At 45.6% G+C, this 56,922-nt stretch carries 57 protein-coding genes, 3 tRNA genes and 1 pseudogene (1 of these 61 running past the window's edge); 36 read left to right on the top strand and 25 right to left on the bottom strand.

Annotation, left to right across the window (positions count from 1 at the left end; translation table 11 throughout):
• The 7 genes from ACFFUV_RS08630 to ACFFUV_RS08600 form a co-directional block, all read left to right on the top strand.
• Positions 1-716, top strand: partial view of a MurR/RpiR family transcriptional regulator gene (locus ACFFUV_RS08630; RefSeq protein ID WP_390191257.1) — the 3' portion only. Its footprint begins 136 nt before the window's first position; only the last 716 of its 852 coding nucleotides appear in the window; its start codon lies off the left edge, out of view; the stop codon is at positions 714-716.
• Positions 717-970: 254 nt separating this feature from the next.
• The gene (locus ACFFUV_RS08625) at positions 971-1,807 is read left to right on the top strand and encodes a transporter substrate-binding domain-containing protein (RefSeq protein ID WP_390191254.1); all 837 of its coding nucleotides are present in this window, start codon (positions 971-973) and stop codon (positions 1,805-1,807) included.
• A 6-nt stretch (positions 1,808-1,813) separates the two neighbouring features.
• On the top strand, positions 1,814-2,419 hold the full coding sequence (locus tag ACFFUV_RS08620) for a DUF1989 domain-containing protein (protein ID WP_390191251.1): 606 nt from the start codon (positions 1,814-1,816) through the stop codon (positions 2,417-2,419).
• A 9-nt stretch (positions 2,420-2,428) separates the two neighbouring features.
• Entirely contained in the window at positions 2,429-3,073 is a 645-nt protein-coding gene (locus tag ACFFUV_RS08615) for an urea carboxylase-associated family protein (protein ID WP_390191248.1), read from the top strand.
• An 11-nt stretch (positions 3,074-3,084) separates the two neighbouring features.
• Positions 3,085-3,732, top strand: coding sequence for an amino acid ABC transporter permease (locus tag ACFFUV_RS08610; RefSeq protein ID WP_390191245.1), 648 nt, complete (start codon positions 3,085-3,087; stop codon positions 3,730-3,732).
• A gap of 4 nt (positions 3,733-3,736) precedes the next feature.
• Positions 3,737-4,399 carry an amino acid ABC transporter permease gene (locus ACFFUV_RS08605; RefSeq protein ID WP_390191244.1) on the top strand — a complete coding sequence of 221 codons (663 nt, stop codon included), beginning with the start codon at positions 3,737-3,739 and terminating at the stop codon, positions 4,397-4,399.
• A gap of 9 nt (positions 4,400-4,408) precedes the next feature.
• Positions 4,409-5,086 (top strand): DUF1989 domain-containing protein, encoded by a 678-nt coding sequence (locus ACFFUV_RS08600; RefSeq protein ID WP_390191242.1) that lies wholly within the window; start codon positions 4,409-4,411, stop codon positions 5,084-5,086.
• A 45-nt stretch (positions 5,087-5,131) separates the two neighbouring features.
• On the opposite strand, the gene ACFFUV_RS08595 is transcribed toward ACFFUV_RS08600, so the two are convergent.
• A complete protein-coding gene (locus tag ACFFUV_RS08595; RefSeq protein WP_390191240.1) occupies positions 5,132-5,524 on the bottom strand; it encodes a type IV pilin protein in 393 nt (130 codons plus the stop codon).
• Positions 5,525-5,661: 137 nt separating this feature from the next.
• Between ACFFUV_RS08595 and ACFFUV_RS08590 the strand changes: the two genes are divergently transcribed.
• The 4 genes from ACFFUV_RS08590 to ACFFUV_RS08575 are packed head-to-tail and all read left to right on the top strand — an operon-like array spanning position 5,662 to position 8,491.
• Complete coding sequence (locus ACFFUV_RS08590) at positions 5,662-6,171, top strand: GspH/FimT family pseudopilin (RefSeq protein ID WP_390191239.1); 510 nt, start codon at positions 5,662-5,664, stop codon at positions 6,169-6,171.
• Positions 6,146-6,799: a PilW family protein gene (locus ACFFUV_RS08585; protein WP_390191237.1), complete on the top strand. Its 654-nt coding sequence runs from the start codon at positions 6,146-6,148 to the stop codon at positions 6,797-6,799. The genes ACFFUV_RS08590 and ACFFUV_RS08585 overlap by 26 nt, the downstream gene beginning before the upstream one ends.
• Complete coding sequence (locus ACFFUV_RS08580) at positions 6,796-8,088, top strand: hypothetical protein (protein ID WP_390191235.1); 1,293 nt, start codon at positions 6,796-6,798, stop codon at positions 8,086-8,088. The genes ACFFUV_RS08585 and ACFFUV_RS08580 overlap by 4 nt, the downstream gene beginning before the upstream one ends.
• The gene (locus ACFFUV_RS08575; protein ID WP_390191232.1) at positions 8,078-8,491 is read left to right on the top strand and encodes a type IV pilus modification PilV family protein; all 414 of its coding nucleotides are present in this window, start codon (positions 8,078-8,080) and stop codon (positions 8,489-8,491) included. Before ACFFUV_RS08580 ends, ACFFUV_RS08575 begins: the two co-directional genes overlap by 11 nt.
• Before the next feature lie 94 nt (positions 8,492-8,585).
• Here ACFFUV_RS08575 and fghA read toward each other — a convergent pair whose 3' ends face one another.
• Entirely contained in the window at positions 8,586-9,434 is an 849-nt protein-coding gene (gene fghA, locus ACFFUV_RS08570) for an S-formylglutathione hydrolase (RefSeq protein WP_390191230.1), read from the bottom strand.
• Between the two features lie 50 nt (positions 9,435-9,484).
• A complete protein-coding gene (locus tag ACFFUV_RS08565; protein WP_390191229.1) occupies positions 9,485-10,618 on the bottom strand; it encodes an S-(hydroxymethyl)glutathione dehydrogenase/class III alcohol dehydrogenase in 1,134 nt (377 codons plus the stop codon).
• A gap of 117 nt (positions 10,619-10,735) precedes the next feature.
• On the opposite strand from ACFFUV_RS08565, the gene ACFFUV_RS08560 reads away from it, so the two are divergent.
• Positions 10,736-11,611, top strand: coding sequence for a LysR family transcriptional regulator (locus ACFFUV_RS08560; RefSeq protein WP_390191226.1), 876 nt, complete (start codon positions 10,736-10,738; stop codon positions 11,609-11,611).
• A gap of 84 nt (positions 11,612-11,695) precedes the next feature.
• A complete protein-coding gene (gene tadA / locus ACFFUV_RS08555) occupies positions 11,696-12,223 on the top strand; it encodes a tRNA adenosine(34) deaminase TadA (RefSeq protein ID WP_390191224.1) in 528 nt (175 codons plus the stop codon).
• 30 nt (positions 12,224-12,253) lie between these two features.
• Here tadA and ACFFUV_RS08550 read toward each other — a convergent pair whose 3' ends face one another.
• Together ACFFUV_RS08550 and mltF are read right to left on the bottom strand one after the other, a co-directional pair.
• On the bottom strand, positions 12,254-12,388 hold the full coding sequence (locus ACFFUV_RS08550) for a hypothetical protein (protein ID WP_390191935.1): 135 nt from the start codon (positions 12,386-12,388) through the stop codon (positions 12,254-12,256).
• Between the two features lie 197 nt (positions 12,389-12,585).
• Positions 12,586-14,217: a membrane-bound lytic murein transglycosylase MltF gene (mltF, locus tag ACFFUV_RS08545; protein WP_390191906.1), complete on the bottom strand. Its 1,632-nt coding sequence runs from the start codon at positions 14,215-14,217 to the stop codon at positions 12,586-12,588.
• Between the two features lie 296 nt (positions 14,218-14,513).
• Between mltF and purL the strand changes: the two genes are divergently transcribed.
• On the top strand, positions 14,514-18,407 hold the full coding sequence (purL, locus tag ACFFUV_RS08540) for a phosphoribosylformylglycinamidine synthase (RefSeq protein WP_390191222.1): 3,894 nt from the start codon (positions 14,514-14,516) through the stop codon (positions 18,405-18,407).
• Between the two features lie 114 nt (positions 18,408-18,521).
• Here the strand turns inward: purL and ACFFUV_RS08535 are convergent, their stop codons facing one another.
• The 5 genes from ACFFUV_RS08535 to purM all read right to left on the bottom strand — a co-directional run bounded on the left by ACFFUV_RS08535 (position 18,522) and on the right by purM (position 21,494).
• Complete coding sequence (locus ACFFUV_RS08535) at positions 18,522-18,713, bottom strand: DUF4250 domain-containing protein (protein ID WP_390191905.1); 192 nt, start codon at positions 18,711-18,713, stop codon at positions 18,522-18,524.
• Entirely contained in the window at positions 18,713-18,919 is a 207-nt protein-coding gene (locus ACFFUV_RS08530) for a YaeP family protein (protein WP_390191221.1), read from the bottom strand. Before ACFFUV_RS08530 ends, ACFFUV_RS08535 begins: the two co-directional genes overlap by 1 nt.
• Positions 18,920-19,035: 116 nt before the next feature.
• A complete protein-coding gene (locus ACFFUV_RS08525) occupies positions 19,036-19,689 on the bottom strand; it encodes a tellurite resistance TerB family protein (protein WP_390191219.1) in 654 nt (217 codons plus the stop codon).
• Positions 19,690-19,812: 123 nt separating this feature from the next.
• Positions 19,813-20,451, bottom strand: a complete 639-nt coding sequence (gene purN / locus ACFFUV_RS08520) for a phosphoribosylglycinamide formyltransferase (RefSeq protein ID WP_390191216.1) — start codon at positions 20,449-20,451, stop codon at positions 19,813-19,815.
• 2 nt (positions 20,452-20,453) lie between these two features.
• Positions 20,454-21,494 carry a phosphoribosylformylglycinamidine cyclo-ligase gene (gene purM / locus ACFFUV_RS08515; RefSeq protein WP_390191215.1) on the bottom strand — a complete coding sequence of 347 codons (1,041 nt, stop codon included), beginning with the start codon at positions 21,492-21,494 and terminating at the stop codon, positions 20,454-20,456.
• 175 nt (positions 21,495-21,669) lie between these two features.
• Between purM and upp the strand changes: the two genes are divergently transcribed.
• Entirely contained in the window at positions 21,670-22,296 is a 627-nt protein-coding gene (upp, locus tag ACFFUV_RS08510) for a uracil phosphoribosyltransferase (protein ID WP_390191213.1), read from the top strand.
• 82 nt (positions 22,297-22,378) lie between these two features.
• Here upp and rluF read toward each other — a convergent pair whose 3' ends face one another.
• Together rluF and smrA are read right to left on the bottom strand one after the other, a co-directional pair.
• Positions 22,379-23,392 (bottom strand): 23S rRNA pseudouridine(2604) synthase RluF, encoded by a 1,014-nt coding sequence (rluF, locus tag ACFFUV_RS08505; RefSeq protein ID WP_390191210.1) that lies wholly within the window; start codon positions 23,390-23,392, stop codon positions 22,379-22,381.
• A 101-nt stretch (positions 23,393-23,493) separates the two neighbouring features.
• On the bottom strand, positions 23,494-24,075 hold the full coding sequence (gene smrA / locus ACFFUV_RS08500) for a DNA endonuclease SmrA (protein ID WP_390191207.1): 582 nt from the start codon (positions 24,073-24,075) through the stop codon (positions 23,494-23,496).
• 521 nt (positions 24,076-24,596) lie between these two features.
• On the opposite strand from smrA, the gene ACFFUV_RS08495 reads away from it, so the two are divergent.
• Positions 24,597-24,673 (top strand) — tRNA-Pro (locus tag ACFFUV_RS08495).
• Between the two features lie 186 nt (positions 24,674-24,859).
• On the opposite strand, the gene ACFFUV_RS08490 is transcribed toward ACFFUV_RS08495, so the two are convergent.
• From ACFFUV_RS08490 to ACFFUV_RS08480, 3 genes are all read right to left on the bottom strand, one after another.
• Positions 24,860-25,720 carry a TraB/GumN family protein gene (locus tag ACFFUV_RS08490; protein ID WP_390191206.1) on the bottom strand — a complete coding sequence of 287 codons (861 nt, stop codon included), beginning with the start codon at positions 25,718-25,720 and terminating at the stop codon, positions 24,860-24,862.
• 195 nt (positions 25,721-25,915) lie between these two features.
• Entirely contained in the window at positions 25,916-26,356 is a 441-nt protein-coding gene (locus tag ACFFUV_RS08485; RefSeq protein ID WP_390191204.1) for a DUF411 domain-containing protein, read from the bottom strand.
• Positions 26,357-26,366: 10 nt separating this feature from the next.
• On the bottom strand, positions 26,367-29,102 hold the full coding sequence (locus tag ACFFUV_RS08480; protein ID WP_390191203.1) for a heavy metal translocating P-type ATPase: 2,736 nt from the start codon (positions 29,100-29,102) through the stop codon (positions 26,367-26,369).
• Between the two features lie 288 nt (positions 29,103-29,390).
• On the opposite strand from ACFFUV_RS08480, the gene gltX reads away from it, so the two are divergent.
• A complete protein-coding gene (gene gltX, locus ACFFUV_RS08475; RefSeq protein ID WP_390191201.1) occupies positions 29,391-30,818 on the top strand; it encodes a glutamate--tRNA ligase in 1,428 nt (475 codons plus the stop codon).
• Between the two features lie 469 nt (positions 30,819-31,287).
• On the top strand, positions 31,288-32,232 hold the full coding sequence (locus ACFFUV_RS08470; protein WP_390191199.1) for an OmpA family protein: 945 nt from the start codon (positions 31,288-31,290) through the stop codon (positions 32,230-32,232).
• 139 nt (positions 32,233-32,371) lie between these two features.
• Here the strand turns inward: ACFFUV_RS08470 and ACFFUV_RS08465 are convergent, their stop codons facing one another.
• From ACFFUV_RS08465 to flgT, 5 genes are all read right to left on the bottom strand, one after another.
• The gene (locus tag ACFFUV_RS08465) at positions 32,372-32,878 is read right to left on the bottom strand and encodes a Fe3+-citrate ABC transporter substrate-binding protein (protein ID WP_390191197.1); all 507 of its coding nucleotides are present in this window, start codon (positions 32,876-32,878) and stop codon (positions 32,372-32,374) included.
• A 316-nt stretch (positions 32,879-33,194) separates the two neighbouring features.
• Positions 33,195-33,803 (bottom strand): outer membrane beta-barrel protein, encoded by a 609-nt coding sequence (locus tag ACFFUV_RS08460; protein WP_390191194.1) that lies wholly within the window; start codon positions 33,801-33,803, stop codon positions 33,195-33,197.
• A 51-nt stretch (positions 33,804-33,854) separates the two neighbouring features.
• Entirely contained in the window at positions 33,855-34,148 is a 294-nt protein-coding gene (locus tag ACFFUV_RS08455; protein ID WP_390191191.1) for a hypothetical protein, read from the bottom strand.
• Between the two features lie 383 nt (positions 34,149-34,531).
• Positions 34,532-34,608, bottom strand: a tRNA-Arg gene (locus ACFFUV_RS08450).
• A 57-nt stretch (positions 34,609-34,665) separates the two neighbouring features.
• A complete protein-coding gene (gene flgT / locus ACFFUV_RS08445) occupies positions 34,666-35,796 on the bottom strand; it encodes a flagellar assembly protein FlgT (protein ID WP_390191189.1) in 1,131 nt (376 codons plus the stop codon).
• 163 nt (positions 35,797-35,959) lie between these two features.
• On the opposite strand from flgT, the gene ACFFUV_RS08440 reads away from it, so the two are divergent.
• On the top strand, positions 35,960-36,595 hold the full coding sequence (locus ACFFUV_RS08440; protein WP_390191188.1) for a FlgO family outer membrane protein: 636 nt from the start codon (positions 35,960-35,962) through the stop codon (positions 36,593-36,595).
• 8 nt (positions 36,596-36,603) lie between these two features.
• A complete protein-coding gene (flgP, locus tag ACFFUV_RS08435) occupies positions 36,604-37,035 on the top strand; it encodes a flagellar assembly lipoprotein FlgP (RefSeq protein WP_390191186.1) in 432 nt (143 codons plus the stop codon).
• A gap of 106 nt (positions 37,036-37,141) precedes the next feature.
• On the opposite strand, the gene ACFFUV_RS08430 is transcribed toward flgP, so the two are convergent.
• The 3 genes from ACFFUV_RS08430 to flgA form a co-directional block, all read right to left on the bottom strand.
• On the bottom strand, positions 37,142-37,567 hold the full coding sequence (locus ACFFUV_RS08430; RefSeq protein ID WP_390191184.1) for a flagellar protein FlgN: 426 nt from the start codon (positions 37,565-37,567) through the stop codon (positions 37,142-37,144).
• Positions 37,568-37,579: 12 nt separating this feature from the next.
• Positions 37,580-37,897, bottom strand: a complete 318-nt coding sequence (flgM, locus tag ACFFUV_RS08425) for a flagellar biosynthesis anti-sigma factor FlgM (RefSeq protein ID WP_390191179.1) — start codon at positions 37,895-37,897, stop codon at positions 37,580-37,582.
• Positions 37,898-38,014: 117 nt separating this feature from the next.
• Complete coding sequence (gene flgA, locus ACFFUV_RS08420; RefSeq protein WP_390191176.1) at positions 38,015-38,761, bottom strand: flagellar basal body P-ring formation chaperone FlgA; 747 nt, start codon at positions 38,759-38,761, stop codon at positions 38,015-38,017.
• 72 nt (positions 38,762-38,833) lie between these two features.
• Between flgA and ACFFUV_RS08415 the strand changes: the two genes are divergently transcribed.
• The 15 genes and pseudogenes from ACFFUV_RS08415 (at position 38,834) to ACFFUV_RS08345 (ending at position 54,668) form a co-directional block, all read left to right on the top strand.
• Positions 38,834-39,760 (top strand): chemotaxis protein, encoded by a 927-nt coding sequence (locus ACFFUV_RS08415; RefSeq protein ID WP_390191173.1) that lies wholly within the window; start codon positions 38,834-38,836, stop codon positions 39,758-39,760.
• 10 nt (positions 39,761-39,770) lie between these two features.
• A complete protein-coding gene (locus tag ACFFUV_RS08410) occupies positions 39,771-40,598 on the top strand; it encodes a CheR family methyltransferase (RefSeq protein WP_390191171.1) in 828 nt (275 codons plus the stop codon).
• A 246-nt stretch (positions 40,599-40,844) separates the two neighbouring features.
• Positions 40,845-41,240, top strand: a complete 396-nt coding sequence (flgB, locus tag ACFFUV_RS08405) for a flagellar basal body rod protein FlgB (RefSeq protein WP_390191169.1) — start codon at positions 40,845-40,847, stop codon at positions 41,238-41,240.
• Between the two features lie 5 nt (positions 41,241-41,245).
• Positions 41,246-41,662 carry a flagellar basal body rod protein FlgC gene (gene flgC / locus ACFFUV_RS08400; protein ID WP_390191167.1) on the top strand — a complete coding sequence of 139 codons (417 nt, stop codon included), beginning with the start codon at positions 41,246-41,248 and terminating at the stop codon, positions 41,660-41,662.
• Positions 41,663-41,677: 15 nt separating this feature from the next.
• Positions 41,678-42,385: a flagellar hook assembly protein FlgD gene (gene flgD / locus ACFFUV_RS08395; protein ID WP_390191164.1), complete on the top strand. Its 708-nt coding sequence runs from the start codon at positions 41,678-41,680 to the stop codon at positions 42,383-42,385.
• A 27-nt stretch (positions 42,386-42,412) separates the two neighbouring features.
• Positions 42,413-43,717 (top strand): flagellar hook protein FlgE, encoded by a 1,305-nt coding sequence (gene flgE / locus ACFFUV_RS08390; RefSeq protein WP_390191163.1) that lies wholly within the window; start codon positions 42,413-42,415, stop codon positions 43,715-43,717.
• Between the two features lie 182 nt (positions 43,718-43,899).
• Positions 43,900-44,648: pseudogene (locus tag ACFFUV_RS08385) on the top strand (flagellar basal-body rod protein FlgF).
• A gap of 21 nt (positions 44,649-44,669) precedes the next feature.
• The gene (gene flgG / locus ACFFUV_RS08380) at positions 44,670-45,458 is read left to right on the top strand and encodes a flagellar basal-body rod protein FlgG (protein ID WP_390191161.1); all 789 of its coding nucleotides are present in this window, start codon (positions 44,670-44,672) and stop codon (positions 45,456-45,458) included.
• Positions 45,459-45,479: 21 nt separating this feature from the next.
• Positions 45,480-46,259, top strand: a complete 780-nt coding sequence (flgH, locus tag ACFFUV_RS08375) for a flagellar basal body L-ring protein FlgH (protein WP_390191159.1) — start codon at positions 45,480-45,482, stop codon at positions 46,257-46,259.
• 53 nt (positions 46,260-46,312) lie between these two features.
• A complete protein-coding gene (locus tag ACFFUV_RS08370) occupies positions 46,313-47,404 on the top strand; it encodes a flagellar basal body P-ring protein FlgI (RefSeq protein ID WP_390191156.1) in 1,092 nt (363 codons plus the stop codon).
• 7 nt (positions 47,405-47,411) lie between these two features.
• Positions 47,412-48,359, top strand: coding sequence for a flagellar assembly peptidoglycan hydrolase FlgJ (gene flgJ, locus ACFFUV_RS08365; protein WP_390191155.1), 948 nt, complete (start codon positions 47,412-47,414; stop codon positions 48,357-48,359).
• A gap of 148 nt (positions 48,360-48,507) precedes the next feature.
• On the top strand, positions 48,508-50,382 hold the full coding sequence (gene flgK / locus ACFFUV_RS08360) for a flagellar hook-associated protein FlgK (RefSeq protein WP_390191154.1): 1,875 nt from the start codon (positions 48,508-48,510) through the stop codon (positions 50,380-50,382).
• A 14-nt stretch (positions 50,383-50,396) separates the two neighbouring features.
• A complete protein-coding gene (flgL, locus tag ACFFUV_RS08355; protein ID WP_390191152.1) occupies positions 50,397-51,590 on the top strand; it encodes a flagellar hook-associated protein FlgL in 1,194 nt (397 codons plus the stop codon).
• A 402-nt stretch (positions 51,591-51,992) separates the two neighbouring features.
• Positions 51,993-53,132 carry a flagellin gene (locus ACFFUV_RS08350; RefSeq protein WP_390191150.1) on the top strand — a complete coding sequence of 380 codons (1,140 nt, stop codon included), beginning with the start codon at positions 51,993-51,995 and terminating at the stop codon, positions 53,130-53,132.
• 552 nt (positions 53,133-53,684) lie between these two features.
• Positions 53,685-54,668 carry an OmpA family protein gene (locus ACFFUV_RS08345; protein WP_390191149.1) on the top strand — a complete coding sequence of 328 codons (984 nt, stop codon included), beginning with the start codon at positions 53,685-53,687 and terminating at the stop codon, positions 54,666-54,668.
• Between the two features lie 94 nt (positions 54,669-54,762).
• On the opposite strand, the gene ACFFUV_RS08340 is transcribed toward ACFFUV_RS08345, so the two are convergent.
• On the bottom strand, positions 54,763-55,110 hold the full coding sequence (locus tag ACFFUV_RS08340) for a DUF805 domain-containing protein (protein WP_390191148.1): 348 nt from the start codon (positions 55,108-55,110) through the stop codon (positions 54,763-54,765).
• Positions 55,111-55,561: 451 nt separating this feature from the next.
• Here ACFFUV_RS08340 and ACFFUV_RS08335 point away from each other — a divergent pair, with 451 nt between their 5' ends.
• Complete coding sequence (locus ACFFUV_RS08335; protein ID WP_390191147.1) at positions 55,562-56,695, top strand: flagellin; 1,134 nt, start codon at positions 55,562-55,564, stop codon at positions 56,693-56,695.
• Between the two features lie 134 nt (positions 56,696-56,829).
• On the opposite strand, the gene ACFFUV_RS08330 is transcribed toward ACFFUV_RS08335, so the two are convergent.
• Positions 56,830-56,914, bottom strand: a tRNA-Leu gene (locus ACFFUV_RS08330).
• Positions 56,915-56,922 lie beyond the last annotated feature (8 nt).

Here is a 56,922-nt window from a genome sequence, read left to right as displayed (position 1 = left end):
CGGAGAGTGCAAACGTTTCAAAAGCCACGACATCACGCTTTTTCCGCCATCTTGGTTATGATAGCTATGATGAAGCACGACGTCAGGCGCGCGAGATGCAAAATAGCGGCTCGCCACTCTATTTACAAGCGCTATCTCGAGACTCCTCAATCGATAACATCGTTCAATCTCATTTGGAAAAAGAGATTGCAAACCTAGTCAATACCTATCGCCTTATTGATCACCAGCAACTTGATGACATGGCCACCGCCATCGCTAAAGCGAGACGAGTTGTGGTGCTTGGCTGGCGGCATAGTTATTCGATCGCGACAGTGATTTATCGCGATTTGATCAACCTTCATCAAGACGTGCGCTTATTGCCTCGTACGGGCGATTCACTGGCTGAACATTTAGCCGCGCTTGACTCACAAGATGTTGCGATTTGTGTTGGACTAAGACGCCGAATGTCGATTCTTGATTCCGCAATGGGCGCTCTGGAAGAGCTCGGTGTACCGATGATTTACATTACCGACTCACTATCAGGCAAGTCGGTAAAACACGCCAATTGGATAATCCGTTGCCATACGGAAAGCAGCATGATGTTTGATAGCACAGCATCATTATCCGGTGTGTGTAACCTTCTCACTTCTCTGGTTGGGCAAAAAGTCGAAAAGAATGGGAAAGACTTACTGTCACGAATCGAACTGGCTCATCAATGGATTGATGAACTGAGTTAACTCACGCTTTAGTTTGGTGCGACCTGCAATGATTTCTTCACCGTTATCGTGCAATCTTGCTGACGGCGATTGTTATTTTTATAACTTTAAGGAATTTGTGAAACGATTATTTCATTTCATGAAACATGTGTTTCTTATTGTTTTGAAAGGTTAAAAATGCAATTTTGATGATTTTTTAAACGAGCAAATAAATAAATTGGCACAATAAGTGCTCTATCTCTAGAGATGTTTCATTGAAGTAAAGGAATCTAGAGATGAAAAAGATAACGACACTGCTGATTACCGCCTTATCACTAGGGGTGATGTCGACAGCGAATGCTAATACCTTAGCTGATATCAAAAGTAGTGGAAAAATGACGGTGGGCATTGACCCTACTTTCCCTCCCTATGAATACACCAATAATCAGGGTGAGATTGTTGGCTATAGCGTCGCGATCATGAAGTCCTTTGCGGCGAAGCATGACCTCAAACTTGAAATGCAAAAAATGTCTTTTGGTGGCATTTTACCTGGCCTAATTTCTGGTTCGTTTGATGCCGAAGGTTCCTCCTTAAACTATACACCTGAGCGCGCTAAGAAAGTGGCCTTTACTGTCCCTTACAGTAAAACGGTTAATGGTGTCATGATGCGTAGTGAGCTTGCTGAAAATTATGCAGCAAAAATGTTGACGGTTGAAGACCTTTCAGGATTGCGTGGTGCAGTGAAGAGTACCAGCGTGCCAGAAAAGCTGCTTAAGTCGTTCAACCAAACGCTGAGTGACGCCGGAAAGGAGCCTATCACTATCATCAGTGTTGATACCCTTGACCAAACCGTCTCAACATTAATGACCAAACGCGCGGATTTCGTTATGGATGACATCTCTGTGCTGGCACCTCTTGTAACCAAGTATCCTAATCGTTTGAAGAAAGTGGGTGAGCTTGGGCCTACCCAGTGGATGGGGTGGGCAACTCGCAAGCAGGATACGGAACTCAATAAAGCCCTCAGCGAGCATATTCTTGCCATGCAAGAGAGTGGTGAGCTGACTCAGCTACAAAAACAGTTCCTTGGTGCCACTTTTACGGTACCGGCTGACAACTTCATTTCCGAGGAGTAACAGAGGATGTGCCAGAATATTCATGTACCAGCCGGCCACGGACAAACTTTCACTGTTCGTAAAGGTCAGCAAATTACTGTGATTGATAGTGACGGTCAGCAAGCCGCGGATTTTGTGGCAGTGAATGCGAATGATATCGATGAGAAGCTGTCCCCTGTTCACACTCGTCAGCACCTTCGTTCGCTGTTTTTTGAGCCGGGTGATGAGTTGTGGTCAAGCAATAATCGGCCCATGCTTAAGATTATTTCCGATACCATCGGGATTCACGATGCGAACGTGCCGGCTTGTGACCGTACTCGCTTTAGCATTGATTTTGCGGTTGAAGGGCATCGCAACTGCGTGGACAACTTACTGGAAGGCATGCGTGAGCATGGTGTGACTTACTATAGTTTGCCTGAGCCATTTAATTTGTTCCAAAACGGCCCAGTGACTGCTGAAGGTAAGATGGAAGTGACCGACCCGAATAGCAAAGCAGGTGATTCTATCACCTTTGAAGCTTTGTGTGATTTGGTCTGCGCTGTGTCTTCTTGCCCACAAGATATTATTCCGGGTAATGGTTTGCAGGTTACCCCCATCGATATTCGCGTTGATAACCAACCGATTCAGCAGTAGGAGACGATCATGTTATTAATGCGAGAAGCATACAGCGAAACACAAGTTCGTGAATTAGCTGAACCCGTCACGGTTGAAGCTGGCACATCAGGAGCAATTAAAGTGCTGCGCGGTCAACTTTTACGGATTACGGCACTGGAAGAGGGGGCTGTCGCCTCACTATTTGGCTTCAGTACAACCAATCCTAACGAATGGCTTTCTGTTCACCATACCCGAGTGTTTAGTAACAGTTATCTACTTGGTTCTGGAATGCGAATGGTCAACAACCGCCGTCGTCCCATGATGGTATTGGGTAAAGACGATGTTAAGCGTCATGATTTATTACTTCCTGGCTCTACAACTCAGTGGCTTGCAGATAAAGGCTATGCAGGACAAGGATGCATTGAAGCCGTTGAAGCCACACTCGCTGACCTCGGGATGAACGTGCCCAAGTTACCCGATCCCATAAACTTATTTATGCATGTGGAACTGACTCGCGAAGGGAAAATTATTCCTCAGCCTAACTTAACCAAGGCAGGCGATAGCATTACATGTCGAGTGGTCAGTGATACTCAGTTTATTGTCTCAACGTGTTGCACCGGGATTGAGGGCAATGACAAACCTGCAGCTGTGCAGTTATCAGTGGCAGAAGATTTATCGGGTTTTAATGACTAATCGGAGGAACGATGGGCAGTAGTAGTGAACAGATTCTAGCGGCGCTTCCCGAGTTGGGCCACGGGCTGTGGATTACTTTACAGTTAACCGTGATGGCCTCGCTCCTGAGTTTGTGTATGGGACAGTTAGGCTGCTATTTACAACTACGACCTTATCGTTTCTGGCGTTTTATTGGCCGTAGCTATGTCAGTATCATGCGTGGTACTCCGGCAATCGTTCAACTGTTTGTCGTGTTCTTCGCGCTTCCTAGCTTTGGGCTTGGCGGACAGCCGATGCTTGCCGCTGTCATTGCGATAGGCTTGAATAGTGGGGCCTATGTGAGCGAAATTTTTCGAGTAAACCACACGATGGTTTCTGCCGGGCAACTGGAAGCTGCACGTACTCTTGGGCTCACACGCCGAATGACTTGGTGGTATATCACCACGCCACAGGTTGTTCGGGCTAGTGTGCCGATGCTGGTCAATGAATTCACCATTTTATTAAAAACAACGCCACTGGCTTCTGTCGTGGCGCTAACCGAGCTCACTTACTCAGGACAAATTGTGATTGCGAGAACCTATGAAGCCACCACTGTCATGACGATTGTGGCTGTAGGTTACATGTTGATTGCGTTTCCTTTGATTAAATGCGCCCGTCACTTTGAGCTAAAGCGAGGATAGTAATATGGATTGGTCGTCGGTTGTCAGCTCATTACCTACTTTAACCGATGGGTTCATTTATACGTTAAAGCTGTGTTTGTTGTCCGCCACGCTGACATTGCTTTTAGGTGCATTGATCGCTTTTGTCTTGCTGCGCAACCCTCTCAAACTGCGTCGAATCGTACAGGTTTATTCAGATATTACTCTCAGCTTACCGTTGTTGATTGTGTTGTATGTGCTGTATTTCGTACTGCCTGAATTCGATGTTATTTGGTCTTCCCCAACGGTAGGCATCGTCGCCTTGACGTTATATTACTCACCGTATGTTGCCCAGGTTATTCGTTCAGCCATTCGCAACCTGCCGCAAGGGCAATGGGAAGCCTGTCATTCACTTGGTATGAATCGACGTCAAACGCTTGGCAAAGTGGTGTTACCACAATGCGTGCCGCAAATGATTTCGCCCTTAGTTGGGCTACTGATTGGGTTAATCAAAGATTCTGCGTTGCTCTCCGTCATTTCAGTACAAGAATTTATGTATGCAGCGAAACAAGCGATCTCGGAGACGTATGCTCCGTTAGAAATTTATCTTACCGTGGCGGCAATTTATTGGATTTTAAACAGCATTATTGATTGGCTTGCCCGCCGGACTGAGTCGCGAATGACGCGTTACCTCAATGCGGGTGCCTAGGAGAATAGAATGAGTAACGAAATTGTGTGTCGTCAAGAAATGGTTATTCCTGCTCGCTATGGAAAAGCGGTGCGTTTGGCAAAAGGAGAAGCAGTGCAAGTGGTGAACTTGCATGGAACCCAAGTTGTTGACTGTTGGGCATATAATGCCGACGACATTAATGAATATATGTGTATGGAAGCGACACGTGTTTGGAATCAGCGTTTAAACCCCATCGTCGGAGACAGTTTCATCACTGATCAGCGTCACCCGATTTTGACATTGGTTGAAGATACGTCACCTGGTGTTCATGATTCGTTTATGGCAGCGTGTGATGCGCGACGTTATGAGTTGTTAGGTTGTACTGAGCCGCACCGTAATTGTCATGATAATTTGCATCAAGCGATGCAAGAGCTCGGAGTGAGTTTGCCGTGCGGTAACTTGGCGTCATTGAATATTTTTATGAATATTCAAGTTCAGCCCGATGGCATCACGCTAAAAACGCTCCCTACCGTAACTCAACCTGGAGACTACATCATTTTACGTGCGGAAATGGATTGCTACGTTGCCTTTTCAGCTTGCCCTCAAGATATTGTCAGTATTCAGGGGCAGGGTGATAACACGCCTAAAGATGCTTATTTACGAGTGTTAACCAGTGGATTCCCGCAACCCGAAGTTGTCGATTCCTGGGTTCCTCAAGCTGTTTAATCTTAGGTTTCTTGGTGAGAGAAAAGCCCGCTTGATGCGGGCTTTTTAGTGCCAGCAATTTACTGGCGCGGCCTGTCCTGAAGAGTCGAGTGAGAGCTCATTATAACCCTGACCACGACACTGATCTTGTAACTGATGCCCAATTGGTATCGCTCGGATAACGTAGCGATACATTTCATGGTCGATGGCGAGGCGATAGCGCGAAGCATCCGAACTGCAAATCAAACATTCGCCAGCCGATAGAATGCTCTCAACCTGATAACCTTGATCATAATCTTGTTCAAGTCGCAGTTGAATTCGAGCCATATCAGTTTGTATTTGCTGACGGTGACGAGTGAGTTGGTGTTGGGTATAGCTTGGATACGCAATACTTAATAGCACCGATAGAACGGCGACAACGATCAGCAATTCGATCAGTGTCATGCCTTGAGGTTTCATGGCGGGCTCCTTACATTGAATTTTTCGAATCGTTTCGTGTAACAGTCATGTCCCCTTTTTCTCATATCTTGGTGTTCTGCTAGGATAAGCACAATGAAATTCAATACATCTCATTGTTTGCAAAAAGGATTTTGGAAATGACTCGCGGGTTTACCCTACTTGAACTGCTGGTTAGTATTGCCGTTATGGCACTTGTCTTAGGACTGTCGATCCCTAACTTTTCAAGTTTGTCCACCCAAACTCAAATGACGAGCTTAGCCAGTTCATTACAGAGTTTTCTTTATCAAGCGAAGTCAGAAGCGATATTTCGTAACCAGGATTTATGGGCACACTTTATTATGCCTGAGTCTCACAAGCAGCAGAGCGAGTGGTTGATTGAACTGACTGACTCTGAGCGGCAAGGAGGGACGGTACTAATGACGTTTTCAGGGGCACCCTATCGTCAAATTAAGTTGTCGCCCGATTTTAGTGCCAATCAAATTAAGTTTGATGGTGTTCGCGGTAAAATTAAGAATGGTTCGATTGAATTCCACGTCATTCACCATACCCAAAAGTCTCTCAAACTGGTGACGTCATACGGCGCGAGTCGTATTCGAATTTGTGGTAAAAATGGTTCGGCATATGGTTACCCCAATTGCGCTTCCTAGGTGCAAATTGGGTTATCAGCAAGGCGTTATGCTGATTGAGCTACTCATTTCAGCGCTTTTATCCGTCGTGGTTATTGGGCTGATAGGCAGTGTGTTTTTATCTATTCATTCAGCGGTGAGCCGTCAAAATCAGCAATTATTACTGAGTCAAAATATTTTTAGCGCAGTGGCTCAGATGAAAGAACAAAGTGCCAGAGCTGGCTTTCACCCTCTGAATGAACAGCCGCTCACCCTTTCTGGCGCTGAGAATCTTATTGCACTCGGCACGCACTCTCAATCACTGGGCTTTCTCTATTACGATCAACGTGCGACTGAGCCGTTTTTCCATGTGGTTTATAAGTTTGAGGCACTTAGCCAGCAGCGCGGTACCATTAAAGTTTGTGAGAAAAGCCAGAGTGAGGTACTCCGCTTTGCCTCTGCTGCCACTTCCGGCTTTAACGGCTACTGCTATTCGCTCTTTGATGAACAGCAGATCAACATTCGTCATTTTCGTCTTGAGCGTGAGGTCTATACTGGGCCCAAAGCACGTCGTGAGGTTGTCAGCGTGAGCCTTGATGCTCAGCTGACGAAAAACGCTTCAGTGACCGAATCACTCACTTTAACCTTGTCTCCGAGGAACAGCTTATGATTCGCCAAACTCAGCAAGGAATGGCGACATTGCTGGTTACGTCACTGTTGTTAGGCGCGGTTTTATTACTGGTGATGGCAAGTTACCGCAGTGTTTTTTACCAATTGAAACGCGAGCAAAATGAAGTCATCAGCCGTACTCAACATTGGCAAGCAGAAGGTATATTGCAGTGTGTGCTAGCAAAAGCGTCTGAGCAGAAACGCTTGTCTCAGATGCTCGCGGAGTCATGTGTAGAAGAAGATGAGCAAATACATCTTGTTGCTTCAGGTCATCAACGCTATCTGCTTCAAGTGGAGGTTGGATTCGTGGTTTTACGCCGTGAGTTACAGTTTCCAACTGTTAGCCCGACAGCGCCGTTAACGTTACGTGGAGAGCTAGAACTGGCGGCTGGCGCGATGATGATACCAGATGCTGGCGAGTGGGTTGAGGATAATCTCTGGCGCTGCCGCCTAATTGCTTACCAAGGCCGATTGGTACTCGGCGGTGAACTGGTCAATCATGGGTTACATACCTCGTTGCCATACGCGGAGTTCCCGCCATCACAAGCGTGTTTCTCTGGTTATCAAACGGTTGTTAACCGTGGCTCTAGCTTTGAGCAAGATGTCGTTGTGGATCCACAGCTGGCACCGTTTGAAAACCTGTTTGGGACCGCTCGCCATCAATGGTTTGAGGTCATGTCACAGCCAGAGTTTTTTAAAATTGCTCACCAAAGCTTAACCGATAGCGAGGGCGTTATACGCTTTAGCCAAGCGCAATTGCCTCAAAGCCAAGTGATCAGTGACTGTGCCCAGCAATTACATCAGGCGTTTTTTAATGGGGAAAATCTTATTTGGATTTACGGCAGTTGTCATTTGGATACCGATGATCTTTTTGCTCTTAAATACCTATTAAACCCAGCCTCTTCTACCTTTTTCGGCGCTTTAATTGTGATCCAAAATGGCGTTTTATCATTAAGTGGTGAGGCTGAATTACCGATAATGATCTATCAGTTGATTGAGCAACCGCTCACATCGCAGCAAATATCTTCAGGATGGCAAGCCATAGCAGCAAGCCAAAGGCAAGTGCTCAACCAAGCATTAGCGCAAAGTGAGCGGCTTGAGCTTGAGCAGTTGGTTTATTTTCAACATGGCGATGTTCGACCACAAGGTGGTTTAGTGTTGGATATTGCACCTCATCAGGCATTGGTGGCGTCTGCACTTGAAATTAGGTTTGACCGTGATGTGCTCAATGCGCCTCTTCAGAGGTTACGCTCGGTGAGATGGCGAAAAGGATCATGGTATGCCAAATAGTCAGCAAGGGCTGAGTTTTGTTGAGGTGATGATGTCGATGATGTTGATCGCGACGGCAACATTAGGTTTGGTGAAGCTGCACATTGAGTTGGAACAAAGAAGTGAATTTGCTCGCCATCGCCAGCAAGCATTGATGGTGATGGAAGAGAAATTAACTTGGTTTTATTCTCGAGGCGCGACCAGTTCGCTCCCTACTCGGCCCGTTGCGGATTTCGCTACCAATCTTATATCAGGCAGTGACGATTCACATTTTAGGTATCAGTTGACTTGGCGTATTGAAGAAGGTGGTGTGGAAGGGTTACGAGACATTCAAATCGAAGCAAACTGGTTGGATCGCCATGGAGAAGAGCAGAGTGTAGCGTTGGAAACGCGACTTTTTGAGTTCGGTGAGTTTGAGCGTTAAGCATTGATTTTGGTTTGAGATAACGGATAGAAAAGAGCTTTTGGTCTACAGGTAACCAAAAGCTCTTTTTCATTGTGATACCTGCTCAATCCACCTATGCGCCTTTAAGATGTTGAGCATGGAATTCAAGGTGCTCATCAATAAAGGTTTGAATAAAGAAGTAGCTATGGTCATAGCCCGGCTGCATTCGAACAGTGATGTCACGGTCCATTTTGTCCGCGATAGCCACAAAATATTCGGTTTTTAGCTGCTCGGAGAGGAAGTTATCCGCTTCACCTTGATCAACCAAAATTGGCAGCGATTGCTCACTATTTCTGAGAAGCTCACAGCTGTCATACGCTAACCATGTATTCTTATCATCACCCAGATAGTGACTGAACGCTTTATTTCCCCAAGGGCAGATGGTTGGGTGAACAATCGGCGAAAAGGCGGAAATTGAGCGATACTGCTGCGGATTTTTCAAACCAATCGCCAGTGCGCCATGACCACCCATACTATGGCCTGAGATCGACTTCACAGACGTAACGGGGAAGTGCTCTTCGATCAATTTTGGAAGCTCTTTGGTCACGTAGGAATACATATGGTAGTGCTGATCCCAAGGTGCTTGTGTCGCATCAAGGTAGAAACCTGCGCCCAAACCAAAATCGTAAGCTTGTTCTGGATCGTCAGGGACGCCTTCACCGCGAGGGCTGGTATCCGGAGCGACAATCGCAATCCCAAGTTCTGCTGCTTTTTGGAAAGCTCCGGCTTTTTGCATGAAGTTTTCGTCGGTGCAAGTTAGACCTGAAAGCCAATACAAGACAGGGACTGGGTTTTCAAAGCTCGCTTCTTGTGGCAAAAAGATCGCAAAACGCATGTCGCAGTTAAGCACTGCTGAGCTATGGGTATACTGCTTGTGCCAGCCGTCAAAGACTTTGGCCTGGCTGTGTAAAGCAAGACTCATTGAATGCTCCTTTTGAAAAGACCCGCGCTTGGCGGGCCTAGGCTGACTGATTATTTTTCGTCCATCAATACAACGCTACGAATACTCTTGCCTTCGTGCATGAGTTCAAAGGCTTCGTTGATGTTATCAAGACCCATGTTATGGGTAATGAACTCTTGAAGACCAAATTCACCGGCGAGATATTGCTCTACAATACCCGGCAGTTCACTACGGCCTTTCACTCCACCAAATGCGCTACCACGCCATACACGGCCTGTGACGAGTTGGAATGGACGGGTTGAGATTTCTTGACCTGCACCTGCAACACCGATGATAACGGATTCGCCCCAACCTTTATGACAACATTCAAGTGCACTGCGCATCACGTTGACGTTACCGATACATTCAAATGAGTAATCGACACCGCCGTCGGTTAGTTCAACAATCACTTCTTGAATAGGTTTGTCGTAGTCGTTTGGATTGATAAGGTCGGTTGCCCCTAGCTGAGTGGCCAGTTCAAATTTGCTGTCGTTGATATCGACACCAATGATGCGTCCAGCGCCAGCCATGCGTGCGCCGATAATTGCAGACAGTCCGATACCGCCGAGACCGAAAATCGCGACAGTGTCGCCTTTTTCTACTTTAGCGGTATTGAGTACTGCGCCCATACCTGTGGTAACGCCGCAACCAAGGAGACACACTTCTTCAAGTGGCGCTGATTTGTTGACTTTAGCCAGCGAGATTTCAGGCAGAACTGTATATTCAGAGAACGTTGAACAACCCATATAATGGAAGATAGGCTCACCGTCTTTATAGAAACGAGTCGTTCCGTCAGGCATGAGACCTTTACCCTGTGTTTCACGAACGGCGCTACATAGGTTGGTTTTACCTGATTTACAGAATTTACATTCACCACATTCTGCGGTGTAGAGAGGGATCACGTGGTCGCCCACTTCAACGCTCGTGACACCTTCGCCAACCATCTCAACAATACCGCCACCTTCGTGGCCAAGAATTGCTGGGAATACACCTTCAGGATCCTCACCAGAAAGCGTGAAAGCATCGGTGTGGCAAACCCCTGTTGCAACGATGCGAACCAGTACTTCACCCGCTTTTGGCAACATTACGTCGACTTCTTCAATCTTCAGTGGTTCTTTTGGTCCCCATGCAACCGCTGCACGTGATTTGATGAATTTATCAGTCATTGGATTTCCTTCGTGTTGTTGGCTGAATAATACAAGACTAGTTTAATTCTTTTTTATGGTTTTATAATATAGCTAAAAAGCAAAACACTATTACATATTTGTAATAATGGGAGAGTTATGAGTCAGTGGGAAGGAATATCAGAATTTGTCTCGGCTGCGGAGTTAGAAAGTTTTACTTCGGCGGCCAATCAGCTCTCTACGTCGGTCGCTCAGGTGAGCCGACGTATTGCACGTTTAGAAGCGCATCTTGGGGTTAAACTGTTTGTTCGCACCACTCGTCGTGTCGCCTTAACGGAAGCGGGCCAAGTCTATTACCATCATTGTAAGCAATTGGTTTCTGGCCTAGAAGCGGCGAACAGTGCGCTAACGGAGATGCAATCGGCGGTGAAAGGTAAAATTCGCTTAACCGCGCCGGTGTATTTTGGTGAAAACGAACTGGCTCCATTGCTCACGGATTTTGCCGAGCAGCATAGCGACCTGCAGTTGGATATCGTACTGACTAACCGTCAGCTCGATATTATAGAGGGCGGTTTCGACTTAGCCATTCGTCTCGGCAACTTGTCAGACTCTAACTTGATTGCCAAGAAGCTCGGTACGCGGCAAATGCATGTGTGTGCGAGCCCGCAATACCTAGCTCAATACGGCCAACCCCATTCACTGGCCGAGCTTTCGTACCACCAGTGCTTGGTGGGTTCCCAACCCTATTGGCGGTTTAGTGAAAAAGGCGCCCATCGGCAGATTCGAGTGGATGGCCGTTTTCGTTGTAACAGTGGTCACTTCTTAGCGATGGCCGCGAAACGTGGAATAGGTATTGCCCAGTTACCCGATGTGTATGTGCATCAAGACCTTGAGAGTGGCGATTTGGTTGAGCTCTTGCTGCCGTTTCGTGAAAAAGAAGAGGGGATTTGGGCATTGTATCCACAAAAAAGTTTTCTTCCTTATAAAACCAAGATGTTGCTCGACCATTTGGTTGAAGGTTTAAAAGGGCGTTAATCGAGAACTCGCTTAAGATTACGGTGTGAAAACGCTATACTCTCGGCGTTGATGTCGACTCTGATTTAATGCTGGCTAAATTTTATGACTTTAAGCGCTTTTAGTACCCAAGACGAACAGTTTATGCGGCTGGCGATTGAGCTCGCCGAGCAGGCCGAACGCCAAGGCGAAGTGCCTGTTGGCGCGGTGCTCGTGCGTGATAATCAGGTGATTGCGCGTGGTTGGAATCAGTCAATCACTCAGCATGACGCCACTGCTCATGCCGAAATGCAAGCACTGCGCGAAGCCGGGCAGATCATTGAAAACTATCGCCTGCTCGACACAACGTTATACGTGACGCTTGAGCCTTGCCCAATGTGCGCTGGTGCTCTATTGCACAGCCGAGTGAAACGGATTGTATTTGGTGCGCCCGATTTGAAAGCTGGCGCAGCGGGGACGGTGCTGAATCTATTTAACAGTGAGGCGGCGTTTCATTATGCAACGGTTGAGGGAGGGTTACTTGAAGAGCAATGCCGAACTCAACTGCAGGCCTTTTTTAAACGTCGGCGTAAAGAGATAAAAGCAACCAAACGACAACAGAACCCGCAGCCTAATGAAGGTGGGGGTAAGTAAACACCAAATCGGTGTCTACTTCCTGATTGTCTACGCTAACAATTGCATAAAGGCTCTGTGTCGCCAAATAATTTTCTTTTTATTATTGGCTAGCTTGCGTTTACGACGGTTAGCAGAGACGGTTTTGTACAAGCGTTTCGCTTGTGTTTGACGACGACGCATCATCAGTTTTCTCCACAAATGTCCAACGTAATGTGATATGCCGATGGCTGATATGAATGGTCAGCCAAGGAGAGAGCTCGGATTACTTTGCGCTCAAAACGGCGACAATAAATGTAGGGGCTTTGTAGTGTTAGGTCAAGAGGGGAAGGGGGGTTCCCCTCTTGTTTTTATGTTTCGCGGCTATTTATCGATATTTCGCTTTATTTCCCCATAAGATCGCCACTGGAATCAACCTCGGGTGCTGGTGGTAAGTCTGGGTTATCAGCGGGTAAGTCATCGCTTTCATCCGCTTGTTCACCGAGCATCAACTCATTGAGTTGTTCCTGCAGCGCATCGGTGGCATCGCTTGGCTCAGCACCAGAAAGTGCCTCTTCAGGAAGTTCAATCACTGTGAGGTCATTGATATCCACGTCACTGTTGTCCGTGGTTTGTTGCTCAACATGGCCAATAATACTTTGATAATACCGACGGATATTTTCGACGTAATTGCGTGCTTCATCACCTCGCGCATAGCCATAGCGGGTTTGACTAAAGTATTTACGTTGACGAAGTAGCGGCAAGCGGTCTTTCACATCGCCCCAAGAGTCTGGGTTTGCGCCCTGTTTTTTGGTTAAACGGCGTGCATCCATCATGTGACCATAACCAACGTTATATGATGCCAGAGCAAACCAAATCTTCTCGTGTTCATTAATGCTATCGGGAATACGTGACACCATACGTCGCAAGTATTCGACTCCACCGCGAACAGATTGTTCTGGATCGAGACGATTACTTACATCGACACTACGAGCCGTTGGGAGGGTTAGCATCATCATACCGCGCACCCCAGTAGGAGATTTAGCGCGTGGGTTCCAATGGGATTCTTGGTAGGCAAGAGCGGCAATAAGGCGCCAGTCAAATTCATCCGAGTACTCTTTGAACAGAGGTGACCATTTGGGCAAGCGAGTGTCCAACGAGCGAATAAAGGCGCGAGTATCGACATAATCGAAGCTGCCAATATGGCCTAAGTATTTTTCTTCCAGGCTTGCTAAACGGCCTGATTGGTTGAGATCGCCAAAGAATTCAATCATTAAAGCATACAAGCTCTCATCACCCGAGCGGCGAGTAAACCAAGAAACAGGTTGATCTTCGGTCAGTTCAAATGCGACCGCGAGGTCTGGATAAACACGCTGTGAAAGAGAAACCTCGACGGAGTCTGCGACGGTAAACATTAAGTCACCTTCAGACACTTGCTTGAGGAGATCGTTGACGTCAGCATTTTGGGCAATTTTGTATTCAAAGTCAGGGTGTCGCTGCTGAATGTCGGAAAGAGTGCGATTAAAATGAGAATCACCGACAATATTGAGCACCGGTTCACCTTGGTTTGCCGCGGTAAGCTCAGGCAAGCTTTCTACTAACTGGTCGATGTTACGCGGTCGCCAATGACCTTTCTTATAAACCAGTTGTTGACTGACATAATAATAAGCAGGGCCGGTTCGAAAACGGCGCACGCGATCTTCTGATTGACTCAGCCCAGCCGCGATCATATCAATCTCACCCGTTTCTAGCGCCGGGTAGAGGCTAGAAATGCGATACGCAGGTTTCATCTCTAGCTTTACGCCAAGTTGGTTGGCAAAGTCACGAGCAATCTCATAATCAAGCCCTGCGGGGCCGTCAGGGCCAATATAATAAGAGAGCTGATTATTCAGTGTGCCTACGTGCAATACACCTCGTTCGCGTATTTTATCGAGATCACTTTTCGGGTTAGATTCGATCTGGCAACCTGTCAGGAGCAGCAAGGCAGAAAAGAGGGTTAGGCCACGTTGTAAATATTTTAGGTAATGGGTATTCATTAACGACATTCTCACTATCCGGTAGGGCATTTATAACAGAGCCTGTGTACATCGCAAGTAAGACTTCTATCTATAGTGATGCAAACAATCCTTATCCCAGTGAAGTTGCGGGATTTCAAATTTGACAAAAAAAATGACGCAAACGGTTGCGTTTGGTGTTACATCACAAAAACAATTCCGATATAATGCGCCCGAAATGACGAGGTCGTATTGGTATAAATTTGTGTAAATTACAGATTAACCTTCTGAATTTATTCCAATATTTCCTTAATCAACCGTACAAGAGACCTAAGCACATGAGAATTTTGCGTGGCTCCCCAGCTCTTTCTGAGTTCCGAGTAAATAAACTTCTGGAACTGTGTCGTGAACAAGAACTCCCAATTACGGGTATTTACGCAGAGTTTATGCACTTTGCTCATCTAACGGCTGATTTAGACCAAACAGAATCAGAGAAGTTAGAGAAGCTGCTAACCTACGGACCAACCATCGAGGAACATGAGCCTCAAGGTCTATTGCTGCTTGTCACACCACGTCCGGGCACAATCTCTCCGTGGTCCTCTAAATCAACTGATATCGCTAACAACTGTGGCTTAACAAAAATAAAGCGCCTTGAGCGCGGAACGGCTTATTATATCGAATCGTCATCTTCATTAAGCGACGAACAACTCACGATTGTGAAGGGGCTTATTCACGATCGTATGATGGAAACGGTATTTACTGAGGTAGAGCAAGCTAGCGCTCTATTTACTCAAGCGCAACCAGCACCTGTGACTGAGGTTGATGTGTTGGCAGGTGGGCGTACTGCACTTGAGAAAGCAAACGTTTCCCTTGGTCTGGCACTGGCCGAAGATGAAATTGATTATCTGGTTGAAAGCTTTAACACTCTTGGTCGTAACCCAAAAGACATTGAGCTGATGATGTTTGCGCAGGCTAACTCAGAGCACTGCCGTCATAAAATCTTCAATGCGGATTGGACGATTGATGGCGTCAAGCAGCCGAAATCGCTGTTTAAGATGATCAAAAACACCTTTGAAACCACCCCAGAGTATGTCCTTTCGGCTTATAAAGACAATGCCGCGGTGATGACTGGATCAAAAGTTGGGCGTTTCTTCCCAAATCCTGAGTCTCGTCAATATGGTTACCATCAAGAAGATGCGCATATTTTGATGAAAGTGGAAACCCATAACCACCCAACCGCTATCTCGCCTTGGCCTGGCGCATCAACAGGCTCTGGTGGTGAAATTCGTGACGAAGGCGCAACGGGTATCGGCGGCAAACCTAAAGCCGGCTTAGTTGGATTTACCGTGTCAAACCTGCGTATTCCCAACTTTGAGCAGCCTTGGGAAACCGACTTCGGTAAACCTGGGCGTATCGTTAATGCTCTGGACATCATGCTGGAAGGCCCTCTGGGCGGCGCAGCATTTAACAATGAATTTGGTCGTCCAAACCTGTTGGGATACTTCCGTACTTACGAAGAAAAAGTGAATTCGCACGCAGGTGAAGAGGTTCGTGGTTACCACAAGCCAATCATGATTGCTGGTGGTATGGGCAACATTCGCGACGAACACGTGCAAAAGAAAGAAATTCCGGTTGGCGCCAAACTTATCGTGCTTGGCGGCCCGGCAATGAATATTGGCCTTGGTGGTGGCGCCGCGTCTTCTATGGCCTCAGGTCAATCAGCAGAAGATTTGGATTTCGCATCAGTACAGCGTGAAAACCCAGAGATGGAACGCCGTTGCCAAGAGGTGATCGATCGCTGCTGGCAAATGGGTAGCGATAACCCAATCGCCTTTATCCATGATGTTGGTGCGGGCGGCATCTCTAATGCGCTGCCTGAATTAGTCGACGATGGCGAGCGTGGCGGTAAATTCCAGCTGCGTGATGTGCCCAATGACGAGCCTGGAATGAGCCCACTTGAGATTTGGTGTAATGAATCTCAAGAGCGCTATGTACTGGCCGTTGCGCCAGAGAATATGGATGTCTTTGACGCGATATGTCAGCGCGAGCGTGCGCCTTATGCAGTTGTCGGTATCGCAACAGAAGAGCGTGATTTAGTCCTTGAAGATTCACATTTCGACAATACGCCAATCGATATGCCTATGGACATTTTGCTTGGTAAAACGCCGAAAATGCATCGCGATGCGACGACGCTCAAAGTGAATAACCCGGCCATTGACCGCCAAGGTATTGAGCTGAATGAAGCGGTTGATCGCGTACTGCGTCTACCTACTGTGGCTGAAAAAACCTTCTTGATCACCATAGGTGACCGCACGGTAACAGGGCTCGTGGCTCGTGACCAAATGGTTGGCCCTTGGCAGGTTCCCGTTGCGAACTGTGCGGTCACCGCAGCAAGTTATGATACCTATCATGGTGAAGCAATGTCGATGGGTGAACGTACACCAGTGGCTCTACTTGATTTTGGCGCCTCGGCTCGTCTTGCGGTTGGTGAAGCGCTGACTAATATCGCGGCGACGCATATTGGCGATATCAAACACATCAAACTGTCTGCCAACTGGATGTCACCTGCGGGTCACCCAGGTGAAGATGCTGGTCTTTATGAAGCCGTTAAAGCGGTAGGTGAAGAGCTGTGTCCTGCACTGGGTTTAACCATTCCTGTGGGTAAAGACTCAATGTCGATGAAGACGAAATGGTCTGACGATGGGGTTGAGAAAGAAGTGACCTCACCGCTGTCTCTCATCATTACGGCATTTGCTCGTGTGGAAGATGTTCGTAACACAATTACACCACAGCTGCGTACTGATAAAGGCGAAACCAGCCTTGTTTTGATTGATTTAGGTAATGGTAAAAACCGCCTGGGCGCGACTGCGTTGGCGCAAGTTTACAAACAGCTTGGTGATAAACCCGCAGATGTTGACAATGCAGAGCAGCTCAAAGGCTTCTTTGATGCCGTTCAAGCTTTGGTAGCAAACCAGCAGGTGCTGGCATATCACGATAAAGGTGACGGTGGCCTATTGGTCACGCTAGCCGAAATGGCGTTTGCCGGTCACTGTGGTGTTAAAGCCAATATTGAAGGACTGGGTGACGATACTCTGGCCGCGTTATTTAACGAAGAGCTTGGTGCGGTGCTGCAAGTTCGCAACAGCGACTTGGGTGCCGTGAACGCGACATTAGCCCAATATGGACTCGAGACATGCTCACATGTTATCGGCCAAGTTAATGACAGCGATACTTTTGTGATTACCGCCGCGAACAACGTCGTTATTGAACGTTCTCGTACTGAGCTTCGCACGATTTGGGCTGAAACCACTCATAAGATGCAAGCGCTGCGTGATAATCCACAGTGTGCTAATCAAGAATTTGCGGCGAAGCAAGATAATTCAGACCCAGGTTTGAACGTCAAACTCAGCTTTGATGTCAATGAAGATATTGCGGCGCCGTACATTGCCAAAGGTGCTAAGCCTAAAATGGCGGTTCTGCGTGAGCAAGGTGTTAACTCGCACGTTGAAATGGCAGCTGCGTTTGATCGCGCTGGTTTTGAAGCCACGGATGTTCACATGAGCGACATCTTAACCGGTAAAGCTGTCCTTGATGAGTACCACGGTTTGGTTGCCTGTGGCGGTTTCTCATACGGTGACGTACTTGGCGCTGGTGAAGGCTGGGCTAAATCCGTGCTGTTTAACGAGCAAGCACGCAGCCAATTTGAAGGTTTCTTCAACCGTGACAATACCTTCTCGCTCGGGGTATGTAACGGCTGTCAAATGCTTTCGAATTTGAAAGAACTGATCCCGGGTGCTGACTTATGGCCACGCTTTGTGCGCAATGAGTCAGAGCGTTTTGAGGCGCGTTTTAGCCTTGTTGAGGTACAAAAGTCGGATTCAGTCTTCTTTGACGGTATGCAAGGTTCACGTATGCCAATCGCGGTTTCTCACGGTGAAGGTCGTGTTGAAGTGCGTGGTGCTGAGCATCTTGCTGAGCTAGAACAGTCGGGCACCGTGGCAGTACGTTTTGTTGATAATCTGGGTAATCCAACTCAGCAATATCCAAACAACCCGAACGGTTCACCCAACGCGATTACCGGTCTAACAACGCGTGATGGATGTGTCACGATTATGATGCCACACCCTGAACGTGTGTTCCGTACGGTGGCAAACTCTTGGCATCCGGAAGAGTGGGGCGAGAACAGCGCTTGGATGCGCATGTTCCAAAATGCGCGTAAGAATATCGGTTAACTTACCTTTTGTTGCTGTAAAAGAGAAAGCCGTGAGCTCATGCTCACGGCTTTTTTAGTTCGTAATGTTGTTCGAAATGTATTTTCACATCGAAGACAAGATATACGTATTTAATTAACGGAATTGACCCGCTTCAGGAAGAAAGTCGTAGCCGGCTTTATTGAGCTTGGTTTCCAGTGTTTCTTTGTCGATATCAAAGTAGTTCACTAGCTTATCAAGGTCGCCTGAAAAGTTATCACGCAGCTTCATGTTAACGATGCTCATTAACATGTTTGGGTCCATTTTTTCAAAATTCTCTAAGTTCATCATTGGTCCTCAAAGTCAGAGATAAGTAGATTCGCTGCGGCGAAGGCCGCCTTTTCACGTGTTGCTTGCGGCAGAGAAGTATCAGCAGCGACATCGTTGAGTGCTCTTAAAGCACAGCCAATGGCTTTGGGAATATAGCCTTGGTCACCACTACCAATTTGTGCATAGAGTTCACGAATCAAATCACAACAATCGTATACTTGCATGGTTTCTTCCGAATAAATGATAACTACTCTCAAATATACACATGGCGCAGAGCAAACACAAAGCGTGAACTTGCTCTGTCTCAATTAAGTGATGGGTTTGGTGAATAATTCATCGCTTACTGTCGTGCTTGCTGTTGGAGTTGAGTGATGACCTCTGTTGATAAATTAAGCTGTTTGGCCAATTCATCAAGGTAAGCTTTCTCCATAAAGTTTTGCTCGTCTGCCACCATAAGTGACGCTAAATAAATCTCTGCGCCTTGTTGTGGTGATTGAGCGAGTCTGGCAATCGTGCTTGGTTCCAGCGCCTTATTCAGCTCTTCTTGGATAAGCGCTCTTACGCTGTCATCAGCGCCAAAGCCCTGTAAAGCTTCCTCGATGCGGGCCATTTCATTGTCATCTACATGGCCATCGGCTTTCGCTGCAGCAATCATCGCTTTAATGATAATGATATGGTGGCGTTCATCGTTGGCATCAAAGGTTTCCTGTGGCGCACCATCAGGCTGCTTGTTTTGCCAATCGTTGTAAACTTTATAAGCAAGTGCTCCTAGAGCCGCCGCGCCTCCGACTTTTAGCGCCGTTTTACCCATCTTTTTGCTTTTTTTAGAGCCCATCAAGAGCTCAACGAGCCCACCGGCAGCAGCGCCTGTCCCCAGCGTTTTTAGCGTGTTGGGGTTTTGTTTGAGGTTTTGGGTTTGGGTTTGCAATTGCTGCTTACCCTGACGAACGATATCGGAAGTCAGTGCTTGGTTAAGTAAACCTTTGAGATCCATAGTTACCTCCTATTGGCAGTAACGACAGAATAAGAGAGTAGTGATGAATAGAAGATTAACAAAAAAGCGAGCCTTACTGGCTCGCTTTTTTGTTAATCATTTGAAGGTGTTGAAGGTGAGGTGTTATTCACCCGCGTGACCATGAATCCCTAAAGGCTGACCATCAAGCACGGCTTTACCATCGACCATCGCCAAACGACCTTCGACAAACCACTTCACGACCAGCGGGTAAATACGATATTCCTGAGTTTGAACTCGCGCAGTGAGGGTTTCAACTGTATCTTCGTCAAAAATCGGCACTTTGGCTTGCAAAATAACGGGCCCACCATCAAGCTGCTCGGTCACAAAGTGAACGCTGGTACCATGTTCCTCATCGCCAGCGTGGATCGCACGCTGATAAGTATTTAATCCAGGGTATTTAGGCAACAGAGAAGGATGAATGTTGATCATTCGACCAAGGTAGCGACGAACAAACTCGTTACTCAAAATACGCATGTAGCCAGCAAGTACGACTAAATCTGGCTCGTATTCGTCGATTTGACGCATTAATTCATGGTCAAACGCATCACGTGTTTCAAACGATTTCGGATCTAAAGCGAGCGCTGAGGCACCCGCTTTTGTTGCTCGTTCTAACGCATGCGCCGTTGCTTTGTTTGAAAAAACAGCAGTGACTTTGCCATCTTTAATCTGGGTTTCACAGGCATCAATGATGGCTTGTAAGTTAGTACCATTTCCTGAAACTAAAACAACAATACTTTTCATGCTTAGTTGATCTCTACTTGTTCTTCTTCATCTGTTGCTGTGGCGATCTCACCAATGACCCAAGCATTTTCGCCTTCTTGCTTAAGAAGTTCGACAGCGGCATCTGCTTGAGCTTTTGGTAGTGCGACAATTAAGCCCACACCACAGTTAAATGTACGGTACATTTCGTGTGTATCGACATTGCCTTTCTCTTGCAACCAAGAGAAAATCGCAGGCCATTGCCAGCTATTGCCATCGATCACGGCTTTGGTGCCTTGAGGTAGGACTCGTGGAATGTTCTCCCAGAAGCCACCACCTGTGATGTGTGAAATCGCGTGAATATCATGCTCGGCAATCATTTTCAGTGCCGATTTAATATAAATTTTGGTTGGTTCTAGAAGGTGTTCACCAACACTGCGTCCTTCAAGTTGCTCGTTTTTATCCGCGTTAGACACTTCAAGGATCTTACGAACCAATGAGTAGCCGTTAGAATGCGGGCCACTTGAACCGACAGCAATAAGGGCATCACCAGCTTGGACTTTGGTCCCATCGATAATGTCTTCTTTCTCTACGACGCCGACGCAAAAACCAGCGACATCGTAGTCTTCACCTTCGTACATGCCTGGCATCTCAGCTGTTTCTCCGCCAATCAGCGCACAGCCTGCTTGAACACAGCCTTCTGCGATACCTGAAACAACATCCGCTGCGGTATCGACATCCAGTTTACCCGTTGCATAATAGTCGAGGAAAAAGAGGGGCTCTGCACCTTGCACAATCAAATCGTTGACGCACATTGCGACCAAATCAATACCGATGGTATCGTGTTTGTTCATATCCAAGGCGAGGCGTAGTTTGGTCCCTACACCATCGGTACCTGAAACCAGAACCGGTTGCTTGTATTTGGTTGGCAATTCGCATAATGCGCCAAAACCACCTAAGCCACCCATGACCTCTGGGCGACGAGTGCGTTTTACTGCACCTTTAATTCGGTCGACTAACGCGTTGCCTGCATCAATATCAACGCCTGCATCTTTGTAGCTAAGTGAAGAGTTATTACCGCTCACAGGGAAGTCCTCGGTTATCTGTGGATATGAAAACGGCGCTATTCTAACAGCGTATAAAGTTAAAGAGCAAACGTTTGCGCATGTTTTTTTATCTTATGATAGATCAAGATATTTGAACCGGAATCGTATATAATCAGCAGGTTTGATTAAAATTTGCCTATTGCCGGAGATGAAAATGAAAGTTGTTGAAGTAAAACACCCGCTAGTAAAACACAAGATAGGTCTTATGCGAGAGGGTGATATCAGCACTAAGCGTTTTCGTGAATTAGCCACCGAAGTTGGTAGCTTGCTCACATATGAAGCGACTTCTGATTTTGAAACAGAGAAAGTGACCATTGAAGGTTGGAATGGTCCGGTTGAAGTTGATCAATTAAAAGGTAAGAAAGTTACTGTTGTTCCGATTCTACGCGCGGGTCTTGGAATGATGGATGGCGTACTTGAGCATATGCCAAGTGCTCGTATCAGTGTTGTCGGTATCTACCGTGATGAAGAAACCCTTGAGCCAGTCCCTTACTTTAATAAATTAACCTCGAATATTGAAGAGCGCATCGCTTTGGTTGTTGACCCAATGCTTGCGACTGGCGGATCAATGATTGCAACGATTGATCTACTGAAAGAGCAGGGATGTCAAAGCATTAAAGTGTTGGTTTTAGTGGCAGCACCAGAAGGCATCGAAGCTCTCGAAAAAGCCCATCCAGACGTTGAGCTTTACACCGCCGCTATCGATGAAAAGCTGAACGATAAAGGCTATATCGTACCGGGTCTTGGCGACGCTGGTGATAAGATCTTCGGCACCAAATAGGTGTTTACTGAGATATTAAAAAGGGAGCATAGCGCTCCCTTTTTTGATCGATAAATATGCTTATTTATAGCGTTCAGCCGGATTACTTTTTCAGGCTGAGTGTTCCACCAACGCGCTTTTTGTTTACGTTAGGGCGTGATTCATTGGTTTGTGGGCGGCCCGAGCGAGATTTGTTGGCCGGTTTTGATGGTTGCTCACCACGTGCTTTCTTAGAATTTGGAGCATGGCGAAGTGTATCAGCATTATTCCCTTTAAAAGTCCGTGTTTGATTACGGCGAGCTTTAGAGGGTTGGTTCTCTTCTCGACTATCATACAACTTAGCGTCCGTTGCTTTGCGAATCTTCCGCCCTTGGGCATCGAGCTTAGAGGCTTCCTCAGTGCTACTTGAGCTTTCGCACATGGTAAGAATCTGCTTAACTTCATCATCGCTTAAATAGCGCCACTCGCCATTGGGAATACCATCTAAAGAGATGTTCATAATCCGCACACGGCGTAATTTGTAGACCTCGTAACCGAGAGATTCACACATACGGCGAATTTGACGGTTTAAACCTTGGGTCAACACGATACGAAAAGAAAACTTGGTTTCTTTGGTGACTTTACACGGTAAGGTGACGGTATCTAGAATGTGAACACCGGAACTCATACGTTTGATAAATTCATCAGTTACTGGTTTATCGACACGAACCACATACTCTTTCTCGTGGTTATTACCCGCGCGCAAAATCTTATTGACGATATCGCCATCGTTGGTTAAAAAAATCAAACCATCAGACGGTTTATCAAGGCGACCGATAGGAAATATACGTTTTTTATGTCCGATAAAATCGACGATGTTGCCCGGAATGTCGCGTTCTGTCGTACAGGTGATGCCTGTGGGTTTGTTGAGCGCAATGTAGATAGGTTTTTCTTTGCTGGCGACAGGCTTACCATCAATGCACACTTCATCACCAAGTTGAACTTTGGTCCCCATTTCTGGCACGACGCCATTAATCGTTACTCGTCCTTGCTCGATTAATTTATCGGCCTCTCGGCGCGAACAAAACCCTGTCTCACTGATGTATTTATTAAGGCGTTTCTCTGAACTTTGTGACATGCGAACTCTCTTTATTACGTTTCACAACGGCGTTAGGGAAAGAAAAAGCAGCGAGAGGCTGCTTTTCATATAGGAGATTAAGTTTAACACCAATAGGGGGGCTAGCCCATGCGTTTTTGATGGCGTTCTCGGTTCTCTAGCTTTTTGTCACTGCTTTTGCGCAGTAAGACGTAAACCGAGCCTGTTCCGCCATGATGACGTTGCGTACTGTGCGCACACTGCACATCTTTAATTTGCTCCAGCCAAGTTGCGACATAACTTTTCATCAACGCTGGTGGGTTCGATTTCTCACCACGTCCATGAACAATCACGACAGTGCGTATGTCCATTTCAATGCATTGTTTGAGAAACCTAATGACTTCATCGCGGGCTTGCTTGATGGTTTTTCGATGCAAGTCGAGCCGAGCTTGTATTGGATACTTTCCTAAGCGTAATTTGCGATACACGCCATCTTGTACGCCGTCACGTTTAAACTCAATCACATCTTCTGGTTTGATCATGGTGGTGTGTTCGACGGAGAGATACTCAGGGTTGTCCTCATTAAGCCAAATTGCCGCCTCACGTTTTGCGAGTTGGGCTTCTGTCACCGAATGGGTTTTCTTATGTTCTGCTGTATCGTGTTGGAGAGGTTTTACATCCCCCATCATCTCTTGAAACAGAGAAAAATCATCGTCTTGAGACATAACGGCTTCTCAAAAAGTGGGAACAATACGGTGAGTATATCAGGGCTGAAACGGTGACGATATCTTGGAAAACAAAAAACCGGATTAGATAAACATCTAACCCGGTGCAAAGCGAGTGTTCACTGATTAAGATGAACGCTAAGCGATTTAGTGAGGAGATTTGCCGTTGATAACTTATCGGATGATCCCGTATACATTCTCGGCCTATTGAGGACAGTGAGCTAAGCTCTGTCACCTGCTACGCATTACCAGATAGCAAACAATCAGCCGATATCATCACTAAAGTTATCGAAGACAAGCTAAGCATAGGAGTTGGCTAAATAATCAACACTGACTTAGATCAATAACGAAAGCGAGTCATGAAAAGAGTGTTGAAAGCTGTGCCTTTAATCACGTTTTATCGTGATTGATTGAGTTTTGAGCGAACGAAAGTAATTCAAGAAAAACTTCATAAAATGGCTTGCGTTCACATTAAGAATCCGTATCATACGCCTCCGTTGCCAACGATAATGGCAAGCACTCGGTGAATAGCGCAGTTTGGTAGCGCATCTGGTTTGGGACCAGAGGGTCGGGGGTTCGAATCCCTCTTCACCGACCATATTTGAGAAAGCCGCAGTAGAAATACTGCGGCTTTTTTACGTTTGTTGGCAAAGATATTTGTATTTAAGGCTAGTGGGTCGTGGTCTGGAGCGCCAGTCCGATCGAATTCCTCTTCACCGACCCTATTTGAGAAAGCCGCAGTAGAAATACTGCGGTTGAGTAATTCTCTTGAACTCTCTGGCTTTTAGCCAAATGAGCACTGAGCGTTCCCTTCATTGCTGAGTTTCGTAATCACAAAGCCTTTTTGGCGCAGCAGCGTGATTAAATTATCCTGACCAACCAAGTGGAGCATGCCAACCACAACAAGATAATTGCCTTTACTTTGCGTAATGAAGCGATTAGCCAACTTATTTGCCCAATCTTGATTGCGTTGGGTGATAAATTGGTTTTCGTACTCTTCTGAAAGAGCGGCCAGTTCTGAAAATCTTTCTAGGCTTTTGAGATCCCCTGTTTTCCAGCTTTTGAGTAAGCATTGGATCATTGTGTCTGCACGCTCATATTCATCGATAAAGCTGGTCAGCAGCTCTTTACCACCCTCGGGCTGCGAGGTGAGTAAATTGATTTGAAACTGCATGGTTTCCAAGCTAAGCACAGGAATGCCTTTGACAGTCGCTTGGTAGACAAGGCGAATATCAACACCGTCATCTGAACGATACCCCAAATATTCAAGTTGCTTTATCTGTAAGCTGATTGCGGCGGCCCATGGCGGTGCGTCTAATAACGTTTTGTTATCGAGTTCAAACTGTTTGGCAATGGCGGATAACTGTTGTTGTTGGGTGGGGCTTAATACATCACGTGTGGCGATATCAGAAGTGGGGTAGTTAACCCCTGATGATTTGCGAACATCGGTTTCAATGATTAAACCATCGCTTTGTTCGAGAAATTGGTTAACGGTATCGGGCAGGGGGTACAAACTGTCGTCGCCGACATGAACTGATCCGAGTAGCATCAGCTTCAAATCACCTTTTTGCGCCATCCAGTACATGGGTTCTGCTTTGAGCATTGCCGAGAAAAAACAGAGAAAAAATACAACGACACGTATCATGTGAAGGCCCTTTCAGTGGGATTGATATTGATAACCAGCAAACCGATGAGCTGAAAAATAACAATAATGAATGACTAACGGCGAGTATTTTATACTATCAATGATAGCTGAGGATAGAGATAGACGAGCGAAAGCCTCCTAAAAACAAGGGTATTAAGAGGCTTTGCTGAAAATGTGAACAGTTAAACTTTTGTTTTACAATGCTTTGTATTGATTGAAAACTTTTTGCTGACCTTTCGCGTTAAATTGAATTACGGAATAAGCTTGGCGTTTATCGCCATAATCCATGCCTGGTGACCCCATCGGCATACCCGGAACGGCTAGGCCTTTTGCATCACTGGGTTTGTCCGCGAGAAAAGCTTTAATATCGTCAGCTGGAACATGGCCTTCAAAAATATACCCATCGATTTGGGCGGTATGGCATGAGACCAAATTGTCCGGGACGCCAAACTTTGCTTTGATCGGAGCCATATCTTCGTGGGGAACTTCTTTCACCGTAAAGCCAGATTCTTGCATATGCTTTGCCCATTCACTGCAGCAACCACAGTAAGGGGATTTGTGATTAATGACATCACTGGCCAGAGCTGTGCCTGTCACTGTCGAGAGCAGTGCGAAAGCCAATAAAGAACGTTTCATTGATTAAGCCTCATTGAGTTGTTTTGGGATTAAACAGTCGAAGTCGGTTGGCATTACTGACCACCGTGATAGAAGACAAGGCCATTGCTGCGCCAGCGACAACTGGGCTGAGCAAAAAGCCAAATGCCGGATACAACACGCCAGCGGCAATCGGAATGCCAAAAGCGTTATAAATAAAGGCCCCAAGAAGGTTTTGTTTCATGTTTTTCACTGTTGCTTGAGAAAGCTGAATCGACTTCACTACGGATAGCGGTGAGGTATTCAGTAAAGTCATTTGTGCACTATCGATAGCTACATCACTGCCACTGCCCATTGCAATGCCAATATCAGCCAGAGCGAGTGCCGGAGCGTCATTGACGCCATCTCCAACCATTGCCACTTTGGCCCCTTGACGTTGAAGATCTTCAATGTGCTGAGCTTTTTGATCCGGTAACACTTGTGAAATCACCTGACTGATTCCGAGCTGTTTGGCTAAGGTTTGTGCCACTGCATCATTATCACCGGTGAGCATAACCGAGCGAATATTCATGGTATTAAGCTGAGTAATGGCTTGTTTCGCATCCTCTTTGAGTGCATCAGCAATGGCAATCACACCAATCAGAGTATCGCCTTCTACAACGCCGATGGGCGTCCAAGCTTGCTGACGAGCGTCTTCAAGCGCTTGGTCAGCGGCCGACAGATCGATATTTTTCTCTTGCAGCGCATTGATGGAAGCCACTTGTATCGGTGAGCCTTTATAGTCTGCACTAACACCTTGCCCTCGTTGGTTATTGAAGTTGGATACCTCGATTAACGAAAACTGGTTTTGCTTGGCGTATTGGGTAATCGCTTTGGCAAGTGGGTGCTCTGAGTGCTGCTCAACACTGGCGGCAAAGCTAACCACAGAATCTTGATCTTTACTGAGCGCATAGACTTGACGCACCGTTGGTTGTCCCTCGGTTAAGGTGCCCGTCTTATCAAATACCACGGTATCAATTTGACTGGCCGACTGCAGAACATCGGCATCTTTGATTAAAATACCTATCTCCGCAGCTTTACCGACACCAACGGTCACAGACAATGGCGTCGCTAAACCGAGAGCGCAAGGGCAAGCAATGATCAGTACTGTCGTCGCGACCACCAACATATAACTTGCTTTTGGATCGGGGCCAACCCACCACCAAACCAATGCGGCCAAAATAGCAATACCGACCACGACAGGCACAAAAACTGCCGAGATTTGGTCAGCCAGTTTCGCGATCGCTGGTTTACTGCTTTGCGCTTGGCGAACTAACTGAATAATTCGTGACAACATGGTATCGCTTCCAATGCCCGTCGCTTCGATGACTAGGCTGCCATCTTGGTTAAGCGTCCCGGTTGCAACGGTGTCATTTGGACTTTTATTCACGGCAATAGGCTCACCGGTGAGCATGGATTCATCAATGTATGATTCGCCTTGCACCACTTTGCCGTCGACGGGGACTTTTTCTCCAGGTTTAATACGCAGTTTCATGCCAAGTTCAATGGCTTCCACATCAATCTCTTTATCGCCATTATCTGTTACTTGCGTTGCTTTCTGTGGCTGAAGATTTATAAGTGATTGCAATGAACGCGTGGTATTGGCTTTAGCTTTAGCTTCAATATAGTGTCCTAGCGAAATGAGGCCGATGATCATTGCGCTGGCTTCAAAATAAACATGGCGCGATGCTTGTGGAAACCAAGTGGGGAACAATACGACCAACATTGAGAATGTCCACGCAGCTCCAGTTCCAAGGGCGACCAGTGTGTCCATTGTTGCGCGTTTATGTTTCAGTGCTTGCCAAGCATTGACGAAAAAACTACGACCAGCAGTGGCCAATAAGCCAAGACAGAGGGCACCAACCAGCCCCCAAATCCATTGATCTTGACCACTGCGAATCATCATATTGCCGCCAAATACTCCCCACAGCATTAGGGGCGCGCCAATAATTAAGCCAGCAATTGCACTACGCTTATATTCGGTTTGCAGCTTTTGTTGCTGCTCAAGTTGCTGTTGTTGTTGCGTATTTGGGTCATGAACGACTTTGGCTTGGTACCCTGCATTTTTTACGGCTGTTGTTAACGCAGGCTCCAACGCTTCGACCGTTTGAGTGGTTTTAACCAGCGCTGACTGCTCAGCCAAGTTGACCTGAACTTTCTCAACGCCATCCACTGAAGCCAATGCTTTTTCGACAGACGAAACGCAGCTTGCGCAGGTCATTCCTTGAATCAATAAATGTCCGGTTTGTAACGCACTATCATTTGCTGAGGAGCGACCACTACTCGTTGCCGTATCGTCGTGCTGTTGTGACGTTTGACGAGCATTGCTATCATCCGCTTCTCCGGTGGCATCGGCTTCGGTGTCAGTCGTTGGTTGAGCTTGGTATCCTACCTTTTCGACTAACCCAATGACTTCCTGCTCAGAAAGCAATGTATCGACACTTAAATGGCTGGTGGAGATCTCGTAGTGTCCAATTTGATCGTCAGCATCGAGGTGCTTTTTAACTTTATTCACGCAGCCGCCGCAGTGTAGCCCACTTAACGCTATTTCATAATGGTGACCCGCGTGATAACCCACGTCTTCAATACTGTGCGCCAGCTCTTGAAAAGAAGCATTCGAGTCAAGAGAAACGGACTGCGGTGAGAGCTCATGAATATCAACCGAATGCTCGGCTTTAAGTGCTTTCTCGACTTTGCGAGCACAGCCCATACAGTGCAGACCGCGCAATGGAATATCGAATGTTGCCATAATGTTTGCCCGTCATCTGATTATCAATATCGATGAGCTTAAACCTTCCCTCAAGGGGAAAGTCAAGAGACGGATTGCAGAAGAAATAGACAGTAACTGAATTAAGGTAAAAAACGCGATTCATGCCGAAAGCCATGTAATTGAACGAAGTTGGCTTCCAACTGGTACCATAGAAAGATGCTATGTGGCGTTGGAGTTGAGTGCTGTGGGTGATAGAATACCGCCCAAATTTAGCGCTGACCTATGGCTTGTAATAGGCAGCAGTGTCAATCAAAGGTATATATCATAATGACGGTTAAAACTCGTTTTGCTCCAAGCCCTACCGGCTACCTTCACGTTGGTGGTGCGCGTACCGCACTTTATTCTTGGTTGTATGCAAAGAACCAAGGTGGTGAATTTGTTCTTCGCATCGAAGATACGGACCTTGAGCGTTCAACTCAGGAAGCGGTGGACGCAATTCTGGAAGGCATGACTTGGATGGGATTGGACTGGGATGAAGGTCCATACTACCAAACCAAGCGTTTTGATCGTTATAACGAGATGGTCGATAAGCTGCTTGCTGAAGATAAAGCCTATAAATGTTACGCGCCAAAAGAGTTGCTGGACGAAATTCGTGCAGAGCAAGAAGCGAATAAAGAGATGCCGCGTTATGATGCGGATCATCCAAAAATTAAAGCGGTAAATGACGCAGCGAAAGACGGTGACCCATGTGTGGTTCGTTTCCGTAACCCGAAAGAGGGGAGCGTGGTGTTTGATGACCAAATTCGTGGTCGTATTGAAATCAGCAACTCGCAAATGGATGATTTGATCATTCGCCGTACTGATGGTGCGCCAACATATAACTTCTGTGTTGTTGTTGATGACTGGGATATGGGCATTACACACGTTGTTCGCGGTGAAGATCATATCAACAACACGCCTCGCCAAATTAATATCTACAAAGCACTTGGTGCGCCCGTTCCTGTATTTGCGCACTGTGCGATGATTCTTGGTGATGACGGAGCCAAACTGTCTAAACGCCATGGCGCGGTTTCTGTCATGCAGTATCGAGATCAAGGCTACTTGCCAGTGGCGTTGAACAACTACCTTGTTCGTTTAGGTTGGTCTCACGGTGACCAAGAAGTCTTCTCTCGTGAAGAGATGATTGAACATTTCAGCTTAGAGGCGATTTCAAAGTCGGCTTCCGCGTTTAATACCGACAAACTCAACTGGTTGAACAATCACTACATTAAAACGTCATCACCAGAGTATGTTGCAGAACATCTACAGTGGCATCTTGAAAACCAAAACCTCAATACGGATAACGGCCCAGCCATTACTGACGTTATCAAATTGGTTGGTGAGCGTTGTAATACACTGGTAGAACTGGTTGAACAAATCCGTTACTTCTACGAAGATTTCTCCGAATTTGAAGCGGGTGCTGCGAAGAAACATTTACGTGGCGTAGCAAAACAGCCACTAGAGCTGGCACTCAGTAAAGTAGAAGCGTTGACAGACTGGTCAACAGAGAACTTACACACTGTGATAGCTCAAGTGTGTGAAGAGCTTGAAATTGGTATGGGTAAAATAGGTATGCCACTTCGCGTTGCCGTAACCGGTGGTGGTCAATCTCCTTCAGTGGATGCGGTTATGCAGCTTGTCGGGCAAGAACGTGTGATAGCTCGAATTAAAATGGCGCTCGATTTTATCGCTGAACGTGAAGCCAACGCTCAATAAATTTATTTTTGCTCTTACAAAAAATCGCGGCCTAGTCCGCGGTTTTTTTTTGATTTTTCAGTATATCCACTCCGCTTTATCCGTTAAATCCTACGCCATTCGGTCTTATTTTTTGGAATAAACACACACAGACACTGGTTTATTCTCGAAGTTCAATTTAAACATTTTTTTCTGCAACCCTGTTCACATAAGGCTTGGCCATTGATTTCTATGCTTGTCGTTAATTTGGCATGACAATTTATTGACATTTTTGATCTTCAAAGTCGAAAAAAATTGATTATAGTTTTCCTCGTCAGCTACTGAGAACCAGTGGCAAGTCGGAAACAAATCAAACGGAAGTGAAACAACAAGGTGTTCGATAACCACGCTCGTTGGCTTAATCATAAACGAGGTTGGAATGAACCCCCTTGCTAACCAACCCAACGATTTTGACTGCACGAGCAGTTAGCGGATTTCAGAGGAATCAATAATGAAAAAATTAGCAGCGGTAATCTCAGCGTCACTTCTTATGGCAGCAACAACTTCAGCAATGGCAGAAGTTTACGTTGGTGCAAAAGCCGGTAAATCTTGGTTAGATGATGACGCATGTAAAAATTCAGCAGTGTGTGATAAAGATGACTCCACTGTTGGCGCGTTCATCGGTTATGAAATGTGGGATTTCCTATCTATTGAAGCTGGCTACGATTACCTAGGTCGCTTTGATGGTAATGGTCTAAACAACGACAAAGTAGAAGCATACACTTTAGCGCCTAAAGTAAACCTACCAATTACTAACGATATCTCTCTTTACGGTAAATTTGGTGGTGCCTTCGTAAACTACGGCGATAAAGATGACTACTCTTACCTTGGTGCTGCGGGTATTGAATTTGATTCTCACGAAAATGTAGCGGTTCGCGTGGAATACCAAGCAATCACAGACATCAACAACGACAGCGTTCGTGCAATGGGCAACTCGGCAACGATCGGTGTGGTTTACAAATTTGGCGCAAGCGAAGAGCCAGCTCCTGTCGTGGTTGAAGAACCAGCAGCGCCTGTTGAAGTCACAAGAACATTTGAAACTCAACGTCTTGGCACTGGTAGCTTCGAACTTAACAGTGCAGAGTTGAAAGCTGAAACGAAAGCTCAGCTTGATGAGCTAGTTGATTTCCTAAATACCTATCCTCAAGCAAATGTTGAAGTAGTGGGTTATACAGATACATCTGGTAGCGCTGCGTACAACCAAGTAATGTCTGAAAAACGTGCAGAATCTGTTGCTAATGCATTGGTTGAAAAAGGTATCGATTCATCTCGTATCACAACTCGTGGTGAAGGTGAAACAAACCCAATCGCATCAAACGATACTCACGAAGGTCGTGTTCAAAACCGTCGTGTAGAAATCATCGTTCCTGAATTTGATTACCAAGTTCAACAGTAATTCAAAGCGTCGAATGTAATCAAATACAATAACAACATCAGTTGGTAATAAAAAAGCCCTGACCTTTTGGTCAGGGCTTTGTGTTTTTTGGGGGCCAGCTAATCGATTCAAAAACAGAGAAGCGCAAAGCAAAGTTTATTTACTTCAAATCGATACTGGAAAGCCTACCCATAAATTCAAGTATTTCCAGATTATCTTTATTAGCTTCTAACAATGCTTTTTTGGTTTTGGTATAGGCACCAAGTCGACCATGCTTTTTAATCGAACATACCACACTTTTATAGATGAGCTTACCGTCTTTATCGTAGTTGCGCCAAGCTGCGATGTAACATTCATCTTTGGCGTTTGGATCATCTTTTGTTGGGCGAGGTTTATAGATGATTTTGGGTTCTAAAGAGTGTGGAAGACGAGTCATTAAGTAGGGATCTTTTAACAAGCGACGCCAAAACTTACCCCACATTTCACTTCCCAATTCATTGCGAAGCTTAATGGCTTTCTTTAGTCCTCTCTTTTCCCCAATGCGAATATAACCTACCGAACGGTGTAAAACGGTATCATCAGGTGTATGGATATGTATCTTAAATGCAGTCTTAGCTTTAGAAATAAAGCGATGGCCAGTATTGGTAACCAGGTTGCTCTTTTTCATTGTGTGCTTATCAACATTCTATATTAATAAATATTTTAAATGGAAAGGTGTAAAGAAACAGAATAGAGGAATGGGCTCAGCCTTTTGTCTGTGCAGCGTCAATAAAAGGATGCATCCAGAAAACCACGCTTTTTCATTATGGTCTTTGGAGGAATGTCTCATTTTACTTGGGGTTATAAAATGGTTTGAGTAAATATAGACATAAAGAAAGGGAACTTACCTTAGTCATCCAGACTTTTCGTTGGTGTTATGTTAGCGTTAGGTCAATCTTAAGCGAGAAATCTTGATAGCTTGCTCATTGAGCAAGCTTTGATCGTTAAAAAGCATAGCGAGCGCCCACATAGCCACCATCGAATTGAATATCGAGTTGGTCGTCACTAAGTTTTGCGGCGCGATAGCCCAAGTGAACATCCCAATGTGACGTTAGTCTAAAGCCAAGTTCGGCACCGAATTGGTAGGCTGTCTCCGTTGTCGATTCAGAAAAGCCAATGCTGGGGATTTTGGCTTTAACATCCAAGCGCCCTAGGCCAGCTAGAAGCGCAACGTAGACATCCACTTGTTCATACTCGACGATAAATTTGGGTTTAACATTAATAAATACACCTTGCCCTTCAAGAGTTAAGGAGTCAAAGACGCTGACGTCGCCAAACTGACGATATTCAGCTTCTAAACCAACTTTAACGACGCGGTGCGTGTTGAGCTCATAGCCCGCCACTAAGTTGTAGCCCATGTCACCGATGTCACCGGATTCACTGATCGAAATTCCACCGGAATCAAGAGTTGCTTGATTTGCAGGTAGCCAGTCAATGCCCATGTAGAATGGGTTGTGGTCTAAATGCGAGGTTTGTTGATCGTTGGCAAAAGAAACGCCACTTAGAAACCAAGTGGCGAGTAAAGGGTAAAACCACTGCTTTTTTATCATCATTTATTGATACGTATCTATTCTGTCAGGTAGGGATTAACTTGATGGCTTGGGTTAACGTCTCAGTTGACGTTCGACTTTCTTTTGCCCCAATTCATGCATCAAGCTGCTGACGGTATTCATATAAGCCATGGCATCTTGTTCGTTTCTAAATGAGCGACGATAAAGGAAATCATCACCTTTATGGGCTTTCACCATAAATAAAATATTATTGCCTTTTGGCTGTGTCCAAAGTGAGTCGATTTCAATCGGCCAGACTTGGTTACGCTGTTTGTCGATAGCGCAAATGAAGTCACCCGCATCGATGCTTTCTATAACCAACTCGTCAAATACTCTTTTATTGTTCATGTTGGGCTCTCTTTTATATTCACGTTCAATTTGATAATAAATTATAGGTAGAGCTGTTTTATCTGATAAAAATAATTCACAAATTTGCGACCATTGAGCATTAACTTAGCACTAAATGACGGGATGTTATTCGGTTTTGCCAATCTTTAGGTTTGAAATCTGAATCCAGTCACAACGGGTTTTATAAGTGAGAAAAGGGTATTGTTCGAAGGAATTTATTAGCTCGCCGCTGATAATTTCAATGAATGCTTTTAGCCTAAAAAGCGGGAGAGCTTGTGGGCAGTCGAGCCGTAAATAGGTAGCGAAAGTAAGTAAACCCACTGGGGCTATACGAAAAATAACAAGGGCTAAGCAGTTACTAACCGCTTAGCCCTTGATAGAGCTGGCGCTCCCAACAGGATTCGAACCTGTGACCTGCCCCTTAGGAGGGGGCCGCGCTATCCAGCTGTGCCATGGGAGCATTTGCGCTTATCATACTGAATTTTCAGCGAAAGTTAAGTCTTGAAAAGGCGAATGGCTACAGTTTGTGCATTACATCGCCAATCTGAATGCTTCCTGCCAGTTCTGGCTGATCGACAGAGACTTCAGCTTCGTTTTCATAAACGCGTGTTACCGTGAGTGTGATGTCGGTTTGGCTGACCTTATTGCGCGGGATGCCACGCTGATCGATGAACGAACCCGTATGCCAAAGTTGCAATCTATCACCCGTTTGCACGCCGTGAATACGACCAAGATCCATCGTAATGGTGTTGTCCCATTTCGCCACTATTTCAGGAAGGGTTACTTTACAAGAAATCTCAGATTCTAGGTCGAGCATGATGTTGCGGCTCAGCCTTAACATCATCTCACCATAAGTGGATGCCCAGAAACGCGCACTTTTGGTGTCGACTTTACTGGTCTTAGCGAAAGGCCATCTAGCGACTTCACGATAGTTGCGGCTAAAAATTTCATTGCCTGTTTTGCCGTCAAAGACGGTCATTTCCAACGCGAATTGGCGGTTGATGTCATCTTCAGACAGCGCGTTTTGCGTGATCGTGGCTGTTAAGTCATTAATGACACCGCCAATAATGTATTGTGCGCCACTATCTTGAGCAATCATTTTCAAGCGCTCAGGATACTGTTTACTGATTTCATAATCCGTTGTTCCAACTGACAGAAAACTGGCTGATTCCAATTCTAGCTGGCGGTTTAATACTTGGGCGAAGTCATCTCCGACGCTATAGATTTGCCCCATCACCGCTTGCTGTGGAGAGGCAATATCGATATTGCCGACCAAAAATGTCTTTTTGTATTGGTTTACGTGGCAACCTGTTGCCGATGGGTAGATATCAATACGTGCCGTGACAAACAGGCGATTGCCTCTAATTTGTTCCTTTTCAATGAGTACATAATGGACTTCATGGTTAGAAAACTGATATTGCTGGCGGTTACTCTCAATGTATTGACGCAGGTTGCTGATGCTGCCTATATCTGCGCCAGAAAAACTCACGGCTTTATATAACGCATCTTCCAGAGCATCGGTACGGGCTTTTTCTTGAGAAGAAACAATTGACGCCGAGCCCGTTACTTCATACCAAGCAGCTTGGCTGACTGGGGCCAACATCAAGCTTATAAAAGCCGATAACAGAGGGAAAAACAATTTTTTCATGACTTCTTTACCAGTTGGGTACAGTTTTTGCTAGTTTTGTCTTAGCTGATTTAGGCATTGCGTTTCTGGATGGTAGCAGATTTAGAAAAGCAAAGAGTGTTCCACTTTTTATAGAGAGATAAAAGCGGGAACAAAAATGCCGAAATTTCTGGAGATTAAGAGAATGAAAAAATGGTTAATCTTGGTGCCTGCAGTGTTTCTCGCCGCTTGCTCCTATGCTCCCATTTATAATGGTAAGGCGCCGTATCCCGGCTCCCAATTCATGTTAATGCAGAGCCCGCGTCATACTTTGGACTTTTTCGTCGAAAGTCTGACGGACGATTTAATGGTGTCAAATACCAGTGTATCGGCAAGAACGCCAATTGCCGTCACCTCATTTGTCGACCTACAAAATATGGATGCAACGAACTGGCTTGGTAACTCGGTATCAGAAGGATTCATCTATCAGTTCCAGCGTCGTGGCTTTAAGGTGGTCGATTTCAAAACGACCGGTTCCATTCAAGTCACCCACCAAGGCGATTTTGCATTTAGCCGTGATTGGAAAAATCTCGCGAAAGAGCAAGATATCCAATACGTCTTAACCGGAACCATGTTGCGCCAAGAGGGCGGGGTACTGATTAATGCCCGAGTGATTGGTATGCAAACGCGTATTGTTGTTGCCTCAGCGCAAGGGTTTTTACCTGCGGACCGTATTGGACGAGATTTAGATACTTTAAATCGTATGCGTACGGAAGATGGTGTATTGATTCGTTCAGATCCAACCATGACGCAGCCATACACTGTTATTCTTCGTCCATAGGAGCCGCAATGAGAACTTTATTACTAATGGTTGCGGCTCTGATGATGGTGGGTTGTCAACCGCTGACCAACATGCGAACCGGTGAGTGGCTAACCGCCGTTGGATATGCCAGCATCAGTGAGCAGAAAGGGCGCAATGACGAAGAGAAACAAGTTCGTGCAATGCGTGCATCCAAAATCGATGCTTATCGTGAACTCGCTGAGCAAGTGTATGGAATGCGTGTGAGTGGCCGTGCTGCGCTTCAAGATCAACGTTTAGGTACTGAGTTGACATCTGGTGCCGTCGACGGAGTGATTCGCGGAGCTGAGGTGGTGCGAAGTTATAAAGTCGGTGATAGCTATGTCACTGAGTTAAGGCTTGATATCAATAAAATGAATCGCCTACGTGATTATGGTGAAGTGCAACAAGTGCCTGAAAAGCGCCAGCAAACGCTGTTTTAGAACGCTTCGTTATTAACGGTTAACGACTCTTAATCTCTCAAATAAAAAAAGCGGCAATCATTGCCGCTTTTTTTATTTTAATCATACCTGTATTGATGCCGCGATATTAGGCTTTGACGTTAGTCCCCAATGTCGATACATTTTGAGTTTGGCCATCTGAGTTGTATGTCATCCCCAACTTTCCTTGGCTTTGCTTCATTAAGTTATTGAGCTTATTAAAACTGAGTTGGGCATTTTTCAGCGCTTCACCATTTACATCATTGGCTTGCTGGCAATCGTGAATGACGGAACGGATCTCATCGACATAAGGCTTGAGGTCAGGATCGTCAGTTAGGTTTTTCACATCAGGGTGACGTTGGATCCGTTCATCAGTTGTTTGCAGCTGGGTGATCAAGGTGATCTTTTCGTGCGCGATGGCTTCGATGCTTTTTGAGATTCGTTGGGTGATCGCTTCTTTTTCTTTTTCAAGAAGCAAGGAGAGCGATTTGGCGCTCTGTAATTGAAATTCAACTAAATCTTTTAATGCCGCCATGATTTACTCGGGCTAAAACCCGCCTAGTTCTTTCTCGAATTTCACCATGTTATCAGCGAGTTTCTCAGGGTCAACCGAGTAAGAGCCGTTAGCAATGGCTTCTTTAATCGCTGCAACTTTGGCTTTATCAAACGCTGGCTGCGAAGCCATTTGGTTGTGCATCTCACCAATCGCCTTGCCTTGAGAGCTAAGCGACACGGCATCTTGCGCCGCCGAAGAGGAAGATTTTGCGCTTTCCGTACTGCTTGATGCGTTGCTATCCGTACGCGAAGTATTGCGCGTTGACGTGGTCAACGTTTGCCCGCTACGAATGTTGTCTATGCCTGCCATAATTGCCTTCTTAAATTAAGAGTGAAAAACCTGTACAGTGAATATCGACTTAGATGTATATAACTTTAGTGTTTTTTTATTAAACATTATTGTTAACTAATCCTCGCTCATTTTGTATCAAAACTGAACGCGAACTTCGCCGATCCCTGTGACTCTTGCCTCAATTATACGATTGGATTTGCTATTTTTCACTCTAATCTGCTCACCTTGGGCGCCATCACTTAATGCGACCCCTTTTGTAGAGATGGTCATTCCAGGTTTACCAGCCTTGATGATTACCGTTTCATTTCGACAAACGACACAAATGTCGTTGCCTTCTAACACCTCGCCAGGACGCAGGTTTTTCTTTGCTCGAGCACCTAACACAGACTCAACATTTGAAAAACCTTGGCGGCGAAACCGCAATAAATCCACCATCTCAATGGTGACATCTTGGCGATTGAGTAATTGCCCTTTGTTGACTGAGTTGACCAACATAACCTGAGGGCCTGTTTTGGTTAATTTTACCGGCACATAAATACGCCAGTTATCCTCAGGACATTCGACTAACACTGTAATACTACTTGCGCTTGAGCTTAGAGAAGAAGAGGACGTTTGTAGTGGCGCAGGGCAATCTGTAGCAAAGATACGTGAGTCAATGGCATTCGCATCCGCTTCAAGGTTTCCCCCTTCAGGAGACTCGATATTGTCTAAAATGTAATTTTGTGCCGCGTTTTGTATGGTCAGGATCTGATTTTCAGTTGCACTTAACGCACAAGTACTAAAGAAAAATAATAAAAATCCGATAGACTTAGAAAAAAGTTTATAGAAAGCTCTACACTTAGGAGTGGAAGTCGCTTTAGAGATAGATTCGTTCAACATCATTCTTTGTCTCTGATTTTATTACTGAAGGTAGGTTAACATTTTTTATAAGAAAGTTTGCATGGAGATGAGCTTATGACGGGTATCATGGATTCCGTAAACCAGCGTACTCAACTGGTTGGTCAAAACCGTTTAGAGCTATTAACGTTCCGCCTTATGGGCCAGCAACGTTATGGAATAAATGTATTTAAGGTCAAAGAAGTTCTTCAATGCCCAAAGCTCACGGCGATGCCCAATTTACATCGTCTAGTTAAAGGGGTGGCTCATATTCGTGGCCATACTGTTTCGGTTATCGATCTCAGTCTAGCGGTTGGTGGTCGTCCTACCACTGATATTGATAAATGTTTTGTTGTTATTGCTGAGTTCAACCGCTCTATACAAGCTTTCTTAGTGTCGTCGGTCGAGCGTATCATTAATATGCGTTGGGAAGCGATTTTACCGCCACCTGAAGGCGCAGGAAAATCAAACTACCTGACCGCAGTCACCAACATTGATAACGAACTGGTGGAGATTCTCGACGTTGAAAAGATCCTTGCAGAAATTGCGCCAGTCGATGAAACCATGGATAGCACCATTGCTGAAGATATCGCTAAAGCCGAAGTTGAAACCCCGATTGTGCGCCGTATTCTAATTGCTGATGATTCAACGGTGGCTCGTAAACAGGTTGAGCGCGCCATTACCGGCATCGGTTTTGAAGTGATCGCGGTTAAAGATGGCAAAGAAGCGTATGATAAGTTAGTCGAAATGGCTGAAGAGAGAAGTATTTACGAACAAATCTCTTTGGTTATCTCTGATATCGAGATGCCAGAAATGGATGGTTACACTCTCACTGCGGAAATTCGTCGTAATAGCGACTTAAAAGATTTATATGTTATTCTTCACTCCTCACTGAGCGGAGTATTCAACCAAGCAATGGTTGAGCGGGTAGGAGCTAACTCCTTCATCGCGAAGTTTAATCCAGATGAGTTAGGGAATGCAGTGAAGTCTGCACTAACCAAATAAAGAGATATCAATGACAGCGATAACTATAAGCGATCAAGAATATCGTGATTTCAGCCGCTTTTTGGAATCCCAGTGCGGTATCGTATTGGGGGATAGTAAACAGTATCTAGTACGAAGCCGTTTGAGTCCTCTAGTGACGAAGTTTAAGCTGGCTTCATTGTCTGATCTTTTAAAGGATGTTGTCACCGGACGTAATCGTGAATTACGGGTTGCTGCTGTTGATGCCATGACAACCAATGAAACATTATGGTTTCGCGATTCGTATCCGTTTACCGTACTGGCAGATAAGTTATTGCCGGAGATTGCGGCAAATAAGCGCCCCATAAAAATTTGGTCAGCGGCAAGTTCTTCGGGGCAAGAGCCATATTCCATGGCGATGACCATTTTGGAAACGCAGCAAAAGAAACCTGGTTTATTACCCAATGTATCGATCACGGCGACTGATATTTCGACCAACATGTTAGAAGCATGTCGTGCAGGGATTTATGACAACCTAGCTCTAGGGCGAGGGTTGTCCCCTGAACGTCGCCGCACATTCTTTGAAGATGCGGGTGATAACCGTATGAAAGTCAAAGATAATGTTAAGCGTTTAGTCAGCTTTCGTCCGCAAAACCTGATGGAAAGCTATGCGCTACTTGGTAAGTTCGATATTATTTTTTGTCGTAACGTACTGATTTACTTTTCGCCAGATATGAAGTCTAAAGTACTGAATCAAATGGCGAACAGCCTAAATCCGGGTGGCTATCTTCTTTTAGGGGCATCAGAGTCTTTAACTGGCCTCACCGATCGCTTTGAAATGATTCGTTGTAATCCTGGTATTATCTATAAATTGAAATAGGGAGTCCCCCTATTGATATTCTGTTAAAGCCCAGCGTGATTGCTGGGCTTTTCTTTTGCGGTGCACTATATATAGCAATGAGACAATTCCAAAATCTCGAGTAACCAGAGCGACAAGCATAATTACCGTTGGCGCAAAACTTGCTCAATCAATAACAAAAAAGCAATTTAGCTAGTTTTATAGATGTTGGCACACTAGTTGCTTTTAATCTGATAGAAACAAACTGTTCATAGTGTAGAGGCGATTATGGCCATTTCTTTTAACAATGCTTTAGGTATCCACCAGTACACGGTGGGAGTGCGAGAGCGCAATAGTGAGGTGATTTCCACCAATATCGCGCAAGCAAACACACCTGGATTCAAAGCAAAAGGAATGGATTTCCAACGCGCTTTGCAGGCGGCAACGTCGGAGGCAAGTATTGGTCTTAGTCGTACTAACGGGCGGCATATTGCTGCCTCTACCAACGTGACAGGTGAGGTACTTTATCGTGTTCCTAACCAGCCAGATACCGGTGACGGTAACACGGTTGATGTGGATGTAGAGCGTAACCTCTTTATGCAAAACCAGCTCAGACACCAAGCTTCACTCGATTTCTTGGGCGGCAAATTCAAGAACTTAACGAAAGCGATTAAAGGGGAGTAATTTAGATGAGCTTATTTAATGTATTCAATGTAACTGGTTCTGCCATGAGCGCCGAATCTGTTCGTCTAAACACGACCTCGAGTAACTTAGCTAACGCGGACAGTATCGCTAGTTCAGCAAAAGATACTTACAAGGCGCGTCATGCTGTGTTCGGCGCAGAGTTAAGTAAAGCCCGCTACAACCGAGATGATAACGTTCCGGTGAAAGTGCTCGGTATTGTAGAAAGTGATAAGCCGCTTACGGCAGAGTACAACCCTGATCACCCACTTGCGAATGACGAAGGGTATATCTACAAACCAAACGTTAACGTAATGGAAGAAATGGCAAACATGATCTCAGCATCACGCTCATATCAAACGAACGTTCAGATAGCTGAGTCGAGTAAACAAATGCTGCTGCGTACGCTGCAGATGGGTCAATAGGATAGGAGATAGCGTATGGCTGGTATCAATGACGTTGGTCAAAGCGGCTTGTCCTATATCGACCAGCTTAAACAGCTTCAAGACCAAAAAAAGCCTGATGAAACAACAGGTAAGCAAGATCTTAAACAAGAAGATTTCTTATCTCTGCTCACCAAGCAATTGGCTCAACAAGATCCGTTTAAGCCGGTTGGCAATGATCAGATGATTGCGCAAATGGCATCGTTTGCAACGGTGGATGGCATCGGCAAAATGAACAACCAGTTCGAAACGCTGAATGATTCAATGACATCGAACCAAGCGTTGCAAGCGTCTTCTCTGGTCGGTCGCGACGTTTTAGTGCCTGGCGCTGCTGGGATAAAACAAGATAACGCGGGTATGGCGGCAATGGTTAAGCTTCCGAAGTCACTCGATAACCTGATGGTTCGAGTGGAAGACGCAGCGGGACAATTGGTTCGCACCTTTGAAGTCGGCGCGAAACCGGCAGGGGATACTCGCGTTGAATGGGATGGAAAAGATCAAAACGGTAATCCATTGCCGGCTGGCAAATACAAAGTGAGAGCGGCGGGTTTGTTAGATGGCGAGAGCAAAGAGTTCCCAGTATCAACGTATGCAAATGTGAACAGCGTGCTTCTTGGTAAAGGTAATGGCAACGTACTGCTCAATCTGGCTGGCTTTGATTCGCCAGTTCGACTTGCTGAAGTACTAGAAGTTGGCAAAGCATAATACGCTAGCCAGATAGGAGATTTTGGAATGTCTTATATTTCACTTAGCGGTCTATCCGCAGCTCAATTAGATTTGAATACTACCAGTAACAACTTGGCCAACGCCAACACGTTTGGTTTTAAAGAGTCTCGTGCTGAATTTGGCGATGTGTACTCAAACTCATTGTTCACACACGCAAAAACCACCCCAGGCCAAGGTGTTCAGGCGGCGAAAGTTGCTCAACAATTCCATGAAGGTTCAAGTATTTATACTAACAACCCAATGGATTTGCGTATCTCTGGTACAGGTTTCTTCGCGGTATCAAAAGATCGCTTAACGCCTCAGCAAAACGAGTTAACTCGTAACGGTGCGTTTCATATCAACAAAGACAACTACATGGTCACTGCCAATGATGAGTTTTTGTTGGGTTATGATGTGAATAAAGACACCGGTGAAGTGCTCTCTTATGAGCCTCAACCGATCAACATTCCAGCAGAGTTTGGTAAGCCAAAGCAGACATCAACAATTGAAGTTGGGGTTAACTTACCTGCGAACGGCGATCTAAATGATCCGGCATTGTTTGATTACAGCGATCCGGAAACTTATAACCGTTCAACATCTTCAACGATTTATGATTCGATGGGTCAGTCGTACAAAATGACGACTTACTATTTGAAAGATCAAAATCAGCCGAACACATGGCAAACGTACTACACCGTCACAGACCAACAAGGTGAGAAACCCATCAACATCACGGGTGGTGATGTCACTAGCCCAAGTGGTCACGTTGGTCATACCATGCGTTTTAACAATGACGGTACGTTAGCAAGTATTAACAATGGTAACCCTATTGTGTCAGACCCACTTGGTTCAGGACCAAACCCGATCGATTTGAACGGTGCTGATGTCACGCAAACCTTAGGTTTCCAATTGGATTCAACGACGCAGTTTGCCGCACCCTTTGAATTAACTAAGTTTGATGAAGATGGGGCGACCACTGGCTTCTTGACCAAAGTCGATGTTGACGAAACGGGTAACGTACTCGGGACTTACTCGAATGGTGAAGCAGTGACGTTGGGACGCGTATCCCTGGTTCGTGTTGCCAATGAGCAAGGTTTGGACAAAAAAGGCGGAACTCAGTGGGATTCGACTCAAGATTCTGGTGACAAAATCTGGGGTGAATCGAACAAAGGGTCGTTTGGTACCATCAGTAGTGGTTCGCTTGAACAGTCGAATATCGATATGACGCAAGAATTGGTTGATTTGATTTCTGCGCAGCGTAACTTCCAAGCCAACTCGCGTGCACTTGAAGTCCATAACCAGCTACAACAAAATATCCTTCAGATTCGATAATCGTTAGGTATTCTTCCGGAGCATCATCAGCGGCAATGCTGGTGGTGCTCCTTTGCCGATTTAGCGGCAACCTTCTTTTTATTTCCTCCCTTTACCTTTTAGCTCTCTGAAATTAATAGTAAATAAATATTGGCACGTGCTTTGCTTTAATTGGTTTGAATAACGAATTTTAGGAGCAAATTATGGATCGTGCACTGTTTCTTGCCATGAGTGGCGCTAAGCAAAACATGCAAGCGATGCAACTTCGAGCGAATAACCTTGCTAACGTCAGCACAACCGGTTTTCGAGCTGACTTAGAACACGCCCGTTCTATGCAAGCGTATGGCGAAGGGTTGCCAAGTCGTGTGTTTAGTATGACAGAACGTCCAGGCCATAATTTCTCTCAAGGTAGTGTGATTACCACTGGCCGTGACCTTGATGTCACGATTGAAGGTGATGGCTGGATTTCTGTTATGGACAAGACCGGCAAAGAGGGTCTAACGCGTAACGGAAACTTTAATATTGGGCCAACCGGTTTACTGTCTAATGGTAATGGTAACCTCGTGCTCGGTGAAACGGGTGCACCTATTACTTTACCCATTCCAATTAGTAAAATTGAAATTGGTGGAGATGGCACGATTTCTGTCGTACCGATGGGCGCTCCGGCAGACGCGATGGAAGTCGTTGACCGTATTAAGTTGACTCGCACTCCCAATCAATCCTTATACAAAGATGTGAACGGCTTATTCCGTTCGAAAGATCCTAATGCAACCTACGTGCTGATGCCGACGTCAAGCTCCTTAAAGGAGCTCTGGAAGGCAGTAATGTGAATGCGGTTGGTGAAATGACCAGCTTAATTGACTTGCAACGTCAATTTGAAATGCAAACCAAGATGATGAAAACCGCTGAAGAGATGGATCAAGCATCTGACACATTGCTTCGTATGAGCTGATAACGGGTTAGGAGATAAATTATGCAACCAGCATTATGGGTAAGTAAAACGGGCTTAGACGCTCAACAAACCAACATCGCAACCATTTCAAACAACTTGGCCAACGCCTCGACCGTTGGTTTCAAAAAAAGCCGCGCGGTGTTTGAAGATTTGTTCTATCAAAACATTAACCAGCCTGGTGGTCAGTCATCGCAAAATACTGAACTACCCAGTGGTTTGATGTTGGGGGCGGGGTCAAAAGTAGTGGCTACGCAAAAAGTGCACACTCAAGGTAATACCCAAACCACGAACAATAGTTTGGATATGATGATTGAAGGCGATGGCTTTTTCCAAATTCTTATGCCAGACGGCAACATCGGCTATTCACGTAACGGCCAGTTTACCGTCAACGATGAAGGGGTCATTGTTACCTCTGGTTCGGGTTACGCGCTGCAGCCTGAAATTGCTATCCCAGAGGATGCGATTAGCATCACCGTCGGTAACGATGGTGAAGTCTCTGTACGTGTACGTGGTCAGCAAGACAACCAAGTTCTAGGGCAGATCACCACAGTTGATTTTATTAACCCAGGCGGTCTAGAGCCTATCGGTCAAAACTTGTACCTGCCAACAGGGGCGAGTGGCGATCCACAAGAAGGTGTTCCAGGGCTTGATGGCTTTGGTGAGGTTCGCCAATCGATGCTCGAAACCTCTAACGTGAACGTGACAGAAGAGTTGGTCAATATGATTGAGGCTCAGCGTGTTTACGAGATGAACTCCAAAGTGATTTCAGCCGTCGATAAAATGATGAGCTTTGTGAATCAGCAGTTATAAGCGTTTTTGAGGATTAAGGTTATGAACCGTTTACTGCCTTTAGTGATGATTGCCTTGATGTCGGGTTGTTCTCTACTTCAACCGCCTGTTGAGAGTGAAGACGTAGTCCGCGGCACAACGACCGTTGATGCGGTTGAAGGTGACCGAGCGAGTCAAGACAGTGCTGGTATTGTGGATACGTTGCGTGGGCGTAGTGATCCTGTGGCGGATGATCCTGCTTGGGCACCTATTCACCCTAAGCATCAGCCCGAGCACTATGCGGCAGAAACGGGGTCTTTGTTCAATGTCGCGAGGTCGGCCAGCTTATACGATGATTCGAAACCGCGTGGTATCGGCGACATCATCACGGTGACGTTAGACGAGGCAACCAAAGCGGCAAAAAGCTCAGATGCCGATCTGTCAAAAAATAACGATGCATCTATGGAACCACTAGAGGTCGGGGGGCAAGCATTAACCGTAGGAGATTATAATTTTTCCTATAACCTCAGCAACGACAATAATTTCAGTGGCAGTTCGGCGGCAAATCAGAGCAATAGCTTAAGTGGTTCTATTTCTGTCGAGGTGATTGAAGTCTTAGCCAATGGCAACTTACTGATTCGCGGTGAGAAATGGCTGACGCTTAACACGGGTGATGAGTACATTCGTTTAAGCGGCACGATTCGTCCGCAAGATATAGATTACGATAACACCATTGCTTCAACTCGAATTTCCAATGCGCGAATTCAATATTCTGGCACTGGAACCAACCAAGATATGCAAGAACCTGGATTCTTGGCACGATTTTTTAATGTCGCTCTTTAGTGATTAGAAAAGTCGAAGTTTTGGCACTGCGACTTAGAGTGAAGGTAAACACGATGAAAAAACTGTTGCTATTAATCTCCAGCTTGATTTTGCTGGCACCGCAAGCGAATGCGGCGCGGATTAAAGACGTTTCTCAAGTCGCAGGCGTACGAAGCAACCAACTTGTTGGCTATGGTCTCGTGACCGGATTGCCGGGGACAGGGGAGTCGACTCCCTTTACCGATCAGAGCTTTAACGCCATGTTACGCAATTTCGGTATTCAATTGCCGCCTGGAACGAAACCTAAGACCAAAAATGTCGCCGCGGTGATCGTGACCGCCACATTGCCTGCTTTTTCAAAACAAGGGCAAACGATAGACGTCACGGTCTCTTCTGTTGGATCAGCGAAAAGCTTGCGTGGTGGTACCTTGATGCAAACCATGTTGAAAGGTCTTGATGGCAGCATCTACGCCGTTGCGCAGGGGAATCTCGTGGTCAGTGGTTTTAGTGCCAATGGCGCGGATGGGTCGAAAGTTGTTGGTAACAACCCTGCGGCGGGTATGATTTCAAATGGTGCGATTGTCGAACAGGAAATCCCAAGTCCATTTAGCCGTGGAGACTACATCACCTTCAATTTATTAGAATCTGATTTTACGACCGCGCAGCGTATGTCTGATGCGATCAATAGTTTCCTCGGCCCGCAAATGGCTTCTCCTGTTGATGCCACCTCAGTGCGAGTGCGAGCACCACGAGATCTTACCCAGCGAGTTGCGTTCCTTTCTGCGGTTGAAAACCTAGAGTTTGACCCCGCTGAAGGCGCGGCAAAAATTATCGTTAACTCTCGCACGGGTACCATTGTTGTGGGGCAGCACGTTCGTCTAAAGCCGGCTGCTGTTACCCATGGTGGTATGACGGTGGCGATCAAAGAGAACCTGAATGTCAGTCAGCCTAATGCATTAGCGGGGGGGCAGACTGCAGTGGTGCCTGATACCGATATCGAAGTGACGGAAGAGCAAGGTAAAATGTTTAAATTTGAGCCGGGCCTTACCCTCGATGACCTGGTTCGTGCGGTGAATGAAGTCGGCGCAGCACCGTCAGATCTTATGGCCATTTTACAGGCACTGAAACAAGCTGGCGCTATTGAAGGCCAACTGATTATTATCTAAGGAGTCGATGATGAACAATGGAAACGACATTGGTTTTATTCATGATATCGCTAACTTAGATAACTTGCGTCGTAAGGCCGTTGGTGGTGATAAAAACAGCGAACAGGCGGCTTTGAAGGCCGCAGCGAAACAGTTTGAAGCGATTTTTACTAACATGCTGTTTAAGTCGATGCGAGATGCTAACGCAACGTTTGAATCCGGACTAATGGACAGTCAAAACCAGCAATTTTTTCGTCAAATGCTTGATGAGCAGCGTGCGAGTGAACTGAGCGATTCGGGGTCGCTTGGGCTGGCCGATATGATTGTGGCGCAATTAAGTACAGGTCAGATAGATGACCCTAATGCGAAAGCGCGTGATCAAGACTTCGGAGCGTTGATGGAAAAAATTGATCAGCGCCGACAAGCTGCGGCAACTGCGGCAAATGATGACCCACTTGTCAATGCGGCAGCTGTTGAAGTCGAGGCGGTGCAGAAACAAGCAGAACCGACGCGTTTTGATTCGCCAGAAGCCTTTGTTTCATCAATGAAACCTTATGCTGAAAAAGCGGCCCAGGTATTAGGTGTCGATTCGTCATTATTGTTGGCTCAGGCTGCACTTGAAACTGGTTGGGGTAAGAAAGTGATTCAAAACAGTCAGGGCAGCAGTAACAACTTATTTAATATTAAAGCGGATAAGCGTTGGGGCGGTGACAAGATGGCGACTCAAACATTAGAGTATCATCAAGGTATCCCTGTGAAAGAGAAAGCGGCATTTCGTTCTTATTCAAGCTATCAAGATAGCTTTAATGATTACGTGCGTTTTCTTCAGCAGAATCCACGTTACACAACGGCACTTCGTCATGATGGCAGCTCGGAGCAATTTATTCATGGCATTCATCGTGCGGGTTATGCAACGGATCCGACTTACGCGGATAAAGTACTCAGAGTCAAAGAAAAAATTGACAAAATGCAGTAACGCCACAGCTTTCCCTCTCTTTAAAAAGCTTGCCAGTTGGCAAGCTTTTATCATTTACAGCGCAGAATAAAACACTTTGGCACACACTTTGCTTTTATCTCTTTAGATACTCAGTAACAGCTGATTTTTAAAGGTTTTCGGGGGCAGTATGGCGTCGGATCTTCTGAATTTGGGTGCACAAAGTGTGCTTACCTCTCAGAGACAATTAAACACCACAGGGCATAACATTTCTAATGTTAATACAGAGGGTTATAGCCGCCAGTCTGTGATTCAAGGCACGAACATGCCGCGTCAATACGGTGGGCAAACCTTCGGTATGGGTGTGCATGTGGAAAATGTTCGCCGCTCTTGGGATCAATTTGCCGTTAAAGAGCTTAACACCTCAACTACCCACTACGCGCGTAAGCTAGACGTAGAGGAAAACCTTGAGATGTTATCGAATATGCTGTCCTCTGTCGCCTCAAAGAAAATTCCTGAAAATCTGAATGAATGGTTTGATTCGGTTAAGTCACTTGCCGATAGCCCAAATGATGTCGGCGCACGTAAAGTGGTACTTGAGAAAGCCGACCTCATTACACAGAACATGAATGACTTCCATGAAACGGTACGTCAGCAATACGATGTGACAAATCGAAAGTTGGAACTCGGCGTTAAACGAATCAACCAGTTAGCGGTTGAGATTCGTGATTTGCACCGTTTGATGATGCGAACCCCAGGCCCACATCTTGATTTAATGGATGAGCATGAAAAGTTAGTCAACGAGCTCTCAGAATATACCAAGGTAACAGTCACGCCACGTAAAAACGCCGAAGGCTTTAATATCCATATTGGTAACGGGCATACCTTGGTTTCAGGAACGGAAGCCAGTCAATTAAAAATGATTGAAGGTTATCCTGATACCCATCAGCACCGTTTAGCCATGCTTGAAGGGAAAGGCATCAAACCCATCACCAGTAAAGATCTTGATGGCAAAATGGGTGCGATGCTTGATATGCGTGATACTCAAATTCCGTACCTCCTTGACCAACTGGGTAAGATGGCCACGTCATTTTCGAATGAAGTGAATGAACTTCAATCTCAAGGTCTTGATTTAAGAGGAAATGTCGGGGGGCTGATGTTTACCGATATCAACTCCGATGTTGTTGCCAAATCACGTGTTGTGACCTCGTCCAATTCACAAGCTGACCTTCGAGTTTACTTAGAAGACACATCGCAAGTGGTCGCGGGTGAATATCAGCTGCAATCTGTGGATGGCGATTATTATGTGACACGTCCAAATGGTGAACTGAGTGAAGCTCAAATGGATGATGGTGACATCGTTATTGATGGCATGCGCATGGAGATCCGGCAGGATCTCGCCGATGGTGAGCGCGTTTTAATTCGTCCTACTCGACGTGGCGCCGCACAGATGAAAATGGAAACCAACGATCCTACGACCATTGCCGCTCAAAGTTACGAGGCATCGACCACGTTCGCGCAAGGAACTGCTGGGTTTGAGATAAAGCAAGCCGGCGAGCTTCGTGAATTTGAAGTAGTCGTTTCTCCAGATGGAACACAATTTGCCGTCACCGACCCTAAAGGTCGTGTGCTGATGCAGCCGCAAAGTTATCCGCCATCAGGGCCTGTCACCGTTCAAGGGACCACCTTTGAATTAACCGATGGGGCGCTGCCGAATGACAAATTTACGGCAAACCTTGTCCCTTCTGAAGGGGACAACGGCAATTTACGTAAAATGCAGAATATTCAAACTGATAAAAAGCTCAACGGTGGTGAGACAACCATTTTGGATGTCTATCACGATCTGAATACAGAAATGGGGCTTAGAAAGTCAACCGCATCTCGTTTGACCGATGTATCACGGTTAGAAAAAGAGGCTGCTCAGGAGCGTATCGCGTCTATCTCTGGCGTTAACCTCGATGAAGAAGCGGCCAATATGATGAAATTTCAACAAGCGTATATGGCATCGTCGCGCATTATGCAGGCGGCAAATGATACGTTCAACACCATCTTGGCACTGAAGTAGGGAGGTCATAAATCATGTTAAATCGAATTGCGAGCTTCCATAATTATCAATCGGTGCAAAATGACTTACGTCGCCAAGAAGCCAAGATTCATCATAATCAGGCGCAATTGGCTTCGGGTAAGAAGTTAATGCAAGCCAGTGATGACCCTTTAGCGACCCACTATATTCAAAATATTGGTCAGCAAAAAGAGCAACTACGTCAGTACATGGATGCCATTGTTCTGACGCGAAACCGTCTTGAGCATCATGAGGTCATCATTTCTAACGCAGAGCAATATGCCGATGAGGCGAAACGCACAGTGATGGAAACCATCAACGGTGCGTTGTCTCCAGAAGATCGTCTGGCTAAAAAGCGCGAGATGGAAGAGATAGCCAATAACTTTTTGAATCTGGTCAATGTCCAAGATGAATCTGGAAACTACATCTTTGCGGGGACCAAACCGAAGAACCAGCCTTTCTTTCGCGATCGTGACGGTAATGTCGAGTATGCGGGGGATGATTACCAACGAAAAATGAAAATTTCCACTAGCTTGGAAATGCCAATCAATGATCCTGGCAGCAAGCTATTCATGGAGATTGATAACCCATTTGGTGATTATGAGCCGCAATACGATCTTAAAGGTGCCTCGGAGTTACTTCTTGAGCGTGCAACCAACATCGACCCTGATGACAATGCCACTTATAAAGTGACCTTTGTTGATATGCCGAATAACAAATACGGTTATCAAATTGAACGCAATGGTTCGGTGGTCGCGGCTGATGAATTTGACCCTAAAGAAGGTATTCAATACGAAGGGTTGAATGTCCACATCAAAGGGCAAATTAACCGAGGCGATGAGATAACCTTAGAGCCGCGTAAGACTTATAGCATTTTTGATACTTTCAAAGATGCCATGGAATACACCACAGGCTCGGTGTCGGATATTTCTAACACCGCTAAGCTACACCAAATTACTGAAGAATTTCATGCGGCATTTATTCATCTGAATAAAGCTCGGACGGATGTCGGTGCCCGCTTAAATACGCTCGATATTCAAGAGCAGCAACATGAAGACTTCAATATGACGCTCGCCAAATCAAAAAGTAATTTTGAGGATTTGGATTATGCCGAAGCGGTGATTGAGTTCAATGAAAACTCAAGAGCACTTCAAGCGTCACAACAAGCTTTTGGTAAAACCAAAGATCTCACTTTATTTAACTATATCTAAATGCGTTCACTCCACGGCCTTATGTGCTAATGCCATATGTGCGGAGTGAACTTGTTGGTAAGTAAATTGGTGAACTGCCGCTGGCAAATAGGCGGCAAAATAAGCGGCAAACTCTGTTGCCGATAGCAAGAAACAATCATTTATTCGCTCAATATACAGACTTAAATAGATGTTAATTTTAGTATAAGTGTTTGAAATTAAATGAGTAAAAAATGATTTTTAAACTTGGCACACATATTGATATAGGTATTACGTAACTTGATTAACCATCTTTGTGTGAACAACGTGTTCGTAAACCGGCAATAGCCAGGTTTTAGCAAGGCATATTTCGGTCAGTGCTTCCAAATGAGATTAAGCTGGCCGCTTCGCAAAGCACTTGCGAACTCACTAGGAGAGCAACCTATGACCATTAATGTAAATACTAACGTTTCAGCGATGACCGCTCAGCGTTACCTAAATAAAGCAACTGGTGACTTGAACACCTCAATGGAACGTTTGTCATCAGGTGCGCGTATCAACAGTGCAAAAGACGACGCGGCTGGTTTGCAGATTTCAAACCGCTTGACGGCTCAGTCTCGAGGCCTTGATGTGGCAATGCGTAATGCTAACGACGGCATTTCAATTGCTCAAACAGCAGAAGGCGCGATGAATGAGTCGACCAACATTCTGCAACGTATGCGTGACTTAGCACTGCAATCGGCAAACGGTACGAACTCAGTGTCTGAACGTACAGCGTTGAACGAAGAAGTTGAGGCACTTCAAGATGAATTGAACCGTATCGCGGAAACCACATCCTTTGGTGGACGTCGCCTGCTTAATGGTTCATTCGGTGAATCATCATTCCAAATCGGTGCCAGTTCCGGTGAGGCAATGATTGTTGCGCTAACCAGTATACGTGCGGATGACTTCCAAATGGGTGGGCAAGCTTTTATCGCTCAAAATGGTCAGAATAAAGACTGGGGTGTCCCTGCTCAATCAAACGACATGAAGTTTGAGTTTACCACCAAAGAAGGGGAAGAGGTCGTATTTGACTTAATCGCAAAACCTGGTGATGACGTGGAAGAACTTGCCACCTATATCAATGGTCAAACTGATCAGCTTCAAGCATCGGTAAACGAGAACGGCCAATTGCAAATCTTCGTGGCTGAGCCAAACATCCAGGGCGAATTGAATATTTCGGGTGGCCTTGCTAGCGAACTGGGTTTAGAAGGTGGTCCTGGGCAAAATGTTACCGTCAATGATATTGATGTGATGACGGTGGGCGGCGCTCAAAACGCTGTCGGTGTGATTGATGCGGCAATGAAGTACGTGGATTCACAACGAGCAGACCTAGGTGCGATTCAAAACCGTTTGAACCATAGCATTAATAACTTAGCCAATATTCAAGAAAACGTTGCAGCATCGAATAGCCGAATCCGTGATACGGATTTTGCGAAAGAAACCACTGCAATGACAAAATCTCAAATTCTGCAGCAAGCAGGGACATCGATCCTTGCCCAAGCAAAACAGTTGCCAAACTCTGCATTAACGTTATTGCAGTAGTAAAAGAGCCTTCATTAACGTGGTCTCAGACGTGAGGTTAATGAAGGATTTCTTGGCAAGCGCGTGGATGATTAGATGGTATAAAGTTCTCTCTCAAACCTGCTTTATATTATTGAATCAACCTTCGCACCCCTAGGTAGTTAAATGTGTCATTTCTCTCGATCTCCACATTGGCTTAGCTACCACCTAGCCCCGGTTCTCTCAAAGGAAAAGGGGCTTTCTTTTTTTCTGCAATTTATTTCCTCGCTGAACCCTTTCAATGCACTTTTCTGTTATCTGGTTCCTTTGATTGAATCATTTATGCTTTTTATTTACGAACCATGTAAATATTTTTCTGCGTATTTATTATTGAGTAATTTATTTAAATCAGATTGTTAACTCTTTAAGCCGTAATATTTGTAAGGAATTTAGAGTAAATATTAACGTTATCAAGTCAGCGGATGGCTAATATTTTCCTATTATAAATTCATACTTATAGAAACTTAGTTTCATATTAAAGGCTTGGTTGTTGCTGAAGCCATTGCCTGCAAACAACTAAAAATAGGTGTGAAGATGAATAAATTAACGACGTTACTTGGTGGGTTTGGGCTTTTTATTCTCTCAGCGCAAACCTACGCCGATGCATATATCGGAGCCAAAATAGGTAAGTCATGGTTAGACGATGCCTGTGTTGTTGGGGAGGCGTGTGATGATGAAGATATGGGCGGTGGGATATTCGCAGGTTATAACCTTAATCCTTATATCGGTATCGAGCTGGGGTATGACTATTTGGGGGAGTTTACCACCGGTGTTTCTGGGGACGGATTGAGTGATGAATCGATTAGCGCGTTTAGCTTAACACCAAAATTGAGTTATCCAGTGCTGGAGCAATTAGCCATATACGGCCGTGCTGGGGGCGCTTATGTCGATTTTGATGGTGATAACCATTGGTCGTTTACCGGAGCGGTCGGTTTTGAGTTTAAAGTCATGACCAAAGGCGCATTGCGTTTGGAGTATCAGACCATTACCGATGTCAACGATCAGAGTTATCGTACCCAAGGCAATTTGATTTCTATCGGATTCATTTATGATTTTGGCGGTAAGCCAACGCCTGTACCAGTGATGATGGAAAAAGAAAGTAAAGAAATCACAACGACGATTATTGAAAAACCACCTCAACCTGTTATCAAAACCTTCGAAGCGCAAAGATTAGATTCAGGGTTGTTCGCCTTAAATAGCGCCAACTTAAAACCGGAAAGTCACGCACGCTTAGATAGCCTAGTGAGTTTTCTTCGAACTTATCCGCAAGCTTCCGTGAATATCATCGGTTATACCGATTCATCCGGTTCTGCAGAGTATAACTTACAGTTATCCGAACGCCGGGCACAATCTGTGGCTAAAGTTCTACAAGAGCGTGGAATTGCTGCTTCACGAATTCGTGCAGAAGGGCGAGGAGAGAGTGAGCCTATTGCTGACAACTCAACGCCTGAAGGGCGTGAGCGTAATCGTCGAGTCGAAATTTTTGTTCCGCCGTTTGAGTACACGGTTGCGCAATAGTTCGTTTCGAACTATCTAAATCAGCCATGGAAGAAAGGATTTAACTATTCAATGGCCAGCGTCGCGTTAAATACGGCGCTGGCCTTTTTGGTGTCTATGAGACTGGCTTCGGACTCGGACCGAAGGCATTATCACCTTGAGTGCCCTCTAAAACCATAAAGAACAGCAGCACTAAGGTTCCTATCACCGGAATTAAGCTCAATAACAACCACCATCCGCTGCGCTCTGTATCGTGCAAGCGACGCATCGAAACGCCAACGTAAGGCAGGAAGACTACTAAGCTATAAACAGGGCTTAAAAAGCTAATCTGCAAGCGGTGCTCTACGAGCCCGAGTACGATACGAATCAGTGTATCGAACAGAACGAACATCCAAAATTCTTTACGTCTCGATCTGCCGTGAAAGCCAAGATAATTCTTAAACGCGAGTAGATACCAATCCATACCTTATTCCTTATTATGTTTTCTAGTGTAACGCCTAGCCAAAGCGAGTTTGAATGCGCGTTTGGTTATGAAGTCGAGCTAATGATTCTTACGGTCTGTGTGACTTCGAAGTGAGGCGTTTTATCATTTTAAAAGGGCACTCATACTGATTAAAAACAAGATTATGGGTAAACGTGTCGCTTATTGTTAGTAACGTGCAATAACTTGTAATGATTATTAACAATCTTGCCCCGGCAGAGCCTGGAAAAACTTGAGCGGTAATTTTCGTTTTTGTGCCAGATATCATTAAATCCGCAAAAAGTATTAGGTTTTTATTAGCGGTGAATTTTTCCTCTAAAGCTTATCAAGTTGGAGTCGTTAACAAGGGTACTTTGAGAGAACTTGGTGATCTGAGACGTCGGAAAGCCAACCCAACTTCCGATTCGTCGGAGAATCCAACAGGAGAATCACTATGGCAGTGAATGTAAATACAAACGTTTCAGCAATGACCGCTCAACGCTATTTGAATAGTGCGAGTAATGCTCAGCAAGCTTCAATGGAACGTCTATCTTCAGGCTTTAAGATTAATAGCGCGAAAGATGATGCTGCAGGTTTGCAAATCTCGAACCGTTTGAACGTCCAAAGCCGTGGTCTTGATGTCGCTGTACGAAATGCAAATGATGGCGTCTCAATTGCACAAACCGCTGAAGGTGCGATGAATGAAACCACTAACATTCTGCAACGTATGCGTGACCTATCTCTACAATCAGCTAACGGTTCAAACTCTAAGTCTGAGCGTGTGGCGATTCAAGAAGAGGTAACGGCACTGAATGATGAACTTAACCGTATTGCAGAGACCACATCGTTTGGTGGTAACAAGCTACTTAATGGTACGTTCGCGACTAAATCATTCCAGATCGGTGCAGATAACGGCGAGGCAGTCATGCTAAGCTTGAACAACATGCGTAGTGACAACACGCAAATGGGTGGTAATAGCTACCGTGCTGAAAATGGTCAAGATAAAGATTGGGCTGTTCAGTCTGGTGCGAATGATTTAACTATCTCTTTGACTGATAAATTTGGTGAGCAACAAGATATCACTATCAACGCAAAAGAAGGTGATGATATCGAAGAGCTAGCGACTTATATCAATGGTCAAACGGATATGGTTAAAGCGTCTGTAGACGAAGAGGGACGTCTGCAAGTGTTTACTGATAACAATAAAGTCGAAGGTGTTGCTAGCTTTGGTGGCAGCCTTGCAGGTGAATTGGGTATTGGTGAAGCACAAGCGGTCACTGTCGATACTTTGGATGTCACAACCGTTGGTGGTGCGCAAGAGTCTGTGGCAGTGGTTGATGCAGCGCTAAAATTTGTTGATAGCCACCGTGCTCAGCTCGGTGCTTTCCAAAACCGCTTTGGCCATGCAATCAATAACTTAGACAACATTAATGAAAACGTCAATGCGTCTAAGAGCCGAATCAAAGACACGGACTTTGCGAAAGAAACCACAGCATTGACGAAGGCTCAAATCCTAAGCCAAGCATCAAGCTCTGTTCTTGCGCAAGCCAAACAAGCGCCAAACGCGGCACTTGGTCTTCTTGGCTAATTATCGCTATAATCCAAAAGCCCAGCATGAGCTGGGCTTTTTTATGTCTATGATTTTAATAAGGACTCGTGGGGGCTTTATTTTCTGAATACGAGATAAAAGAAAACCCAGCGTTTAAGCTGGGTTTCTAATAATGGTGCGGAAGGAGAGACTTGAACTCTCACACCTTGCGGCGCCAGAACCTAAATCTGGTGCGTCTACCAATTCCGCCACTTCCGCATTTATTC

The sequence above is a fragment of the Vibrio olivae genome (genome assembly GCF_042428525.1).
Taxonomy (GTDB): domain Bacteria; phylum Pseudomonadota; class Gammaproteobacteria; order Enterobacterales; family Vibrionaceae; genus Vibrio; species Vibrio olivae.
Note: the sequence above shows the minus strand (reverse complement) of the source record. Positions and strands in the feature narration are given on the sequence as shown.

Coding starts and splice junctions, on each gene's coding strand:
- flgB (WP_390191169.1), top strand. CDS start 40,845: ATGGCCATTTCTTTTAACAATGCTTTAGGTATCCACCAGTACACGGTG.
- ACFFUV_RS08580 (WP_390191235.1), top strand. CDS start 6,796: ATGATTCGCCAAACTCAGCAAGGAATGGCGACATTGCTGGTTACGTCA.
- ACFFUV_RS08470 (WP_390191199.1), top strand. CDS start 31,288: ATGAAAAAATTAGCAGCGGTAATCTCAGCGTCACTTCTTATGGCAGCA.
- ACFFUV_RS08525 (WP_390191219.1), bottom strand. CDS start 19,689: ATGGATCTCAAAGGTTTACTTAACCAAGCACTGACTTCCGATATCGTT.
- mltF (WP_390191906.1), bottom strand. CDS start 14,217: ATGAATACCCATTACCTAAAATATTTACAACGTGGCCTAACCCTCTTT.
- purN (WP_390191216.1), bottom strand. CDS start 20,451: ATGAAAAGTATTGTTGTTTTAGTTTCAGGAAATGGTACTAACTTACAA.
- gltX (WP_390191201.1), top strand. CDS start 29,391: ATGACGGTTAAAACTCGTTTTGCTCCAAGCCCTACCGGCTACCTTCAC.
- ACFFUV_RS08480 (WP_390191203.1), bottom strand. CDS start 29,102: ATGGCAACATTCGATATTCCATTGCGCGGTCTGCACTGTATGGGCTGT.
- ACFFUV_RS08535 (WP_390191905.1), bottom strand. CDS start 18,713: ATGAACTTAGAGAATTTTGAAAAAATGGACCCAAACATGTTAATGAGC.
- ACFFUV_RS08560 (WP_390191226.1), top strand. CDS start 10,736: ATGAGTCAGTGGGAAGGAATATCAGAATTTGTCTCGGCTGCGGAGTTA.
- flgP (WP_390191186.1), top strand. CDS start 36,604: ATGAGAACTTTATTACTAATGGTTGCGGCTCTGATGATGGTGGGTTGT.
- ACFFUV_RS08575 (WP_390191232.1), top strand. CDS start 8,078: ATGCCAAATAGTCAGCAAGGGCTGAGTTTTGTTGAGGTGATGATGTCG.
- ACFFUV_RS08430 (WP_390191184.1), bottom strand. CDS start 37,567: ATGGCGGCATTAAAAGATTTAGTTGAATTTCAATTACAGAGCGCCAAA.
- flgE (WP_390191163.1), top strand. CDS start 42,413: ATGTCTTATATTTCACTTAGCGGTCTATCCGCAGCTCAATTAGATTTG.
- ACFFUV_RS08530 (WP_390191221.1), bottom strand. CDS start 18,919: ATGCAAGTATACGATTGTTGTGATTTGATTCGTGAACTCTATGCACAA.
- ACFFUV_RS08340 (WP_390191148.1), bottom strand. CDS start 55,110: ATGGATTGGTATCTACTCGCGTTTAAGAATTATCTTGGCTTTCACGGC.
- ACFFUV_RS08345 (WP_390191149.1), top strand. CDS start 53,685: ATGAATAAATTAACGACGTTACTTGGTGGGTTTGGGCTTTTTATTCTC.
- smrA (WP_390191207.1), bottom strand. CDS start 24,075: ATGTCTCAAGACGATGATTTTTCTCTGTTTCAAGAGATGATGGGGGAT.
- purL (WP_390191222.1), top strand. CDS start 14,514: ATGAGAATTTTGCGTGGCTCCCCAGCTCTTTCTGAGTTCCGAGTAAAT.
- ACFFUV_RS08370 (WP_390191156.1), top strand. CDS start 46,313: ATGAAAAAACTGTTGCTATTAATCTCCAGCTTGATTTTGCTGGCACCG.
- flgA (WP_390191176.1), bottom strand. CDS start 38,761: ATGATGTTGAACGAATCTATCTCTAAAGCGACTTCCACTCCTAAGTGT.
- ACFFUV_RS08415 (WP_390191173.1), top strand. CDS start 38,834: ATGACGGGTATCATGGATTCCGTAAACCAGCGTACTCAACTGGTTGGT.
- flgH (WP_390191159.1), top strand. CDS start 45,480: ATGAACCGTTTACTGCCTTTAGTGATGATTGCCTTGATGTCGGGTTGT.
- ACFFUV_RS08610 (WP_390191245.1), top strand. CDS start 3,085: ATGGGCAGTAGTAGTGAACAGATTCTAGCGGCGCTTCCCGAGTTGGGC.
- ACFFUV_RS08585 (WP_390191237.1), top strand. CDS start 6,146: ATGGTTACCCCAATTGCGCTTCCTAGGTGCAAATTGGGTTATCAGCAA.
- ACFFUV_RS08595 (WP_390191240.1), bottom strand. CDS start 5,524: ATGAAACCTCAAGGCATGACACTGATCGAATTGCTGATCGTTGTCGCC.
- flgL (WP_390191152.1), top strand. CDS start 50,397: ATGTTAAATCGAATTGCGAGCTTCCATAATTATCAATCGGTGCAAAAT.
- ACFFUV_RS08605 (WP_390191244.1), top strand. CDS start 3,737: ATGGATTGGTCGTCGGTTGTCAGCTCATTACCTACTTTAACCGATGGG.
- rluF (WP_390191210.1), bottom strand. CDS start 23,392: ATGTCACAAAGTTCAGAGAAACGCCTTAATAAATACATCAGTGAGACA.
- ACFFUV_RS08615 (WP_390191248.1), top strand. CDS start 2,429: ATGTTATTAATGCGAGAAGCATACAGCGAAACACAAGTTCGTGAATTA.
- ACFFUV_RS08600 (WP_390191242.1), top strand. CDS start 4,409: ATGAGTAACGAAATTGTGTGTCGTCAAGAAATGGTTATTCCTGCTCGC.
- flgM (WP_390191179.1), bottom strand. CDS start 37,897: ATGGCAGGCATAGACAACATTCGTAGCGGGCAAACGTTGACCACGTCA.
- flgD (WP_390191164.1), top strand. CDS start 41,678: ATGGCTGGTATCAATGACGTTGGTCAAAGCGGCTTGTCCTATATCGAC.
- tadA (WP_390191224.1), top strand. CDS start 11,696: ATGACTTTAAGCGCTTTTAGTACCCAAGACGAACAGTTTATGCGGCTG.
- ACFFUV_RS08350 (WP_390191150.1), top strand. CDS start 51,993: ATGACCATTAATGTAAATACTAACGTTTCAGCGATGACCGCTCAGCGT.
- ACFFUV_RS08485 (WP_390191204.1), bottom strand. CDS start 26,356: ATGAAACGTTCTTTATTGGCTTTCGCACTGCTCTCGACAGTGACAGGC.
- ACFFUV_RS08455 (WP_390191191.1), bottom strand. CDS start 34,148: ATGAACAATAAAAGAGTATTTGACGAGTTGGTTATAGAAAGCATCGAT.
- ACFFUV_RS08565 (WP_390191229.1), bottom strand. CDS start 10,618: ATGACTGATAAATTCATCAAATCACGTGCAGCGGTTGCATGGGGACCA.
- ACFFUV_RS08460 (WP_390191194.1), bottom strand. CDS start 33,803: ATGATGATAAAAAAGCAGTGGTTTTACCCTTTACTCGCCACTTGGTTT.
- flgG (WP_390191161.1), top strand. CDS start 44,670: ATGCAACCAGCATTATGGGTAAGTAAAACGGGCTTAGACGCTCAACAA.
- flgK (WP_390191154.1), top strand. CDS start 48,508: ATGGCGTCGGATCTTCTGAATTTGGGTGCACAAAGTGTGCTTACCTCT.
- ACFFUV_RS08410 (WP_390191171.1), top strand. CDS start 39,771: ATGACAGCGATAACTATAAGCGATCAAGAATATCGTGATTTCAGCCGC.
- flgJ (WP_390191155.1), top strand. CDS start 47,412: ATGATGAACAATGGAAACGACATTGGTTTTATTCATGATATCGCTAAC.
- ACFFUV_RS08550 (WP_390191935.1), bottom strand. CDS start 12,388: ATGATGCGTCGTCGTCAAACACAAGCGAAACGCTTGTACAAAACCGTC.
- ACFFUV_RS08590 (WP_390191239.1), top strand. CDS start 5,662: ATGACTCGCGGGTTTACCCTACTTGAACTGCTGGTTAGTATTGCCGTT.
- ACFFUV_RS08440 (WP_390191188.1), top strand. CDS start 35,960: ATGAAAAAATGGTTAATCTTGGTGCCTGCAGTGTTTCTCGCCGCTTGC.
- ACFFUV_RS08490 (WP_390191206.1), bottom strand. CDS start 25,720: ATGATACGTGTCGTTGTATTTTTTCTCTGTTTTTTCTCGGCAATGCTC.
- ACFFUV_RS08620 (WP_390191251.1), top strand. CDS start 1,814: ATGTGCCAGAATATTCATGTACCAGCCGGCCACGGACAAACTTTCACT.
- ACFFUV_RS08465 (WP_390191197.1), bottom strand. CDS start 32,878: ATGAAAAAGAGCAACCTGGTTACCAATACTGGCCATCGCTTTATTTCT.
- fghA (WP_390191230.1), bottom strand. CDS start 9,434: ATGAGTCTTGCTTTACACAGCCAGGCCAAAGTCTTTGACGGCTGGCAC.
- ACFFUV_RS08625 (WP_390191254.1), top strand. CDS start 971: ATGAAAAAGATAACGACACTGCTGATTACCGCCTTATCACTAGGGGTG.
- ACFFUV_RS08335 (WP_390191147.1), top strand. CDS start 55,562: ATGGCAGTGAATGTAAATACAAACGTTTCAGCAATGACCGCTCAACGC.
- flgC (WP_390191167.1), top strand. CDS start 41,246: ATGAGCTTATTTAATGTATTCAATGTAACTGGTTCTGCCATGAGCGCC.
- upp (WP_390191213.1), top strand. CDS start 21,670: ATGAAAGTTGTTGAAGTAAAACACCCGCTAGTAAAACACAAGATAGGT.
- flgT (WP_390191189.1), bottom strand. CDS start 35,796: ATGAAAAAATTGTTTTTCCCTCTGTTATCGGCTTTTATAAGCTTGATG.